55 protein-coding genes and 1 riboswitch (1 of these 56 cut by a window edge) are annotated in these 55,634 nt (G+C 72.1%); of the genes, 27 read left to right on the top strand and 28 right to left on the bottom strand.

Going from position 1 to position 55,634, the window contains the following annotated elements:
* From AB0F11_RS12785 to AB0F11_RS12775, 3 genes are all read left to right on the top strand, one after another.
* Positions 1-13: the 3' end of a DUF6104 family protein gene (locus AB0F11_RS12785; RefSeq protein WP_010061466.1), read on the top strand. 173 nt of this gene lie to the left of the window's left edge; the window shows 13 of its 186 coding nt (coding positions 174-186); the start codon falls outside the window, past its left edge; it ends in the stop codon at positions 11-13.
* Between the two features lie 260 nt (positions 14-273).
* Positions 274-1,188 (top strand): hypothetical protein, encoded by a 915-nt coding sequence (locus AB0F11_RS12780; RefSeq protein ID WP_362171517.1) that lies wholly within the window; start codon positions 274-276, stop codon positions 1,186-1,188.
* Between the two features lies 1 nt (position 1,189).
* Positions 1,190-2,110, top strand: coding sequence for a helix-turn-helix transcriptional regulator (locus tag AB0F11_RS12775; RefSeq protein ID WP_362171515.1), 921 nt, complete (start codon positions 1,190-1,192; stop codon positions 2,108-2,110).
* Between the two features lie 205 nt (positions 2,111-2,315).
* Here AB0F11_RS12775 and AB0F11_RS12770 read toward each other — a convergent pair whose 3' ends face one another.
* The 4 genes from AB0F11_RS12770 to AB0F11_RS12755 all read right to left on the bottom strand — a co-directional run bounded on the left by AB0F11_RS12770 (position 2,316) and on the right by AB0F11_RS12755 (position 5,861).
* The gene (locus tag AB0F11_RS12770; RefSeq protein WP_362171512.1) at positions 2,316-2,876 is read right to left on the bottom strand and encodes a Clp protease N-terminal domain-containing protein; all 561 of its coding nucleotides are present in this window, start codon (positions 2,874-2,876) and stop codon (positions 2,316-2,318) included.
* Entirely contained in the window at positions 2,876-3,085 is a 210-nt protein-coding gene (locus tag AB0F11_RS12765; RefSeq protein ID WP_042818984.1) for a helix-turn-helix domain-containing protein, read from the bottom strand. Before AB0F11_RS12765 ends, AB0F11_RS12770 begins: the two co-directional genes overlap by 1 nt.
* Positions 3,086-3,163: 78 nt before the next feature.
* A complete protein-coding gene (locus AB0F11_RS12760; RefSeq protein WP_362171509.1) occupies positions 3,164-4,126 on the bottom strand; it encodes a zinc-binding dehydrogenase in 963 nt (320 codons plus the stop codon).
* A gap of 532 nt (positions 4,127-4,658) precedes the next feature.
* Positions 4,659-5,861, bottom strand: a complete 1,203-nt coding sequence (locus AB0F11_RS12755; protein ID WP_362171506.1) for an NADP-dependent malic enzyme — start codon at positions 5,859-5,861, stop codon at positions 4,659-4,661.
* A gap of 527 nt (positions 5,862-6,388) precedes the next feature.
* On the opposite strand from AB0F11_RS12755, the gene AB0F11_RS12750 reads away from it, so the two are divergent.
* The 4 genes from AB0F11_RS12750 (at position 6,389) to AB0F11_RS12735 (ending at position 10,003) form a co-directional block, all read left to right on the top strand.
* Complete coding sequence (locus tag AB0F11_RS12750) at positions 6,389-7,345, top strand: ABC transporter substrate-binding protein (protein ID WP_362171503.1); 957 nt, start codon at positions 6,389-6,391, stop codon at positions 7,343-7,345.
* 48 nt (positions 7,346-7,393) lie between these two features.
* A complete protein-coding gene (locus AB0F11_RS12745; RefSeq protein ID WP_362171570.1) occupies positions 7,394-8,332 on the top strand; it encodes an amino acid ABC transporter permease in 939 nt (312 codons plus the stop codon).
* Positions 8,329-9,096: an amino acid ABC transporter ATP-binding protein gene (locus AB0F11_RS12740; protein WP_361906693.1), complete on the top strand. Its 768-nt coding sequence runs from the start codon at positions 8,329-8,331 to the stop codon at positions 9,094-9,096. The genes AB0F11_RS12745 and AB0F11_RS12740 overlap by 4 nt, the downstream gene beginning before the upstream one ends.
* 277 nt (positions 9,097-9,373) lie before the next feature.
* Positions 9,374-10,003, top strand: coding sequence for a CGNR zinc finger domain-containing protein (locus tag AB0F11_RS12735; protein WP_362171500.1), 630 nt, complete (start codon positions 9,374-9,376; stop codon positions 10,001-10,003).
* Here the strand turns inward: AB0F11_RS12735 and sodX are convergent.
* Positions 9,907-10,320, bottom strand: a complete 414-nt coding sequence (gene sodX / locus AB0F11_RS12730; protein ID WP_362171497.1) for a nickel-type superoxide dismutase maturation protease — start codon at positions 10,318-10,320, stop codon at positions 9,907-9,909. The genes AB0F11_RS12735 and sodX overlap by 97 nt on opposite strands.
* 181 nt (positions 10,321-10,501) lie before the next feature.
* Here sodX and sodN point away from each other — a divergent pair, with 181 nt between their 5' ends.
* Complete coding sequence (sodN, locus tag AB0F11_RS12725) at positions 10,502-10,897, top strand: superoxide dismutase, Ni (RefSeq protein WP_048475438.1); 396 nt, start codon at positions 10,502-10,504, stop codon at positions 10,895-10,897.
* A 186-nt stretch (positions 10,898-11,083) separates the two neighbouring features.
* Here sodN and AB0F11_RS12720 read toward each other — a convergent pair whose 3' ends face one another.
* The gene (locus tag AB0F11_RS12720) at positions 11,084-12,019 is read right to left on the bottom strand and encodes a LysR family transcriptional regulator (protein ID WP_362171494.1); all 936 of its coding nucleotides are present in this window, start codon (positions 12,017-12,019) and stop codon (positions 11,084-11,086) included.
* A 206-nt stretch (positions 12,020-12,225) separates the two neighbouring features.
* Between AB0F11_RS12720 and snpA the strand changes: the two genes are divergently transcribed.
* Positions 12,226-12,900 (top strand): snapalysin, encoded by a 675-nt coding sequence (snpA, locus tag AB0F11_RS12715; protein WP_362171491.1) that lies wholly within the window; start codon positions 12,226-12,228, stop codon positions 12,898-12,900.
* Positions 12,901-13,212: 312 nt separating this feature from the next.
* Here snpA and AB0F11_RS12710 read toward each other — a convergent pair whose 3' ends face one another.
* The 4 genes from AB0F11_RS12710 to AB0F11_RS12695 form a co-directional block, all read right to left on the bottom strand.
* Positions 13,213-13,797, bottom strand: a complete 585-nt coding sequence (locus AB0F11_RS12710; RefSeq protein ID WP_362171488.1) for a dihydrofolate reductase family protein — start codon at positions 13,795-13,797, stop codon at positions 13,213-13,215.
* Between the two features lie 69 nt (positions 13,798-13,866).
* The gene (locus AB0F11_RS12705) at positions 13,867-14,496 is read right to left on the bottom strand and encodes a GNAT family N-acetyltransferase (protein ID WP_362171485.1); all 630 of its coding nucleotides are present in this window, start codon (positions 14,494-14,496) and stop codon (positions 13,867-13,869) included.
* Between the two features lie 134 nt (positions 14,497-14,630).
* Positions 14,631-15,689 carry a family 2 encapsulin nanocompartment cargo protein polyprenyl transferase gene (locus tag AB0F11_RS12700; RefSeq protein WP_362171482.1) on the bottom strand — a complete coding sequence of 353 codons (1,059 nt, stop codon included), beginning with the start codon at positions 15,687-15,689 and terminating at the stop codon, positions 14,631-14,633.
* 38 nt (positions 15,690-15,727) lie between these two features.
* Positions 15,728-17,134: a family 2B encapsulin nanocompartment shell protein gene (locus AB0F11_RS12695; RefSeq protein WP_362171479.1), complete on the bottom strand. Its 1,407-nt coding sequence runs from the start codon at positions 17,132-17,134 to the stop codon at positions 15,728-15,730.
* 188 nt (positions 17,135-17,322) lie between these two features.
* On the opposite strand from AB0F11_RS12695, the gene AB0F11_RS12690 reads away from it, so the two are divergent.
* The 4 genes from AB0F11_RS12690 (at position 17,323) to AB0F11_RS12675 (ending at position 20,833) form a co-directional block, all read left to right on the top strand.
* Entirely contained in the window at positions 17,323-17,793 is a 471-nt protein-coding gene (locus tag AB0F11_RS12690) for an Rrf2 family transcriptional regulator (protein WP_362171477.1), read from the top strand.
* A 127-nt stretch (positions 17,794-17,920) separates the two neighbouring features.
* Positions 17,921-19,117, top strand: a complete 1,197-nt coding sequence (locus AB0F11_RS12685; RefSeq protein WP_362171475.1) for a globin domain-containing protein — start codon at positions 17,921-17,923, stop codon at positions 19,115-19,117.
* A 161-nt stretch (positions 19,118-19,278) separates the two neighbouring features.
* Positions 19,279-19,869 (top strand): N-acetylmuramoyl-L-alanine amidase, encoded by a 591-nt coding sequence (locus AB0F11_RS12680; RefSeq protein ID WP_362171472.1) that lies wholly within the window; start codon positions 19,279-19,281, stop codon positions 19,867-19,869.
* A gap of 55 nt (positions 19,870-19,924) precedes the next feature.
* Positions 19,925-20,833, top strand: a complete 909-nt coding sequence (locus tag AB0F11_RS12675) for a pyridoxal-phosphate dependent enzyme (RefSeq protein ID WP_362171469.1) — start codon at positions 19,925-19,927, stop codon at positions 20,831-20,833.
* A gap of 44 nt (positions 20,834-20,877) precedes the next feature.
* On the opposite strand, the gene AB0F11_RS12670 is transcribed toward AB0F11_RS12675, so the two are convergent.
* The gene (locus tag AB0F11_RS12670; RefSeq protein ID WP_362171466.1) at positions 20,878-22,458 is read right to left on the bottom strand and encodes a Na+/H+ antiporter; all 1,581 of its coding nucleotides are present in this window, start codon (positions 22,456-22,458) and stop codon (positions 20,878-20,880) included.
* Positions 22,459-22,533: 75 nt separating this feature from the next.
* On the opposite strand from AB0F11_RS12670, the gene AB0F11_RS12665 reads away from it, so the two are divergent.
* From AB0F11_RS12665 to AB0F11_RS12655, 3 genes are all read left to right on the top strand, one after another.
* Positions 22,534-22,794, top strand: a complete 261-nt coding sequence (locus AB0F11_RS12665; RefSeq protein WP_362171464.1) for a UBP-type zinc finger domain-containing protein — start codon at positions 22,534-22,536, stop codon at positions 22,792-22,794.
* Positions 22,795-22,998: 204 nt separating this feature from the next.
* Positions 22,999-23,412, top strand: coding sequence for an anti-sigma regulatory factor (locus tag AB0F11_RS12660; protein ID WP_361914635.1), 414 nt, complete (start codon positions 22,999-23,001; stop codon positions 23,410-23,412).
* An 11-nt stretch (positions 23,413-23,423) separates the two neighbouring features.
* Positions 23,424-24,506, top strand: a complete 1,083-nt coding sequence (locus AB0F11_RS12655; RefSeq protein WP_362171568.1) for an RNA polymerase sigma factor SigF — start codon at positions 23,424-23,426, stop codon at positions 24,504-24,506.
* 100 nt (positions 24,507-24,606) lie between these two features.
* Here AB0F11_RS12655 and AB0F11_RS12650 read toward each other — a convergent pair whose 3' ends face one another.
* Positions 24,607-25,041: a hypothetical protein gene (locus AB0F11_RS12650; RefSeq protein ID WP_361914629.1), complete on the bottom strand. Its 435-nt coding sequence runs from the start codon at positions 25,039-25,041 to the stop codon at positions 24,607-24,609.
* 84 nt (positions 25,042-25,125) lie between these two features.
* Here AB0F11_RS12650 and AB0F11_RS12645 point away from each other — a divergent pair, with 84 nt between their 5' ends.
* Positions 25,126-26,091 (top strand): diacylglycerol kinase family protein, encoded by a 966-nt coding sequence (locus AB0F11_RS12645; RefSeq protein WP_362171459.1) that lies wholly within the window; start codon positions 25,126-25,128, stop codon positions 26,089-26,091.
* A 320-nt stretch (positions 26,092-26,411) separates the two neighbouring features.
* Positions 26,412-26,669 carry a WhiB family transcriptional regulator gene (locus AB0F11_RS12640; RefSeq protein ID WP_003953983.1) on the top strand — a complete coding sequence of 86 codons (258 nt, stop codon included), beginning with the start codon at positions 26,412-26,414 and terminating at the stop codon, positions 26,667-26,669.
* A 205-nt stretch (positions 26,670-26,874) separates the two neighbouring features.
* Here AB0F11_RS12640 and AB0F11_RS12635 read toward each other — a convergent pair whose 3' ends face one another.
* A complete protein-coding gene (locus AB0F11_RS12635) occupies positions 26,875-28,344 on the bottom strand; it encodes a PAS domain-containing sensor histidine kinase (RefSeq protein ID WP_362171565.1) in 1,470 nt (489 codons plus the stop codon).
* Between the two features lie 384 nt (positions 28,345-28,728).
* Positions 28,729-29,322: a TetR/AcrR family transcriptional regulator gene (locus AB0F11_RS12630; protein ID WP_362171456.1), complete on the bottom strand. Its 594-nt coding sequence runs from the start codon at positions 29,320-29,322 to the stop codon at positions 28,729-28,731.
* Between the two features lie 93 nt (positions 29,323-29,415).
* Between AB0F11_RS12630 and AB0F11_RS12625 the strand changes: the two genes are divergently transcribed.
* On the top strand, positions 29,416-30,177 hold the full coding sequence (locus AB0F11_RS12625) for an SDR family oxidoreductase (protein ID WP_362171453.1): 762 nt from the start codon (positions 29,416-29,418) through the stop codon (positions 30,175-30,177).
* Between the two features lie 182 nt (positions 30,178-30,359).
* Positions 30,360-31,145, top strand: coding sequence for a glucosamine-6-phosphate deaminase (nagB, locus tag AB0F11_RS12620; protein WP_361914618.1), 786 nt, complete (start codon positions 30,360-30,362; stop codon positions 31,143-31,145).
* 57 nt (positions 31,146-31,202) lie between these two features.
* Here the strand turns inward: nagB and AB0F11_RS12615 are convergent, their stop codons facing one another.
* Complete coding sequence (locus AB0F11_RS12615; RefSeq protein ID WP_362171449.1) at positions 31,203-32,453, bottom strand: FHA domain-containing protein; 1,251 nt, start codon at positions 32,451-32,453, stop codon at positions 31,203-31,205.
* A gap of 79 nt (positions 32,454-32,532) precedes the next feature.
* Between AB0F11_RS12615 and AB0F11_RS12610 the strand changes: the two genes are divergently transcribed.
* Positions 32,533-34,494, top strand: a complete 1,962-nt coding sequence (locus AB0F11_RS12610) for a serine/threonine-protein kinase (RefSeq protein WP_362171447.1) — start codon at positions 32,533-32,535, stop codon at positions 34,492-34,494.
* A gap of 63 nt (positions 34,495-34,557) precedes the next feature.
* Here the strand turns inward: AB0F11_RS12610 and AB0F11_RS12605 are convergent, their stop codons facing one another.
* The 4 genes from AB0F11_RS12605 to AB0F11_RS12590 form a co-directional block, all read right to left on the bottom strand.
* The gene (locus AB0F11_RS12605; protein ID WP_362171444.1) at positions 34,558-36,048 is read right to left on the bottom strand and encodes a glycoside hydrolase family 3 protein; all 1,491 of its coding nucleotides are present in this window, start codon (positions 36,046-36,048) and stop codon (positions 34,558-34,560) included.
* A gap of 6 nt (positions 36,049-36,054) precedes the next feature.
* The gene (locus tag AB0F11_RS12600; protein ID WP_362171562.1) at positions 36,055-36,891 is read right to left on the bottom strand and encodes a carbohydrate ABC transporter permease; all 837 of its coding nucleotides are present in this window, start codon (positions 36,889-36,891) and stop codon (positions 36,055-36,057) included.
* A gap of 83 nt (positions 36,892-36,974) precedes the next feature.
* Positions 36,975-37,928 (bottom strand): sugar ABC transporter permease, encoded by a 954-nt coding sequence (locus AB0F11_RS12595; protein ID WP_362171441.1) that lies wholly within the window; start codon positions 37,926-37,928, stop codon positions 36,975-36,977.
* 158 nt (positions 37,929-38,086) lie between these two features.
* Entirely contained in the window at positions 38,087-39,370 is a 1,284-nt protein-coding gene (locus tag AB0F11_RS12590) for an extracellular solute-binding protein (RefSeq protein ID WP_362171438.1), read from the bottom strand.
* Positions 39,371-39,664: 294 nt separating this feature from the next.
* Here AB0F11_RS12590 and AB0F11_RS12585 point away from each other — a divergent pair, with 294 nt between their 5' ends.
* From AB0F11_RS12585 to AB0F11_RS12575, 3 genes are all read left to right on the top strand, one after another.
* On the top strand, positions 39,665-40,429 hold the full coding sequence (locus AB0F11_RS12585) for a GntR family transcriptional regulator (RefSeq protein ID WP_362171559.1): 765 nt from the start codon (positions 39,665-39,667) through the stop codon (positions 40,427-40,429).
* 192 nt (positions 40,430-40,621) lie between these two features.
* On the top strand, positions 40,622-42,772 hold the full coding sequence (locus AB0F11_RS12580; protein ID WP_362171435.1) for a carbon starvation CstA family protein: 2,151 nt from the start codon (positions 40,622-40,624) through the stop codon (positions 42,770-42,772).
* Positions 42,769-42,966 carry a YbdD/YjiX family protein gene (locus tag AB0F11_RS12575; protein WP_362171433.1) on the top strand — a complete coding sequence of 66 codons (198 nt, stop codon included), beginning with the start codon at positions 42,769-42,771 and terminating at the stop codon, positions 42,964-42,966. Before AB0F11_RS12580 ends, AB0F11_RS12575 begins: the two co-directional genes overlap by 4 nt.
* A 61-nt stretch (positions 42,967-43,027) precedes the next feature.
* Here AB0F11_RS12575 and AB0F11_RS12570 read toward each other — a convergent pair whose 3' ends face one another.
* On the bottom strand, positions 43,028-43,612 hold the full coding sequence (locus AB0F11_RS12570) for a Uma2 family endonuclease (RefSeq protein WP_362171430.1): 585 nt from the start codon (positions 43,610-43,612) through the stop codon (positions 43,028-43,030).
* Positions 43,613-43,690: 78 nt separating this feature from the next.
* Here AB0F11_RS12570 and AB0F11_RS12565 point away from each other — a divergent pair, with 78 nt between their 5' ends.
* From AB0F11_RS12565 to AB0F11_RS12555, 3 genes are all read left to right on the top strand, one after another.
* Positions 43,691-44,188, top strand: a complete 498-nt coding sequence (locus tag AB0F11_RS12565) for a GNAT family N-acetyltransferase (RefSeq protein ID WP_362171428.1) — start codon at positions 43,691-43,693, stop codon at positions 44,186-44,188.
* A 59-nt stretch (positions 44,189-44,247) separates the two neighbouring features.
* Positions 44,248-44,379, top strand: a riboswitch (cobalamin riboswitch).
* A gap of 146 nt (positions 44,380-44,525) precedes the next feature.
* Positions 44,526-46,943, top strand: coding sequence for a ribonucleoside-diphosphate reductase subunit alpha (locus AB0F11_RS12560; RefSeq protein ID WP_362171425.1), 2,418 nt, complete (start codon positions 44,526-44,528; stop codon positions 46,941-46,943).
* Positions 46,943-47,956 carry a ribonucleotide-diphosphate reductase subunit beta gene (locus AB0F11_RS12555; RefSeq protein WP_362171422.1) on the top strand — a complete coding sequence of 338 codons (1,014 nt, stop codon included), beginning with the start codon at positions 46,943-46,945 and terminating at the stop codon, positions 47,954-47,956. The genes AB0F11_RS12560 and AB0F11_RS12555 overlap by 1 nt, the downstream gene beginning before the upstream one ends.
* An 83-nt stretch (positions 47,957-48,039) precedes the next feature.
* On the opposite strand, the gene AB0F11_RS12550 is transcribed toward AB0F11_RS12555, so the two are convergent.
* The 8 genes from AB0F11_RS12550 to AB0F11_RS12515 all read right to left on the bottom strand — a co-directional run bounded on the left by AB0F11_RS12550 (position 48,040) and on the right by AB0F11_RS12515 (position 55,474).
* Positions 48,040-48,795 carry a hypothetical protein gene (locus AB0F11_RS12550; protein WP_362171419.1) on the bottom strand — a complete coding sequence of 252 codons (756 nt, stop codon included), beginning with the start codon at positions 48,793-48,795 and terminating at the stop codon, positions 48,040-48,042.
* 34 nt (positions 48,796-48,829) lie between these two features.
* The gene (locus AB0F11_RS12545) at positions 48,830-49,573 is read right to left on the bottom strand and encodes a hypothetical protein (RefSeq protein WP_362171416.1); all 744 of its coding nucleotides are present in this window, start codon (positions 49,571-49,573) and stop codon (positions 48,830-48,832) included.
* A 134-nt stretch (positions 49,574-49,707) separates the two neighbouring features.
* Positions 49,708-50,343: a peptide deformylase gene (gene def, locus AB0F11_RS12540; protein WP_362171413.1), complete on the bottom strand. Its 636-nt coding sequence runs from the start codon at positions 50,341-50,343 to the stop codon at positions 49,708-49,710.
* 66 nt (positions 50,344-50,409) lie between these two features.
* Positions 50,410-51,399 carry a hypothetical protein gene (locus tag AB0F11_RS12535; protein WP_362171410.1) on the bottom strand — a complete coding sequence of 330 codons (990 nt, stop codon included), beginning with the start codon at positions 51,397-51,399 and terminating at the stop codon, positions 50,410-50,412.
* Positions 51,400-51,504: 105 nt separating this feature from the next.
* Positions 51,505-52,818 (bottom strand): HD domain-containing protein, encoded by a 1,314-nt coding sequence (locus AB0F11_RS12530; protein ID WP_362171407.1) that lies wholly within the window; start codon positions 52,816-52,818, stop codon positions 51,505-51,507.
* Positions 52,815-54,344 carry an HD-GYP domain-containing protein gene (locus AB0F11_RS12525; protein ID WP_362171404.1) on the bottom strand — a complete coding sequence of 510 codons (1,530 nt, stop codon included), beginning with the start codon at positions 54,342-54,344 and terminating at the stop codon, positions 52,815-52,817. Before AB0F11_RS12525 ends, AB0F11_RS12530 begins: the two co-directional genes overlap by 4 nt.
* A gap of 186 nt (positions 54,345-54,530) precedes the next feature.
* Positions 54,531-54,833 (bottom strand): mycothiol system anti-sigma-R factor, encoded by a 303-nt coding sequence (rsrA, locus tag AB0F11_RS12520; RefSeq protein ID WP_179172862.1) that lies wholly within the window; start codon positions 54,831-54,833, stop codon positions 54,531-54,533.
* Entirely contained in the window at positions 54,830-55,474 is a 645-nt protein-coding gene (locus AB0F11_RS12515) for a sigma-70 family RNA polymerase sigma factor (protein ID WP_361914643.1), read from the bottom strand. The genes rsrA and AB0F11_RS12515 overlap by 4 nt, the downstream gene beginning before the upstream one ends.
* Positions 55,475-55,634 lie beyond the last annotated feature (160 nt).

Raw genomic sequence — 55,634 nt, 5'->3', positions numbered from 1 at the left:
CGAGGACGAGTGACCCCGCCGGGGCCTGCGGCGCACGAACGCGCCGCAGGCCCCGCAGCGACGAAGGGGCCCGCCCGTGGAGACATCCATGGGTCGGGCCCCTTCGTCGTGTGGCGGTGCCGGCCCCCGCGACGGCGCGATGGCGCGAAACGCACCGTTTGCGCGGACGGCGGGCGGACGGCGGCGGGCGGCGGACGGTCTTGACTTCCCCCGACCGCGATATATCGTGTTCTGCAGAGAACGCGATATGTTGCGTGCGCCGAGGAGGACGCCATGGCAGAGCAGAAGACGTGGTCGGTGGGGGAACCGCAGAGGCTCGGCTTCGAAGGGCCCGTGGGTGAGCTCCGGCTGCGGCTCGTCGGCGGAACCGTCAACGTCGTCGCCGACGAGGGGCCGGCCCGGCTGGAGGTCGCCGAGGTCGACGGGCCGCCGCTCCACGTCGTCCAGGAGGGCGACACCCTCACCGTCTCCTACGAGGACCTGCCCTGGAACGGCTCCCAGGGCCTGCGCAAGTGGTTCGAGTCCAAGCCGTGGAAGGCCTGGTCCGGCTCCGCGTCCGGCCGCAAGGTCTGGGAGCGCAGCGCCACCGTCACCCTCACCGTCCCGGCGTCCACCCGCGTCCAGGTGGCCGCGGTCAGCGCGGCCTGCGTGGTCTCCGGCATCTCCGGCGGCACCGACGTCAACCTCGTCTCCGGCGACGCCACCCTGGTCCGCCTCTCCGGAACGGTCGGGGCCCGCACCGTCTCCGGGGGCGTCGAGGCCCAGTCCGTCACCGGCGAGCTCGGCTTCCACTCGGTCTCCGGCGGCCTGACCGTGGTCGACGGCGCGGACCTGACCGTACGGGCCGACTCGGTCAGCGGCGACATGCTCATCGACCTCGACGCCGACCCCGAGGCCCCTCGTCCCGTCGACATCGCGCTGAACTCCGTCTCCGGCCAGGTCGCGATCCGCCTGCCGCACCCCGCCGACGCCCGCGTGGAGGCCAACACCGCCAGCGGCGGCGTCTCCAACGCCTTCGAGGACCTGCACGTCTCCGGCCAGCTGACCGCCAAGCGCATCACCGGCACCCTCGGCGCGGGCACCGGCACCCTGCGCGCCACCACCGTCTCCGGTTCCATCGCCCTGCTGCGGCGCCCGCCGGCCGACGCGCCGGCCGCTCCGCTCGCGCTCGACAAGAAGGTGCTCTGACATGCCGCCCGTCTTCGCCCACGGCCGACTCCGCCTGTACCTCCTCAAGCTCCTGGACGAGGCCCCGCGCCACGGCTACGAGGTGATCCGCCTGCTGGAGGAGCGCTTCCAGGGCCTGTACGCGCCCAGCGCCGGCACGGTGTACCCGCGGCTGGCCAAGCTGGAGGCCGAAGGCCTGGTCACGCACGCCACCGAAGGCGGGCGCAAGGTGTACTCCATCACCGACGCCGGCCGCGCCGAGCTGGCCGACCGCGGCGGTGAACTCGCCGACCTGGAGCTGGAGATCCGCGACTCGGTCTCCGAACTCGCCGCCGAGATCCGCGACGACGTACGCGGCGCGGCCGGGGCGCTGCGGCGCGAGATGCAGGCCGCGGCCTCCGCGTCGGCGACCCACGTCGAGGACGAGTCCTGGACGGCGGCGAAGGAGGAGCTGCGCCGGGCCCGGCAGGAGTGGAAGGAGCAGGCGCGGCGGGCGAAGGACGAGAGCCGCCGGGCCCGCGAGGAGGCGCAGGCGGCCCGCCGCCAGGCCAAGGAGGCGCAGGAGCGGGCCCGCGAGGAGGTCATGCGGATCGCTGCCCAACTCCAGGAGCAGTTCACGAAGTCGGGCGGCATGCTGAGCAACCTGGCGGGCAGCTGGCTGAGCGGCGGCCCCGCCGCCCCGGGCACCGAGGCCACCGGCTCGGCCCGTGCCGAAGAGGACGGCGGCTCCGGCACGCCCGCGCCCGACTCCCGCTGGGCGGAGGGCTTCGCCTCCACCGGGGACCCGGGCCGGGACCTGGACCGGCTCCTGGACCGCTTCCGGGACGACGTCCGGGACGCGGCCCGCGACCACGGCGTCACCGCGGCCCAGCTGACCGAGGCCCGCGCCCACCTGGCCACGGCCGCGAACCGCATTGCCGCGCTGCTGCGGCCGCCCCGCTAGAAGGCCGGTCAGGCCGCCGCGCGGGGACGGGGTTCGACTGTCACTGTCGCTGCGGGCGGCCGGTTCGGCTGCCTCTGCGCGGGGCCGTTTCCCCCTCGCCGCCCCTTCCCGAAACCGGGGGCTCCGTCCCGGATGGGCCGTCCGGTGCGAGACCGGCGGCAGGTCGTCAACGCCCCGAAGGGCCCGACACGTCCTGGGTGGCCGGTCAGGCCGCCAGGCCTGCCTCTGCCGCCGCGTACGTGACGCCGTGGTCCGCGAGGACCTCGGCGGCCGTGCCCGGCGCCGTGATCAGGGCGAGCAGCAGGTGCCGGGCGGTGATGCGGTTGTCGCGCCGGCCGACTGCGATGCGCAGGGACTGCTCCAGGGCCTTCTTCGCACCCTCGGCGAACGGAACATGACGCTTCACCGGCTCCGGCCGGCCCAGCGCCGAGCGCACCGAGGAGCCAAGGGTCCGCCGCCGGGGGGCCGCCGGGGCCAGCGCGCCGGCGCCGTGGGCCTCCTCGATGCGGGAGACGATCTCCCCCAGGTCGATGCCGAGGCCTGCGAGGGCCTCCTCGTCGGCCCGGGACATGCCGCCCCGGCGCCGGGCCGCCGCGAGGTCCGCGGTCACCGCGGCCCGGTCCACGCCGAGGGGGTCCAGGACGCCCTGTGCCATCAGGGCCCGCAGCAGGTGCTCCTCGGTGACCTTGGCGTCCCCGCCCTGCCGGGCCTCGGCCACGGCGCCGGTCACGGTGTCCCGGGCGTCCCGCGTGAAGCGTTCGAACATCAGAGCCTCCCGTGCTTCTTGTGGACCGCCTGCCGGCTGACACCCAGCTCGGCCGCGATCTCCTGCCAGGACCACCCCTGCGCTCGGGCGCTCCGCACCTGTACGGCTTCCAGCTGTTCCAGCAGCCGCCGGAGCGCGGCCACGGCCCGCAGGCCCACGCGCGGGTCGCGGTCGCCGGCCCGCTCGGCGAGATCGGTCGCTTCCGTCATGCATGTCAATGTAGGTTGACACCCGAAGGGTGTCAACCTACATTGACGAGAGACCCGGACGTACGCCGCGGCAGCCGCCTAGACCGTCAGGACGACCTTGCCGAAGAGGTCGCCCGACGCCAGCTTTTCGAAGCCCTCCCGGGCCCGGTCCAGCGGCAGGACCTCGTCGATCACCGGCCGCACCCCGGTCGCCGCGCAGAAGCTCAGCAGGTCCTCCAGTTCGTCCTTGGACCCCATGGTCGAGCCGACCACCTTCAGCTCCAGGAAGAAGATCCGCGTCAGCTCCGCATGCGCCGGCCGGTCCCCACTCGTGGCCCCCGAGATGACCAGCGTGCCCCCGGGCCGCAGCGACTTCACCGAGTGCGACCACGTGGCCGCCCCGACCGTCTCGATCACCGCGTCCACCCGCTGCGGCAGCCGCGCCCCCGGCTCGAAGGCCTCCACCGCACCCAGCTCCACCGCCCGCTTCCGCTTGGCCTCGTCCCGGCTGGTGGCGAAGACCCGAAGGCCGGCCGCCTTGCCCAGGACGATGGCCGCCGTCGCGACACCGCCGCCCGCGCCCTGGACCAGGACCGAGTCCCCGGGCCGCACGCCCGCGTTCGTGAACAGCATCCGATACGCCGTCAGCCACGCCGTCGGAAGGCAGGCGGCCTCCTCGAACGACAGCTCGGCGGGCTTGCGCAGCACGTTCCAGGCGGGGACGGTCACCTGCTCGGCGAAGGTGCCCTGGTAGCGCTCGGTCAGGATCGAGCGCGGCTCGTCGGGGCCGACGCCGTGGCCGCTCTGGCCGATCACGGAGTGCAGGACGACCTCGTTGCCGTCCTGGTCGATGCCGGCCGCGTCGCAGCCGAGGATCATCGGGAGCTTGTCCTCGCCGAGACCCACCCCGCGCAGCGACCAGAGGTCGTGGTGGTTGAGGGAGGCGGCCTTGACGTTCACGGTCACCCAGCCGGGGCGGGCCACGGGGGCCGGGCGCTCGCCCAGCTCAAGGCCGCTCAGCGGCTGGTCACGGTCGATTCGGGCGGCATAGGCAGCGAACATGCGGCGAACCTACCCCCCGGTAGCGTGCGGGGGCCAGAGCCGCCGCCACCTTCCGGGTGAGGCCTTCGTCGCACGGGCCGCCACCGAAACAAACCCCGTCGGCGGGAACCGGCCAGGGGTCCGGGAGCGTCCGGGATGGGCCGACAGGATCAAGAACGGAACTGTCCGTCATCCACTCAACTACGGTCCGTACGTGCAGTCTTGCGCCTCGCCGACACGGAAGCGGAACGTCAAGATCAGGCCTCGGAGGGCGGTAATATTCAGGCCGTACAGCCCAGGTTCATCATGAACCTGTCATATGGCTGCACGTCAGCGGCGCAGGTGCGCCGGCCCGCCGTCGGCGCCCCGTGCGCCGCCCGCACGGGCCCGCCCTCCCCCCACGCGCCGCTGCGGAGCGACCCCTCCCGGTTCGGGGGCGGGGAGGGTGCGCCCTGCAGAGGGGACCACAACGCGAAGGGGCCCGGCCGGAATCATCCGGCCGGGCCCCTTCGCGTACAGCAGGTACAGCCCGTACAGCAGCAGGCGGACCCGATCAGCCCAGGCGGGCCACGCCGTCGGCCTTGGCGGCGGCGGCGACCGCGGAGGCGACGGCCTCGGCGACGCGCTCGTCGAACGGCGACGGGATCACGTAGTCGGCGGCGAGCTCGTCCCCGACGACGCCGGCGATGGCGTCGGCGGCGGCGATCTTCATGCCCTCGGTGATCCGGCTGGCGCGGACCTTCAGGGCGCCCGCGAAGATGCCCGGGAAGGCCAGCACGTTGTTGATCTGGTTCGGGAAGTCCGAGCGGCCCGTGGCCACGACGGCCGCGTACTTGTGCGCGACGTCGGGGTGGACCTCGGGGTTCGGGTTGGCCATGGCGAAGACGAAGGAGTCCTTCGCCATCGAGGCCACCGCCTCCTCCGGCACCGTGCCGCCGGAGACGCCGATGAACACGTCCGCACCGGCCAGCGCCGTCTCCAGGGAGCCGGTGAGGCCGGTCTTGTTGGTCAGGCCCGCGATCTCCGCCTTGACGTCCGTCAGGTCGGAGCGGTCCGCCGAGACGACGCCCTTGCGGTCGGTGACGCACACGTCGCCGATGCCCGCGTCCACGAGGATCTTGGCGATGGCGATGCCCGCCGCGCCGGCACCCGAGATCACGGCGCGCAGGTCGCCGAGCGTGCGCCCGGTGAGCTTCGCGGCGTTGCGCAGGGCGGCCAGCGTCACGATGGCCGTGCCGTGCTGGTCGTCGTGGAAGATCGGGATGTCGAGGGCCTCCTGCAGGCGGCGCTCGATCTCGAAGCAGCGCGGCGCGGAGATGTCCTCCAGGTTCACGCCGCCGAAGGACGGGGCGAGGCGGACGACGGTCTCGACGATCTCGTCCGTGTCCTTGGTGGCGAGCGCGATCGGGACCGCGTCCACGCCGCCGAACTGCTTGAAGAGAATGGCCTTGCCCTCCATCACCGGGAGGGAGGCCTCGGGTCCGATGTCACCGAGTCCGAGCACGGCCGTGCCGTCGGTGACGACGGCGACCACGTTGGCCTTCCAGGTGTACTCGTTGACCAGCTCGGGCTGCTCCGCGATCGCGGTGCAGACCTTCGCCACGCCGGGCGTGTAGGCGAGGGACAGGTCGTCCTTGTTCTGGACCGGCACGGTGGCCTCGATGGCCATCTTGCCGCCCCGGTGCAGCGCGAACACCGCGTCCGGGTTGTTGTCCGTAACGCTGTCGCTGCGAGGATTGACGATCTCCGCTGCCACTGTTCTTGACCCCTTAAGTCTTTGAATCGTTGAGGGTGGCCACTCCTGGTTAAGGGGTGGGCGGGCACCGCGTTCGTACTCCGCATCGACGGTTGGCCCGTCTCCGCGAAGGGGAGGTTCGTACGCGCGGGGCGCGCCGCACGCGCGCCCTGAGCCCCGGATGAGGGGTGTAAGGATCCGTTGTACCCGAAGAACACTCACCCAGACGAGTCGATTCCGGCTGGACTGGAGGTCTCTTGTCCGGATTTCGGCGAAAGGTCCAAACAGCTGCGTCCGATTGATGAGACGCACCGCAAATACTCCGTCAAAAGGGCCAGGTCACAGCGCTTTCTGCGGTCCATGAGCGGTCTGTCCGCAGGGCTGTGGGGCACACCGGGACACCCGTTATCCGATTTTGACCTGACGAACTGCCTGAATGCGTCAGTCCGAATGGCAAGATGCCGTAATCACACGAGGTCGCGACACTCGAAGGTGCGTGCCCGACCCTCTCTCGCTTGTTTTTCCCAGCCAGTCGGAGGAACCTGCTCATGACCGCAAGCACCACCCGTCGTACGACCGCCGCCCGGTCCCGGATCGCCGCGGTCGGCGCGATCGCGGTCGCCGGCGCCCTGATCCTCACCGGCTGCGGTGACCAGACGGAGAAGGGCTCCGCCACCCCGTCGACGGGCGCCAAGGCCGACAGCTCGGCGCCGCTCTTCTCGGCCCTGCCGAAGAAGATCCAGGACGCCGGTGTGATCAAGGTCGGTACGGACTCCGCGTACGCCCCGATGGAGTTCGTCGAGAACGGCAAGATCGTCGGTGTCGACCCCGACATCGCCGAGGCGCTGGGCAAGCAGCTCGGTGTGAAGTTCCAGTTCACCGCCGGTACCTTCGACGGCCTGATCACCTCGATCTACACCGGCCGCGAGGACGCGATCATGTCCTCGATCACGGACAACAAGAAGCGCCAAGAGGGCCTGGACGACAAGGGCCAGAAGATCGGCAAGGGGGTCGACTTCGTCGACTACTTCTCCTCCGGTCTCTCGCTCCTCGTCAAGAAGGGCAACCCCGAGGGCATCAAGTCCATGGACGACCTCTGCGGCAAGACCGTGGCCGTCCAGCGCGGCACGATCTACGAGGACACCTTCAAGGCCCAGGCCGAGAAGTGCGGCGACAAGAAGCTCACCATCCAGGCCTTCGACACCGACGCCGAGGCGCAGACCCGCGTCAAGGCCGGCGGCGCCGTCGCCGACCTGAACGACTACCCGGTCGCCGCCTACACGGTGAAGACCTCGGGCGGCGGCAACGACTTCGAGATCGCGGGCCAGCAGAGCGACGTCGGCCTCTTCGGCATCGGCGTGAGCAAGGACAACACCCAGCTCCGCGACGCGCTGAAGCAGGCGCTGGACGCCGCGATCAAGGACGGCTCCTACGCCAAGGCCCTGGAGAAGTGGAACGTGCAGGACAGCGCCGTGAAGTCCGCCACGATCAACGCCGGCCAGTAAGACCCGCGCTCCACGCTCCACTGAAGGGCAGTCATTGTGACTGACAAGATCGACAAGGGTCCGGCCGACACCCCGCCGGCCGGACCCGGCCCCTCGGGCACCCCGTACGAGGCCATCAAGGCCATCCCGGTGCGGCACTACGGCCGCTGGGTCAGCGGCGTCGTGGTCGTCGCGCTGCTGGCCTGGCTGGTGTACGCCTTCGCCAACGGCAACATCATCTGGAAGACGGTCGGCGACAAGCTGTTCGACCCGGCGGTCCTCAGCGGCCTCGGCAACACCGTCATCATCAGCGTCTCGTCCATGGCGCTGGGCCTCGCGCTCGGCATCCTCTTCGCCGTGATGCGCCTGTCGAAGAACCCGGTGACGAACTCCGTCGCCTGGCTCTACATCTGGTTCTTCCGCGGCACCCCGGTGTACGTGCAGCTGCTGGTGTGGTTCAACCTGTCGCTGATCTTCCAGTACATCAACCTCGGTCCGATCTACAAGAACGAGACCGTCGACGTCATGACCCCGTTCATGGTGGCCCTGCTGGGCCTCGGCCTGAACGAGGGCGCCTACATGGCGGAGATCGTCCGCGCGGGCATCCAGTCCGTCGAGGAGGGCCAGACCGAGGCCTCGCACGCGCTCGGCATGACCCAGACGCAGACCATGCGCCGCGTGGTGCTGCCGCAGGCGATGCGCGTGATCATCCCGCCGACGGGCAACGAGTTCATCAACATGCTGAAGACCTCCTCCCTGGTCTCGGCGGTGCAATACACAGAACTCCTGCGGTCCACGTCGAACATCGGCAACACCGCCGGTGCCATCATGGAGATGCTGTTCGTGGCCTCCATCTGGTACCTGGCCCTGACCAGCGTGTTCAGCGTCGGCCAGTACTACCTGGAGCGCCGCTACGCCCGCGGTTCGCTGCGTAGCCTGCCGCCCACGCCGTTCCAGCGCCTCAAGGCCAACCTGAACATGTTCCGCCGTACGGAGGTCGCGCGATGACCGCCCAGCCGATGGTCAAGGCAGAAGGCGTCCACAAGTCCTACGGCGCCGCCCACATCCTCCGGGGCATCGACCTCGAGGTCGCCCCGCGCGAGGTCTTCTGCCTGGTCGGCCCGTCCGGCTCCGGCAAGTCGACGTTCCTGCGGTGCATCAACCACCTGGAGCGCATCAACGCCGGCCGCCTGTCGGTGGACGGCCACCTGGTGGGCTACCGCCAGAAGGGCGACAAGCTCTACGAGCTGAAGGACAGCGAGGTCGCGGCCCAGCGCCGGGACATCGGCATGGTCTTCCAGCGCTTCAACCTCTTCCCGCACATGACGGCCATCGAGAACGTCATGGAAGCCCCGGTGATGGTCAAGCGGGAGTCCAAGGCGGTGGCGCGCGAGCGTGCGATCAAGCTGCTCGACCGGGTCGGCCTCGGCGAGAAGGGCGGGAACTACCCCTCCCAGCTCTCCGGCGGCCAGCAGCAGCGTGTGGCGATCGCCCGCGCGCTGGCCATGGAGCCGAAGCTGATGCTCTTCGACGAGCCCACCTCGGCGCTCGACCCGGAGCTCGTCGGCGACGTCCTCGACGTCATGCGGGACCTGGCCGAGTCGGGCATGACCATGGTCGTGGTCACGCACGAGATGGGCTTCGCCCGCGAGGTCGGCGACAACCTCGTCTTCATGGACGGCGGCGTGGTGGTCGAGTCCGGCAACCCGCGCGACGTCCTGGGCAACCCGCAGCACGAGCGCACGAAGGCGTTCCTGTCCAAGGTGCTCTGAGCGCTCCCGCGCCCGTTCCTGCAGTAAGTCGTCAGGGGCGGTACGGATCCCGATCGGGTCCCGTGCCGCCCCTGACGATTTTTTTCGATTCTCGCTTTCCTACAAGAGTCCTGTTCGGGAACCGCTCGGGGGACGCGGTCCGTAATACTTCCGGTACCGCACGCGAGATCAAGCCGGTCGTCGTGATGTCCGCCCTCGCGAACCCCCCCGTACGTAATACCCTCGAAGACATATCAGCCGTTACCCAGGACCCTCATCGGCACCGTAAGGACTACAAGTGGAACTGGCCCATTACTCGGACTACGCCGTGCGCCTGGTCAACACCGAGGAGCCGGCCCGCAACCAGGACGCGCTCACCTCGGTCGAGGCCGTGCGCGCACTCTTCGGCGCCAGCACGCAGATGGCACGCCGGGTCACCGAGACCGACGTGACGCGCTTCCGCAACGTCCGCGGCCGCCTGCGCGCCGTCTTCGAGGCCGCCGACGGCGGCGACCACGTCCTCGCCGTCGACCTGCTGAACTCGCTGCTCATGGAGTTCCCCGTCAGCCCCCAGGTCTCCGGCCACGAGTACCTCGACGACGAGGGCCGCCCCGACTGGCACATCCACCTCGCCGACCACCCCTCGAACGCCTCCGCCGGGTACGCGGCCATCGCCTCCTTCGGGCTGGCGTTCCACCTCACCGAGCACGGCCCCGACCGGCTCGGCCTGTGCCAGGCGCCGCCCTGCCGCAACGCCTACCTCGACACCTCCACCAACCGCTCCCGGCGCTACTGCTCCGACCGCTGCGCCACCCGGGCGAACGTCGCCGCCTACCGCGCCCGCAAGCGGCTGGAGGCCGAGGCGTCCGCCCACAGCGGCCGCAGCGCCGACACCGCCCAGGACAGCCGCGCCCTCAGCGAGCTCTGATCCGCCCCGCGCGGCCGGAAGCGCAGCACCGCCGTCGCCAGCACCAGCTCCTCGGGCACCGTCCCGTAGTCGCTACTGTCGCCGGACTCGTTGTACGGGTTGTCCCCGAGCACCCACCACCCGCCCGGCCGCCGCTCCACCGCCCGCTTGACCACCAGCAGGTCCTGCTGGAAGGGGTGGCGCAGCACCACCACGTCACCCGGACGCACCACGGCCCCGTACCGGACCACCAGCCGGTCGCCGTGCAGCAGCGTCGGCACCATCGAGGGCCCCGCCACCTCCAGTACCTCGAACCGGGGACGCCTCTGCTCCGCCATGGCCGACCTCCTCGCGCGCTCGCACCTCACCAGGCATGCTGCCGCACACTCCCGTACGTTCGCTCACCGGTCCCCGTCCGACCCTGGACTTTTGTCCTAAGCCCATGGGGCCGCTCGCGAAATACGCCTTCCCACGGAGTAATCTCGCCCTTGAGAAGACGATCACGAGGAGGACAACTCCATGCTTTCCCGCCTCTTCGCCCCCAAGGCGAAGGTCTCCGCCCACTGCGACCTGCCGTGCGGCGTGTACGACCCTGCCCAGGCCCGCATCGAGGCCGAGTCCGTCAAGGCCGTTCAGGAGAAGTACCAGGCCAACGAGGACGCCGACTTCCGCGCCCGCGCCATCACCATCAAGGAGCAGCGCGCCGAGCTCGCCAAGCACCACGTCTCGGTGCTGTGGAGCGACTACTTCAAGCCCCCGCACTTCGAGAAGTACCCGCAGCTGCACACGCTGGTCAACGACACCCTGAAGGCCCTGTCGGCCGCCAAGGCGTCCAACGACCCGGCGACCGGCCAGAAGGCCCTCGACCTCATCGCCGAGATCGACCGCATCTTCTGGGAGACCAAGGCCGCCTGATCCAGGCAGCCCCTCGGTTCTCCTGCTCTGCCACCCGGAGCACACCGTTCAACGGCCCGGCCGCCCAACGCGGCCGGGCCGTTTGTGTTCTCCCCCCGTCCGGGACTCGGCGGCCGGCGCCGGTCCTCCTGGCCGCTCGGGCCCGGCTCGACGGCATCGCCGGGGCTCCCTGACCCCGGCCGGGGGCTACGACGCCGTCAGCAGGGGGCTTTCGTGGTGGTGGAGCCAGGCTCTGTACGGGGGTGTGCGCAGGGCCGCCTCGCGGTAGGCGGCGCGGAGGTCCTCGTAGACCTCGGGGTGTTCGCCGGGGCGGGTGGCGAGCAGCAGTCGTACGGCCAGCGGGTCGCCGGACAGGGGCCGGATGGCCATGTCGTCGCGCAGCCCGGAGGTCGGCTGGCAGGGGGCGACGGCCTCGCCGGAGACGATCAGCGAGGCGGCGGTGTGGTAGTCGGCGTGCAGGACGGGCGGGTCGACGCCGGCCACGGCGAAGACGCGCCGCAGGCCGTCCCATTCGCCGTCGACCGAGGGGTCCACGGTCCACCGGTCGGCGGCGAGGTCCTGTAACTCGACCACCGGACGCCGGGCCGCCGGGTGGTCCAGGCACATCGACACGAACTGCGGCTCCCGCTCGACCAGCACCCGTACCTCCAGCCCCTGCGGGACCCGCAGCGGGCTGCCCTCCACCTCGTGGACGAACGCCACGTCCAGCTGCTCCGAAGCCACCATCCGCAGCAGGGCGTTGGCCGAGACGTCCACCATCAGGGAGATCTCCGTATCCGGCCACCGGCGGTGCAGCCGGCGCAGCCACCCCGGCAGGGCGCGGCTGGCCGTGGAGCCGAGCCGCAGCCGCGGTCCACGGGCCATCGCCCGGGCCTCGGTGACGAGGGCGGCCATGCCGTCGAGCAGGGGACGGGCCCGGCCGAGGACGGTGCGTCCGAAGGGAGTGGGCCGGCATCCGGTGCGCTCGCGCAGGAACAGCTCGCCGTCCAGGGCGCGTTCGATGCGGCGCAGCTGCGTCGTCAGGGAGGGCTGGCTCACGCCGAGCTGCCGCGCGGCCTTGTGCAGGCTGCCGGCGTCGGCGATGGCGCACAGCGCGCGCAGGTGCCTCACCTCGAGCTCCATGTCCCGAGGGTAGGGCTGGCGCGTTCGATTTCACCAGCCACTGACACCCCGTGGATTCCCGCCATTCTCACGGACGTCGGTCTGCCAAAACCCGCCGATAGGACGGCGTTATCGGTGGCTGACATCATCCGCCGGCCCGTCGGGCTCCCGCAGACTCCGGTACCGAACCACCACCCCCCGCACCGGAGTTGAGTAGGAGCCCCCACATGCGCCTCTCCCGCCACACCTCCCGCAAGACCCTCCTGGCCGCCGCCGTGGGCCTCGGCGTGGCCACCGCCCTCGGCGCCGGCGTCCCCACCGCCGGCGCCGCGACCGCCCCGGCCGCCGGCAGCGCGCAGAGCTACGCCGCGTACGAGCGCTCGCAGGAGAACCAGGACGCCAACCGCGCCTTCTTCGAGGCCGTGCAGCGCTCGGTCGCCGAGCAGCGCGCCGCGAACCCGGGCATCCAGGTGGTGACCGTCACCTACAACACGCGCAACGCGCCGAGCTTCCGCACCCAGATCGCCAAGTCCACGCAGATATGGAACAGCTCGGTGACGAACGTGAAGCTCCAGGAGGTGTCCTCCGGCGGCAGCTTCTCCTACCGCGAGGGCAACGACTCGCGCGGCTCGTACGCGAGCACGGACGGGCACGGCCGCGGCTACATCTTCCTGGACTACCAGCAGAACCAGCAGTACAACTCCACCCGCGTGACCGCGCACGAGACCGGGCACGTGCTGGGCCTGCCCGACCACTACTCCGGCCCGTGCTCCGAGCTGATGTCGGGCGGCGGCCCCGGCACCTCCTGCACGAACGCCTACCCCAACAGCACCGAGCGCGCCCGCGTGAACCAGCTGTGGGCCAACGGGCTCGTCGCCTCGGGGCTGGACAGCAAGGGATAGGGCCGGCGAGGGACAGGGCCCGCGCAGGCCCGCCGGGCGCCGCCCGCTACGGCAGCCTGCGCATATGAGGTACGTACTCCGGGCACTCCGGGTTCCTGCAGGGACCGGGGACCCATTCCGGAACGAAGATCCCCAGCGCCTTGCGCCGCCTGACGACCGTGTCGACGGCGCGACCGCAGACCGGGCACGTGTGCTGCTCGTGCCCGGCCTGCGGGGCGACCGTCTCGTGCGCCCGCATGTGGCGCTGATCCGACTGTCCCTGTTCACCGGCCATACCTCCACGGTAGGCCGGTTCCGCGCGTTCGGCGGGTTTCAGCGCTTGACGGCGTACGAGGTGATGATCTGGCCGCCGCCCAGGGCGGTGCAGCCGGTCAGCTCCAGCCGGCGCACCCCGAAGCCGACCCGGGACATCGGCATGCCGGTCCCGGCGATGACCGGGTAGGTCTTGACGACGTACTCGTCGATCTCCTCGTGCAGCTGGGCCGCGAGGTCCGCGCCGCCGCACAGCCAGATGTCCAGGCCGTCCTGTGCCTTCAGCTCACGGACGGCGGCGGCGATGTCCCCGTCGAGCAGCTGCACCTGCGGGTCCGGCGACTCGGTGAGGGAACGCGAGACGACGTACTGCTCGCGCATGTGGCCGTAAGGGCTGGTCATGCCCACCTTGAGGCCGGGCTCGTAGGTGCGCCGCCCCATGAGCACCGTGTCGAACCGCTTCAGCGGCGCGTCCTCGATGCCGAGCTGGGTCCGGCCCAGCGCGGAGATCGTCTCCGGGTACTCGGCCACCAGGTGGGCGACGAACTCCTCGTCCACGTGGGGGTACATGAAGTCCGCTTCGCCGTCCGGGTCGCCGATGAAGCCGTCGACCGTGGTGGCGATGAAGTACGTGAGCTTGCGCAAGCGAATCTCTTCCGTCAGACAGTGCCACCGCTCCGGGGCACGCCGGTCAAAGTACTTCAGCTGTAGTGGTTACGCAAGGGGGGAGGTAGGCGCCGGCTGCGGCTTGCGCCACATCGGCCACATCAGCGGCCCCTCCGGCAGCTGCACCGCCTCCCCCGTGAACTCCCACCCGAGCCGCTCGTACAGCCGCATGCTGCGCTCGCTGCTCGCCTCCAGGTACGCCGGCACGCCGTCGCGGTCGCAGCGCTCCAGCACCGGCCGCATCAGGGCGGTGCCCAGACCCTCGCCCTGCCGGCCAGGGGCGACGGCGATCATCAGCAGGTACTCGTGCTCCTCGGCCGTCGGGTGCACCGCCCCGGTCAGCCGGCCCACCAGCTCGCACCGCTCGTTGTCCGGGTCGGCCACGGCCCGCATCCGCGCCGGTACGTCGTCCTCGCCCCCGGCGTCGTGGCCCTCCGGATCGCCCGCCGGGACCCGCAGCCACAGCGCGGCCGCCGAGCCGTCCGCCGCGTAGTCGATCCGCCCCTCGGCCAGCGCCACGTCCACGAAGACGCCGAGGAACCTGCCGTGCACCGCGGCCCGGTGCTCCGGGTCCGGGAAGACCCAGCTGCTCACAGGGTCATCGCGGAAGGCCTCGTCCAGCAGTCGCGCGACAGCGTCCCGGTCCGCCTGGCCGGCCCGGCGTATGTCCAGCACCACGTTCCACACCCTTCACTGAAGTCTCAATGGCCGTGGCAGATCCTAGAGTTGGTGCCGAAACCGGGAAAAGCCCTGTTCCGGCACCATGCGATGCCGGAACAGGGCTTGCGCACCGCCCGGGGCGCGCTACGGGCTCACCGCGTGCGCCGCGTGACGAACTCCGCCAGCGCCAGCAGCCCGCCCGCCGCGCCGAGGTCCGGCACGGCCCGGGACAGCTGCTGCACCGCCCGGCCCATCCGGTCCGCGGCATGGGCCTGCGCCCAGTCCCGTCCGCCGGCCCGGTCCACCGCGTCGGCCGCCCGCTGTACGTCGTCCCCCGCCATGGGTCCGGCGTACAGCGCGGCGAGCTCCTCGCCGGCCGCGGTGCCCGAGGTGAGCGCGGCCACGACGGGCAGGGACTTCTTGCGGGCGAGCAGATCGGCCCCGGCGGGCTTGCCGGTGTGCCCCGGGTCGCCCCAGATGCCGATCAGGTCGTCGATCAGCTGGAAGGCGAGGCCCGCCTCGCGGCCGAAGGCGTCCATGGCGTCGACCTCCTCCGGCCCGGCGCCCGCGTAGAGCGCACCGAGCGCGCAGGCGCAGCCCAGCAGGGCCCCGGTCTTGGCCGTGGCCATGACCAGGCACTCGTCGAGGGAGACGTGCCGGCGCTGTTCGAAGGCGCAGTCGGCCTGCTGCCCCGCGCACAGCTCGACCATGCAGGCCGCGAGCCGGGCGGAGGCCGCCGCCGAGGCGGGGTGCGGGTCCTGCGCGAGGAGTTTCAGGGCGAGCGCCATCACGGCGTCGCCCGTGATCACCGCGTCCGGGATCCCGAACACCGTCCAGGCCGTGGCCCGGCCGCGCCGGGTGACGTCCTTGTCGATCACGTCGTCGTGCAGCAGCGTGAAGTTGTGGGCGAGCTCCACGGCCACGGCCGCCCGCACCGCGGCGCCGCCGGCCGCGGCATCCTCTCGCCGGAGGGCCCGGGCGGCGGCCAGCACCAGGGCGGGCCGGATGGCCTTGCCCGCCGGGGCCGCGGCGGGCGTGCCGTCCGCGTGCTCCCAGCCGAAGTGGTACATCGCCACGCGCCGCATCCCGCCGGGCAGGCTCCCGACCGCGCGGCGCAGCTCCGGGTCGACCGTTTCCCTCGTCCGTTCCAGCAGGGCGGCGGCCTCGGCCTCCTGCCCCTCGCCGGTCGCGATCGCCTCAGTGGCGCCCATGGCGTGCCCCCTGTCCCCGGTGCTCCTCGGCCGGCCGGTCAGTGCCGGCGGGCGATCTCGACGTTCTCCAGGATGCCGAGCGCGTCCGGCACCAGCACCGCGGCGGAGAAGTAGGCCGTGACCAGGTAGGAGATGATCGCCTGCTCGCTGATGCCCATGAACCGCACCGACATGCTCGGCTCGATCTCGTCCGGGATGCCCGGCTGGTGCAGGCCGATCACGCCCGACTCCTCCTCACCGGTGCGCATGCAGAGGATGGACGTCGTCCGGGCCTCGCTGATCGGGATCTTGTTGCACGGGAAGATCGGCACCCCGCGCCAGGCCTGGAGCGTGCGGCCGCCGACCTCGACCGGGTCGGGGTACACCCCGCGCTTGTTGCACTCGCGGCCGAAGGCGGCGATGGCCTCGGGGTGCGCGAGGAACATCCTGGACCCGCGGCGCATGCTGAGCAGCTGGTCCATGTCGTCGGGGGTGGGACCGCCGTCGTGCGGCTGGATGCGCTGGTCGTACTCCGCGTTGTGGAGCAGGCCGAACTCGGGGTTGTTGACCATCTCGTGCTCCTGGCGCTCGCGCAGCGCCTCGACCGTGAGCCGCAGCTGCTGCTCGGTCTGGTTCATCGGATGGTTGTAGAGGTCGGCGACGCGGGTGTGCACGCGCAGGACGGTCTGGGCGATGGAGAGCTCGTACTCGCGCGGCCTGGCCTCGTAGTCGACAAAGGTGCCGGGCAGGACGGGCTCGCCCTCGTGGCCGGCGGAGAGGTCGATCGCGGCCTCGCCGTAGGCGTTGGTGTGCCGGTCGGGCTGGGAGCGTACGGACTCCACGTGCCGGCGCAGCGAGTCGGCACGGTCGGCGAGCAGCCGGAAGTCCTCGCGGGTCAGGACGAGGGCGGTGCCGGAGGTGACGGCGCGGGCGGTGTACTCCCAGATGGCGTCGTCGTCGACGAGGGAGTCCTCGCCGAAGTAGGCGCCGTCGGCGACCGTGCGCAGGACCGCGTCCTCGCCGTAGGGGCCGGGGCCGACCTGTTCGATGCGGCCGTGGGCGAGCAGGAAGACCTGGTCGGAGGCGCTGCCGAAGGAGGTCAGTTCCCGGCCGGGCTCGAAGTCGACCTGGCGGCACCGCCGGGCGAGCTCGGTGAGCACGTCGAGGTCCTCGTAGGTGCGCAGCAGCGGGAGCTCGCCGAGCTCGGCCGGGATGACCTGGACCTGGTTCCCGGTCTTGACGAACTCCACGCGTCCGTCGCCGACGGTGTAGCTGAGCCGGCGGTTGACCCGGTAGGTGCCGCCCTGGACGGACACCCACGGGAGCGTCTTCAGGAGCCACCGGTCGGAGATCTCCTGCATCTGCGGTACGGACTTGGTCGTGGTTGCCAAGTTCCGCGCAGCCGAAGTCGCAAGACTCCGCTGGGGGGTCTGGACCTCGGATTCGGAACCTGCCTGGACCGGCATGCGCTTCCCTTTCGATCACTCCGTGGATCTGCGGCAGAAGCCTTTCAGCACCGAACGTGGTGGGACCATTACACAAAAGGGTGGGACTAGTCCGCCGGAGGCTGGGCATCCTCTGGGGTTCAGCCCCCACCGTGCGGCCCTCGATCATTAATTTGCATCGCATAGTCAACTTTCATACGGTGACGGCCATGCGGCTGACCCGATTCACCGACCTGGCCCTGCGCATCCTGATGCGCCTGGCCGTGGCGGAGGAGGACCTGCCCACCACGCGCGACGTGGCGGCGACGATGGAGGTCCCGTACACCCACACGGCCAAGGTGGTGGCCCGGCTCCAGCACCTCGGCCTGGTCGAGGCGCGCCGCGGCCGCGGCGGAGGGCTCGCGCTGACCGCCGCCGGGCGGGCCGCGTCCGTGGGCGGGGTGGTCCGCGAGCTGGAGGGCGCGGGGGACGTCGTGGACTGCGAGGGCGCGACGCCCTGCCCGCTGCGCGGCGCCTGCATCCTGCGGGGTGCGCTGCGCCGGGCCCAGGAGGCCTTCTTCGCCGCGCTCGACCCGCTGAGCGTGTCCGACCTGGTCGCGACGCCCACCGGGCCGCTGCTGCTGGGCATTTCGGGCAGCGGCGCGGCCGGCCGGGCGGCCGACCGGGCCGAAAGTCCCTGACGCTCGGGCCGGTTGGCCGATTCGCGCCGCCCGCAGGGCCGCCTAGGCTGATCGCGGCCCAAAACTTGCATATCAGATACCAGAAAAACTCACACGTACTGCGCCTGTCCCACGCAAGGAGTCACCGATGCTGTCCGAGAAGTCGGCCGAGACCGTCCGCGCCACCCTGCCCGCCGTGGGCGCGGCCGTCGGCGACATCGCGGAGCTCTTCTACACGAAGCTCTTCGCGGCCCACCCGGAGCTGCTGCGCGACCTGTTCAACCGCGGCAACCAGAACGCCGGCCTGCAGAAGCAGGCCCTCGCCGGCTCCATCGCCGCGTTCGCCACCCACCTCGTCGCCCACCCGGACACCCGGCCCGACGTCATGCTGAACCGCATCGCGCACAAGCACGCCTCCCTCGGCGTCACGCGCGGACAGTACGAGGTCGTCCACCGCCACCTCTTCGCGGCGATCGCCGAGATCCTCGGCGAGGCCGTCACCCCCGACGTCGCCGCCGCCTGGGACGAGGTCTACTGGCTGATGGCCAACGCCCTCATCGCCATCGAGGAGCGCCTCTACGCCGAGCAGCAGGTACTCGCCGGCGACGTCTGGCGCCCGTGGACGGTCACCGCCCGGGTGGAGGAGACCGCGGACTGCACCACCTTCCACCTCGCCCCCGCCGACGGCTCCCCCGCGCCCGGCTTCGCCGCCGGCCAGTACGTCTCGGTCCAGGTGGGCCTGCCCGACGGCGCCCGGCAGATCCGCCAGTACAGCCTGTCCTGCGCGCCCGGCTCGCCGGTCCGCACGATCACCGTCAAGCGGATCCACGGCCCGGCCGCCGCCGGCCCCGACGGGGAGGTCTCGAACCACCTGCACGCCGCCGTCGCGGTGGGCGACACCCTGCGCGTCTCCGCCCCGTACGGCGACCTGGTCCTGCGCGGCGGCGCGGCGCCGGTCCTGCTCGCCTCGGCCGGCATCGGCTGCACCCCGATGCTGTCCATGCTGGAGCACCTCGCCGAGACCGGGCACCCGTCCCCGGTCACCGTCCTGCACGCCGACCGCTCCCCCGCCGACCACGCGCTGCGCGCCGACCACCGGGCGCTGACGTACAAGCTGGCCGACGGCACGGCCCGGTTCTGGTACGAGGCCGACGCCGAACCGGGTGACGGCGAGGGGCTGATGGACCTGGCGGACGTCGCGGTGGCCCCGGGCACCCGGGCGTACCTGTGCGGCCCGCTCCCCTTCATGCGGGCGGTACGCGCGCAGCTGCTGGCGAAGGGCGTGCCGGCCGCCGACATCCACTACGAGGTGTTCGGCCCGGACCTGTGGCTGGCCTCCGCGTAAGGGCTGCGGCCCGTGGGGCGGGCGGGCCGGCCGGGACCGCTGTCCGGATCGGCTCGCTCGCCGTACGAACGCCCTAGCCGCGGAAGGAACTCCTCCACTACACCGGAGAGCGATGAGGCGGACACGCAAGGTGACCGCCACGCATCCGGAGAGGAGGCGGCATGGCCGCTCCCATGTCCGCGGACCGGTTCCTCGGCGCCCTGCGGCGCGAGGGACTGACCGTCGTCGAGGTCGGCGCCTGGCGCACCCACAACCGCAACCACAAGGGCCCCTGGGGCCCCGTGCACGGGGTGATGATCCACCACACCGTCACCCACGGCACCTCCCGCACCGTCGAGCTCTGCCGCGACGGTGACGAGGAGCTGCCGGGCCCGCTCTGCCACGGGGTGATCACCAAGGACGGCCGGGTCCACCTGGTCGGCTACGGCCGGGCCAACCACGCCGGCGCGGGCGACTCCGACGTCCTGGCGGCGGTGATCGCGGAGAAGCGCCTCCCGCCGGACCACCGCGCGAACACCGACGGCAACCGCCACTTCTACGGCTTCGAGTGCGAGAACCTCGGCGACGGCGAGGACCCCTGGCCGGCGGCACAGCTCGACGCGATGGCCCGGGCGGCGGCCGCGGTGTGCCGCGTGCACGGCTGGACCGAGCGCTCGGTGATCGGCCACCTCGAATGGCAGCCGGGGAAGATCGACCCGGCGGGCTTCACGATGGACGCCTTCCGCGCGCGGGTCGGCGAGCGCCTGAAGTAGCGGCCCCGGCGCGGTCCGGCGCCGGCCCGTGCCGGCAGGCGCCGACAATGGACGGGTGAACCGCCCCGTGAACCCCGAGCCGCTCCTGCGCCCGCGCCCGCCCTCCCCCGTCCAGGAGGTCCGCGACGAGCGGTTCGAACGCCGGGGCGTACGGCTGCTGCTCAAGCGGGACGACCTCGTCCATCCGGAGCTGCCCGGCAACAAGTGGCGCAAGCTCGCGCCGAACCTGCGGGCCGCGGTGGCGGCCGGACACCGGGAGCTGGCCACCTTCGGCGGGGCGTACTCCAACCACCTGCGGGCCACCGCCGCCTCGGGGCGGCTGCTCGGGCTCGGCACCGTCGGCATCGTGCGCGGGCACGAGCTCGCCGGGCAGCCGCTGAACGACTCGCTCGCGCGGTGCGCCGCGGACGGGATGCGGCTGCACTTCGCGACGCGCGGCGACTACCGGCGCAAGGGTGAGCCCGAGGTGCTCGCCCGGCTGCTCGACGCGGCCGGCGCGAGCGGGGCGTACGTGGTCCCCGAGGGCGGCAGCAACCCGCTCGCCGTGCGGGGGTGCGTGGAGCTGGGGCACGAGCTGCGGGGCGGTTCGGACACGGTCGCGGTGGCCTGCGGCACCGGCGGGACCCTGGCCGGCCTGGCCGCCGGCCTCGGCCCGGGGCAGCGGGCGCTCGGGGTGCCGGTGCTGGCCGGCGGGTTCCTTGCGGCGGAGATACGTTCCCTCCAGGAGCGGGCCTTCGGGGGGCCGGCCGGGGAGTGGAGCCTGGCCGAGGGCTTCGACCACGGCGGCTACGCCCGTGTCCCGGCCGCCCTCGAATCCTTCGCCGCCGACTTCGAGGCCCGGCACGGCCTGCCGGTCGAGCGCATCTACGTGGCGAAGCTGCTGTGGGCCCTGACGGCCCTGGCCGAAGCGGGCTCCTTTGCCCGCGGCACCTCCGTCACGGCCGTAATCACCGGCCGCCCGTAACCGCTGCGCGCAGCGGCAGCCGGGGCCGGGCCGGGCCGGACGGGTCAGGGGGGGTCCTCGCGGTAGGCGGCTGCCTCCTCCAGGTCCAGGCGGCGCAGCAGGCCCCGCAGCATCTCGTCGTCGATGCGGCGACGGTCCCGCAGGGAGACGAAGACCTCGCGCTCCGCCTCGATCATCTCCCGCGCCAGCCGCCGGTAGACGTCATCGGCTGATTCCCCCGTGACCGCATTGACCTCACCCAGCCGCTCCCACACCGCGTTGCGCCGCCGCTCCAGCACCGTCCGCAACCGCTCCGCGAGCGGCGGCGCGAGCGCGTTCTCCGGGGCGGCGAGCAGCTCGGCGAGCCGCTCCTCCGCCGCCCGCGAGGCCTCGCTCTGGGCCTGGGCCTCGGCGAGCGTCTGCTCCTTGGCGTCCCGCGGCGGCAGCCGCAGCAGCCGGATCAGCGGCGGCAGCGTCAGCCCCTGCACGACCAGCGTGCCGATCACGGTGGTGAAGGTGAGGAACAGGATGAGGTTGCGGTGCGGCACGCCCATCGGCACCGAGAAGGCGATCGCCAGCGACACCACGCCCCGCATCCCCGCCCAGCCGACCACCACCGGCGCCTTCCAGGTGGTCTCCGGCTCCCGCAGCCGGATCCGCTCGGAGAACCACCGGGGGACGAAGGTCGCGGGGAAGACCCACACGAACCGGGAGACGACCACCACCGCGAAGACCGCCACCGCGTACCAGGCGGCCTGCCCGCCCTCGTACTCCCCGAGCCCCCTCAGCACGACCGGCAGCTGCAGCCCGATCAGCGCGAAGACCACCGACTCCAGGATGAAGGCGACCATCTTCCACACCGCCTCCTCCTGGAGCCGCGTCGCGAAGTCCACCTCCCAGTTGCGGTGCCCGAGGTAGAGGGCGACCACGACCACCGCGAGGACGCCCGAGGCGTGCACCCGCTCGGCCGCCGCGTACGCCACGAACGGGATCAGCAGCGACAGCGTGTTCTGCAGCAGCGGCTCCCGCAGCCGCTTGCGCAGGTGGTGGATCGGCACCATCAGCAGCAGGCCCACCCCGACGCCGCCGACCGACGCGAGCAGGAACTCGGCGATCCCGCCCGCCCAGCCGACACCGGCGCCGACCGCCGCGGCCAGCGCCACGTTGTACGCGGTGATGGCGGTGGCGTCGTTGACCAGGGACTCCCCCTGGAGGATGGTCGTGATCCGGTTCGGCAGCCCGAGCCGGCGGGCGATCGCGGTCGCTGCGACCGCGTCGGGCGGCGCGACCACCGCGCCCAGCACCAGCGCCACCGGCAGGGACAGCCCGGGCACCGCCAGGTACGCCGCGTACCCGACGGCCAGCGTCGCGAACAGCACGTACCCGACCGACAGCAGCGCGACGGGCCGGACGTTCGCCCGCAGGTCCAGGTAGGAGCTGTCCACCGCGGCCGTGTACAGCAGCGGCGGGAGCAGCAGCGGCAGCACGATGTGCGGGTCGAGCGTGTACGGGGGCACTCCGGGGACGTACGAGGCCGCGAGCCCCGCGGCGACCAGCAGCAGGGGCGCCGGCACCGGGATGCGGCGCGCGAACCCCGCGACGGCAGCGCTCACCGCCACCAGCGCCACCAGCGGCAATACCTCCATCGAAGATCCACCCTCGCTCGTCGTGACCGATCGGCCTTCGTCCTGCGGCGCCCGCACGTCAGTACGCTGGCCATCATGAGCGAGTGCACCCACGTTCCCGAACTGCCGCGCCCCGAGCCCGTCCCGAGTGCCCAGACCTGCCCCGAATGTCAGGTCCTCGGCAGTCACCCGGTGCAGCTGCGGATGTGCCTGGGATGCGGGTACGTGGCGTGCTGCGACTCCTCCCCGCACCGGCACGCCACCGCGCACTACCATGCGACGGGCCATCCGGTGATGCGCAGCTTCGAACCGGGCGAGACCTGGCGGTGGTGCTACGTGGACGGTTCGATCGTCTGAGGCGGGGTAGTTCAACCCTCCGCCGGTTCCCCTGATTTGGGCCCGCCGACCCCTAGCCACTGTGCGTGCCGATGGGCATACCATCGGTCACCGGCCGTAGGCACGGGCGTCCGGGACGGGTGTGATGAGGGGTGCCGCGACACGATCGCCCGGATCGCGGTAGCGTCACCGGCGAACAGAGCTCGTACCACCTTGGAGGTGAGGGTGTCCCAGATCGCAGGCGAGCCCGGGACTCAGGACTTCGTGGAAGTCCGGCTGCCCGCTGCGGGTGCCTACCTGTCGGTGCTGCGAACGGCCACGGCCGGCCTCGCGGCACGTTTGGACTTCACCCTCGACGAGATCGAGGACCTCCGCATCGCGGTGGACGAGGCCTGCGCGATCCTGCTCCAGCAGGCCGTGCCGGGCTCCGTCCTCAGCTGCGTGTTCCGGCTGGTCGACGACTCGCTGGAGGTGACGGTCTCGGCGCCGACCACCGACGGCCGCGCACCGGAGCGCGACACGTTCGCCTGGACCGTCCTGTCGGCGCTGGCCGGCAAGGTCGAGTCCACGGTCGGGGACGACCGTACGGTGAGCATCAGCCTCTACAAACAGCGCGGCGCGGGTCCAGGCCCGGCGTGAGCGGCGGGGAGATCCCGGTGCGGGGCGGGGATCGGCCCCGGGTACGGCACGAGGTCGACGGCGGCATCCCGGAGCAGCAGCAGGCCCGGCCGCACCCGGCTGACGCGGATGCGGACAACGGCTTTTTGGACTCGGCGGAGCGACGGGCGGGCCCCATGAGCGAGAACCAGCACGAAGAACCACAGGCGTCCCAGCCACCCGCGGCCGCCGCCACGGCGGCGGACCGGTCCGCAGACCGGGCCGGGGCCCAGGACGCGGATGCGGAGACGGCCCGGGACGCCTACGCCGCGGACGCGGACCTGGGTCCGGAGTTCCCGGTGCCCCCGCCGCTGCCCGATCCGCGCGACCGCAGCGGCGCGCGGGCGCTGTTCGTCGAGCTGCGGGCGCTGCCCGACGGCTCGCCGGAGAAGGCGGAGCTGCGCAACCGGCTCGTACGGATGCACCTGCCGCTGGTCGAGCACCTGGCACGGCGGTTCCGCAACCGCGGCGAGCCGCTCGACGACCTGACGCAGGTCGCGACGATCGGCCTGATCAAGTCGGTGGACCGGTTCGACCCGGACCGCGGGGTCGAGTTCTCGACGTACGCGACACCGACCGTGGTCGGGGAGATCAAGCGGCACTTCCGCGACAAGGGCTGGGCGGTCCGGGTCCCGCGGCGGCTGCAGGAGCTGCGGCTGTCACTGACCACGGCGACGGCCGAGCTGTCCCAGCAGCACGGCCGCTCCCCCACGGTGCACGAGCTGGCCGAGCGGCTGGGGATCTCCGAGGAGGAGGTGCTGGAGGGGCTGGAATCGGCCAATGCCTACAGCACGCTCTCGCTGGACGTCCCGGACACCGACGACGAGTCGCCGGCGGTGGCGGACACCCTGGGCGCGGAGGACGAGGCGCTGGAGGGCGTCGAGTACCGGGAGTCGCTCAAGCCGCTGCTGGAGGGGCTGCCGCCGCGGGAGAAGCGGATCCTGCTGCTGCGGTTCTTCGGCAACATGACCCAGTCGCAGATCGCGCAGGAGGTCGGCATCTCGCAGATGCACGTCTCCCGCCTGCTGGCCCGCACCCTGGCCCAGCTGCGCGAGAAGCTGCTGGTCGAGGAGTAGGCGGCGCCCGCATCAACGCCGACGGGGCGTGCACGAGTCCGACGACCCGTGCACGCCCCGTCGGCGTTGGTGCGGGAAGGCTCGGAAGCCTCAGGACACCTCAGGAAGAGGACGACGGCCCGATGCCCAGGGCCTCGGTGGCCGTCGGGTTCACCAGCAGGGCCACGACGGCGACCGCGGCCGCGGCCAGCGCCGCGGCGGCGGCGATCATCGCGCCGCCGGTGGTGTAGAGGGTCCAGGCCACGGGCAGCGCCATCAGCTGGGTGATCAGTGCGGGGCCGCGGCTCCAGCGCCGGCCGAGCCGCAGCCCGCGGGCCGCGACCAGGGGCAGCGCGGCCAGCGCGATCAGGGTGATCCCGCCGGTCTCGGCCTGCTGCGGGGAGTCGGGGTCGCCGGCCAGCCCCACGAACAGCATGTAGATGCCGAGGCCGGCGAGCGCCAGGCCTTCGAGGGCGGTGAGCGCGGCGGCTGCGGTGAGCCGGCCGGGCAGGGGGGCGGTCGGCCGGTCCGGGGCGGGGGTGGGCTTCGTACTCACCCCAGCAGGGTAGCCGCGCGGCCCCGGGGGCGGAGGGGACGGGCAGTATCGGAGCGGTACCGGCGGGTCGGTAGGCTGGCGTTCATGCGTGCACTCCTCGTGGCCAACCCAGCAGCGACGACCACCAGTGCGCGCACGCGCGACGTCCTCACCCACGCGCTGGCCAGCGAGATGAAGCTGGAGGCGGTGACCACCGAGTACCGGGGGCACGCCCGGGACCTGGGGCGCAGGGCCGCGGAGAACGGCGTCGACCTCGTCGTGGCGCTGGGCGGCGACGGCACCGTCAACGAGGTGGTCAACGGGCTGCTGCACGAGGGCCCGGATCCGGACCGGCTGCCGCGGCTCGCGGTGGTTCCCGGCGGCTCCACCAATGTGTTCGCCCGGGCGCTCGGGCTGCCCAACGATGCGGTCGAGGCGACGGGCGCGCTGCTGGACGCGCTGCGCGAGCACCGCGAGCGGACGGTCGGGCTGGGCCTGGCGGCCGGCGCCCCGGGCACGGAGGACGAGTCGGTCCCGTCCCGCTGGTTCACGTTCTGCGCGGGCTTCGGCTTCGACGCGGGTGTCGTGGGGCGGGTCGAGCAGCAGCGCGAGCGCGGCAAGCGTTCGACGCACGCTCTGTATGTACGACAGCTGATGCGCCAGTTCTGGGAGGAGCCGAACCGGCGGCACGGCACGGTGACGCTGGAGCGTCCCGGCGCGGATCCCGTGACGGACCTGGTGCTGTCGATAGTCTGCAACACCTCGCCATGGACGTACCTGGGCAATCGGCCCCTGTATGCATCCCCGGAGGCGTCGTTCGACACCGCACTTGACGTACTGGCGCTCAGCCGTTTGTCAACTCCGGCCGTCGCGCGGTACGCCGCACAGCTCCTGACCTCGACTCCTGAGCGCGGTCCGCACGGCAAGCATGCCGTGTCTCTGCACGATCTGACCGACTTCACCTTGCATTCGAAGGTTCCGCTTCCTTTCCAGATGGACGGAGACCACCTGGGTCTGCGCACCAGCGTTCGGTTCACAGGCGTTCGCCGTGCACTGCGTGTGATTGTGTGAGTAGAAGGGCCCAAAGTCCTTTCAGTCGAACGTTTACGCGCCAATCCACCCTCAAGATGTAGGGCTGTGACCTAGTAGACACCGACGAATCAAAAAAAACTTTCCGGAAGGGGTTGTATCCCCGTCCGAGGTTTGCGAATCTCTTCATGGCGATCGGGGCAGCCCGCAGAACCGGCTCCCGGACAGACCGCCAGAACCCCTCCACGAATCTCGACTGACCTTCCGCTTAGCCGGGCGGTCGCCCTTCCCTCACGGGGGGATTCGTGAAAGCGTTCACATTCACAAGCAACCTGCCCGCAATACAAGGAGATGGAGCAGCCATGGACTGGCGTCACAACGCCGTTTGCCGCGAGGAAGACCCGGAACTCTTCTTCCCCATCGGCAACACCGGTCCTGCGCTGCTGCAGATCGAGGAAGCCAAGGCCGTCTGCCGCCGCTGCCCCGTCATGGAGCAGTGCCTGCAGTGGGCGCTCGAGTCCGGCCAGGACTCCGGCGTCTGGGGCGGTCTCAGCGAGGACGAGCGCCGCGCCATGAAGCGCCGCGCCGCTCGCAACCGGGCGCGCAACGCCAGCGCCTGACATCGACTTTCGAGCCTCGAGCCGCAGCGCGTAGTAACACCTGATAGCGCTCAGCACCGTGCTCTCGAGCCCCGGATCGAACCGCCCCGGCCACCGCCGGGGGCGGTTCCGGTCCGGGGCTCAGTGCTGTACGGCGTAGCTCGGCACCGGCACCTCACCGCAGGGCCCGTCACTTTCCGTGACGGGCCTTCGTGCTGCTGCAGCGCTACTTCTGCGTGCTGACCGGTACGTCGAGGACGACCTTGGTGCCGCGCGGCTCCGCCCGGACCATGTCGAACGTGCCGCCGAGCTCGCCCTCGACCAGGGTCCGGACGATCTGGAGGCCCAGGTTCCCGGCGCGCTGCGGGTCGAAGCCCTCGGGCAGGCCGGAGCCGTCGTCGAGGATCGTGATCAGCAGCCGGCCGTCGGTGCGGCCGGTGCCGCTGCGGGCCGCGGTCACCTCGACGGTGCCGCCCTCCCCCTGGGTGAAGGCGTGTTCCAGGGCGTTCTGGAGGATCTCCGTCAGGACCATCGACAGCGGAGTGGCCACCTCCGCGTCCAGGATCCCGAACCGTCCGACCCGCCGGCAGTCCACCTTGCCCGGGGAGATCTCCGCGACCATCGCGATCACGCGGTCGGCGATCTCGTCGAACTCGACGCGCTCGTCCAGGTTCTGCGAGAGGGTCTCGTGCACGATCGCGATCGAACCGACGCGGCGCACGGCCTCGTTGAGCGCCTCACGGCCGCCCTCGGAATCCATCCGCCGGGCCTGCAACCGCAACAGTGCGGCCACGGTCTGGAGGTTGTTCTTCACCCGGTGGTGGATCTCCCGGATGGTCGCGTCCTTGGTGATCAGTTCGCGTTCGCGACGGCGCAGCTCCGTGACGTCGCGGCACAGCACGAGCGAGCCGATCCGGGTGCCCTTGGGCTTCAGCGGAATGGCGCGCAGCTGGATCACCCCGCCGTTGCCCTCGACCTCGGTCTCCCTGGGGGCCCAGCCGCTGGCGAGCTTGACGAGCGCCTCGTCGACGGGACCGCGGGAGGGGGCGAGCTCGGCGGTGGTGGTGCCCAGGTGCTGCCCGACGAGGTCGGAGGCGAGCCCGAGCCGGTGGTACGCCGACAGCGCGTTCGGGGAGGCGTACGTGACGACCCCGTCGGCGTCGAGCCGCATCAGGCCGTCCCCGACGCGCGGGGAGGCGTCCATGTCGACCTGCTGGCCGGGGAACGGGAAGGCGCCCGCCGCGATCATCTGGGCGAGGTCGGAGGCGGACTGCAGGTACGTCAGCTCCAGCCGGCTCGGTGTACGCACCGTGAGCAGGTTGGTGTTGCGTGCGATCACACCGAGGACGCGGCCCTCGCGCCGCACCGGGATGGACTCGACGCGGACGGGCACCTCCTCGCGCCACTCCGGGTCGCCCTCGCGCACGATCCGGCCCTCGTCGAGCGCGGCGTCGAGCAGGGGGCGCCGGCCGCGGGGCACCAGGTGGCCGACCATGTCGTCCTGGTAGGACGTCGGGCCGGTGTTGGGGCGCATCTGTGCGACCGAGACGTACCGCGTGCCGTCGAGGGTGGGCACCCACAGCACGAGGTCGGCGAAGGACAGGTCGGAGAGCAGCTGCCACTCCGAGACCAGCAGGTGGAGCCACTCCAGGTCGGTTTCACCGAGAGCGGTGTGCTGGCGTACGAGGTCGTTCATGGAGGGCACGGGGCGAGCGTACCTCGGGCTCGGGCCATGACTTTCCCCACGGCGACTACTGGGGAGTATCCAGGAAGGGGTGACTCCGCGTACTGTTGGAGGAAGTGACGGGTTTCGCCGGCCCGTCCTTGGATGGACAGAACTGAATGGTCTAGTCCACAATTGGCGTACGCTTCCGCCCTCCCCGCACAGGAGGACGGGATCGAGGCGGCCGCGCGCTCTGCCCTGACCGCGCAGGCAGCCTCCCAACCGGCCGCGGGAACCGCACACCCGTCGGCCGTTAGTACTCCGGGCTACGGTGCCGGGCGGGTTGAGGGTCCCGCCCCGGCACCGTGGCCCAGAGGAACTTCCGCCGCTTTCCCGCTCCCGCCGCTTTCGCCGCCGTCAGTGCGGCCAGGCGCGTATCGCCAGCTCCGCGACCGCTTCGAGCTCCTCGCGCGTCGCCCCGTCGCGCGACTGCTGGGACATCCCCTGGAGGACCGCCCCCGCATACCGGGCCAGCGCCGTCGTGTCGGTGTCCGCGGGCAGGACGCCGGCGGCCACGTCCGCCCGGATCCGGCGCTCGAACAGCTCGATGTTGGCCGCGCGCCGCTCGCGCAGGGCCTCGGCCACCTCCTGCGAGGTGGTGTTCACGGCCGCGCTGATCACCATGCAGCCCGGCGGATGGGCCGGGTCGGTGTAGACCTCGGCCGCCTCGTGCAGGATGCGCTCCAGGGCGGCGCGGGCCGTGGGCTCCTCGGCGAGGGCGACGGAGGCGAAGTCCCCGTACCGGCCGCCGTAGACCGCCACGACCTCGCCGAAGAGCTTGCGCTTGTCACCGAAGGCCGCGTACAGGCTGGGGGCGCTGATGCCCAGCGCGCCGGTCAGGTCGGAGATCGACGTCGCCTCGTAGCCGTTCTCCCAGAAGGCGAACATCGCCTTGTCCAGGGCGGCGTCACGGTCGAAGGAGCGGGGCCTGCCGCGCTGTCCGGTCACCATGCAAAGATTCTATAGCGCCCGCTACGAAATCTGGTACGGTCCCGTCCTGTAGTTCTGTAGCGACCACTAGAGAAATGCGAAGGGGGGCGCGTCATGGGCGTGCTCGACGGCAGGACGGCACTGGTCACGGGCGGCAGCCGGGGGATCGGACGGGCGGTGGCCCAGCGGCTCGCACGCGACGGGGCGCTCGTCGCCGTGCACTACGGCAGCAACGAGCAGGCGGCGAAGGAGACGGTGGCCTCGATCGAGGCGGCCGGCGGCCGGGCCTTCGCGATCGGGGCGCGCCTCGGCGTCCCGGGCGACGCCCAGGCGCTGTGGGCGGCGTACGAGGCCCACCCGCTCCACACCGAGCAGGTCGACGTCCTGGTGAACAACGCGGGCGCGGCGGCCTTCGCCGGCATCGCGGACACGGACGAGGAGACCTACGACCGGGTGCACGCGCTCAACGCGAAGGCACCCTTCTTCATCATCCGGCACGGGCTCCCGCGGATGCCGGACGGCGGCCGGATCGTGAACGTGACCGGCACCCCCGAGATCGCGCTGCCCGCGATCCTGGCCACCATCACGGCGAAGGGCGCGACGAACACCCTGACCCGCTCGCTGGCGGCCGCGCTGGCCCCGCGCGGGATCACCGTGAACTCGGTGGGCCCCGGCGTCATCGAGACCGATCTGAACGCGGGCTGGCTGGCGGATCCCGCGGCGCGGGCCCACGTCTCCGCGCGCTCGGTCTTCGGCCGGGTGGGCACGGCCGAGGAGGTCGCGGACGTGGTGGCCTTCCTGGCCTCGCCGGACTCCCGCTGGGTGACGGGCCAGCACCTGGACGCGACCGGGGGGCTGCAGCTCGCCCTGATGTGACGGGCGGTCGCGGGGCGGGACGCGAGGGGTGGAGCCCGTGCGTCCCGCCCGACGGGAGGCCGGGGGCGGGGATCGGGACGACGATGGAACGGGGCCGAATTTTCCGGGCCGCAGGCGTCCCGGCTCTGCTAGATTGGTCTATACCACACCAGCACCCACCCCTCCAGATCGGCAGGCCCCGCGTGGAAGTTGTCATCGTCCCGGACGCCAAGGCAGGCGGCGAGCTCATCGCGGAGGCCATGGCCGCCCTGGTCCGCCGCACGCCCGACGCCCTGCTCGGTGTGGCGACCGGCTCCACCCCGCTGCCCGTCTACGAGGCCCTGGCCGCCAAGGTGCGGGCCGGCGAGGTCGACGTCTCCCGGGCCCGCGTCTGCCAGCTCGACGAGTACGTGGGCCTGCCTGCCGGGCACCCCGAGTCCTACCGCGCCGTGGTACTCCGCGAGGTGGTCGAGCCCCTCGGCCTGTCCGAGGCCTCCTTCATGGGCCCCGACGGCACCGCCGAGGACCTCCCGGCCGCCTGCGCCGCGTACGACCGCGCCCTCGCCGAGGCCGGCGGCGTCGACCTGCAGCTGCTGGGCATCGGCACCGACGGGCACATCGGCTTCAACGAGCCGTGCTCCTCGCTCGCCTCCCGAACCCGGATCAAGACGCTGACGGAGCAGACCCGCGTCGACAACGCGCGCTTCTTCGACGACGACCTGGAGCAGGTGCCGCACCACGTCATCACCCAGGGCATCGGCACCATCCTCGACGCCCGCCACCTGGTGCTGCTCGCCACCGGCGAGGGCAAGGCCGAGGCCGTCGCACAGACCGTCGAGGGCCCGCTGTCCGCGCTGGTCCCGGCCTCCGCGCTGCAGCTGCACCCGCACGCGACCGTCGTCGTGGACGAGGCCGCCGCCTCCAAACTGAAACTGGCGGACTACTTCCGCCACACCTACGCCAACAAGCCCGCCTGGCAGGGGCTGTAAGCCCGTAGGCCCGAAAGACCTGGCGGCTCCGGGCGCCGCAGGGCCGGGCCGGCGCCGTCAGCGCGTCGGGCCCGGCCCTTCCGCGTCCTTGTCCTCCTCTGCGGCTGCATCTGCGTCCGCATCTGCGTCCGCGTCCGCGTCCGCCGGCGGGCGCAGGGGGAGGTCGGCCTGCCAGGTCGTGGCGCTCGCCCTGGTCGGTACGGGGCCCCGCGCGGCCTCCGCGCGCCAGGCGTCCGCGAGCTCCGCGGGGAAGCGCCGCCCGCTGCGCGTCAGGACGACCCCGGGCGCGAGTTCCACCTCGTCGCCCGGGCGGAACGGGCGGTCCGCGCCCGGCGGCAGCTGCGCCCAGGGCCCGGGCCCGCCGCGCTTCCCGGCGGTGCGCATCCGCGTCCCGTACCGGCTGACGTCGCGGACCAGCACCGCGCCGCCCTGCGCGGAGACCGTCACGTGGGTGCGGCTGACCTGGGCCGCCACCTCGGGCGACAACAGGCTGTGCAGGGCGATGCCCTCCGGCCCGGGGAAGCGCCCCACCTGCGCCCGCGCCCCCTCGTCCAGCGTGTACCGGGCGACGCAGGACCCGTCCACCACCGCCTTCAGCTGGGTCGTGCCGCGGCGCGGGCCGTCGTCCGCGAGCGGGGCGCCGTGCAGCTCGCAGGTCGGTGCGCCCCCGCGCATGCGGGGCAGCAGGACCCGGTCGCCCGTGCGGCTGTCGTACAGGGAGCAACGGGGCTCGGGGCAGCGCCAGTTCCGCGTGAGCACCTGGGTCAGGGGCGTGCGGGCCGGGCCGAGCAGTCCCTGCTTCTTCAGCGCGGCGAACTCCATGTGGCGGGAGATGTCCGCCGCCGAGCGGACCCCCATGTCCATCGCGACGAGGGCGACCGATCCGTCGGGGCGGGGCTCGGGGCGCAGGAACTGCCAGGTGTTGCCCTGGATCCAGGCGTGTTCGGCGCGGTGGTCGACGAAGTGGTCGCCGGTCACCACGCGCAGGCCCGTCATCCGGGCGAGCTCCAGGATCCGCTCGTCGGCGTCGCCGACCTCCTCCACCAGCTCCTCGGCCACCCAGCGGCGCAGCCGGCGGACGTCCTCCGGATCGGTGAACTCCGCGTGCCCGCCCAGCAGGCTCGCGTCGGCGACCGCGTACGCCGAGACGTCCGGGTCCCCGGTGGCCTCCATCAGGGCGCGCACGACGAGCCCGAGCCGCAGCAGGGACCGCGGTCCCCGGGGCCCGATGTCCGTGCGGCGCACGATGTTGGAGAGGTCGATGAGGTAGTCGGCCGTCTCGGCCGAGGCGGCCAGGTGGCGTTCCACAGGTGTGCCTCCGTCAGCGCTGCCGCGGATTCCGCGGTTTCCCGTCGGCGTCGTCGTGGCCAGATATAGCATCACCGGCGTGACGACGGAGGGTGATCGCATCAACACCACAGGTCGAGGACGCCCGTTGGCGGGGCTCGGCCCCGAGGACCCCCGGGAGGTGGCCGGTTACCGGCTCCTGGCACGGATCGGCGAGGGCGGGATGGGTTCGGTGTACCTGTCCCGGACCCGCGGCAACCAGCCCGTGGCCCTGAAGGTGATCCGCCGGGAGTACGCGGAGGATCCGGGGTTCCGGCGCCGCTTCGAACAGGAGGCCCTGGCGGCCCGGCAGGTGCACGGCTACCACATCGTCCCGGTCGTCGACCACGACACGGGCGGGCCCCGGCCGTGGCTGGCCACCGCGTACGTGCCCGGGCTGCCGCTGGACGAAGTGCTGGACCTGCACGGGCCGCTGCCGATGACCACGGTGCTCCAGCTCGTCGGGTGCGCGGCCGAGGCGCTCCAGGCGGTGCACAAGGCCGGGGTGATCCACCGCGACCTGAAACCCGGCAACGTGCTCATCGGCTCGGACGGGCCGTGGGTCATCGACTTCGGGATCGCGCGCGCCGCCGACGCCGCCCGGCTCACCCGCAGCGGGGGCTTCATCGGCACGCCGCAGTTCATGTCGCCGGAGCATGCGGGCGGGCTGCCGCTGACGCCCGCGACGGACGTCTTCTCGCTCGGCCTGATCGCCGCGGTGTGCGCGACCGGCCGCCATCCGTACGGCGAGGCCGGGGCCATCACCGTGGCCACGCAGATCGCCAACACCGCGACCCGGCCGCCCGATCTGAGCGGGTACCCGGAGCCGCTGCGCGGCATCCTGCGGGACTGCCTGGCCGCCGATCCCGCCGCCCGGCCCACGCCGTCGGCACTGGCCGGGCTGTGCCAGGACCTGAGCGGGCGGCCGCTGCGCGACTTCGCCGGCTGGCTGCCCGGGCCGGTGGCGCAGGACATCGCCCGGCGGGAGCGCGAGTCGCAGGCGCGGGCGCAGGCGGAGACGGCGGCGCCACAGGCTCCGGCCGGGTACGGCGGCGGGACCACGCAGCCGCCGTACGCGCCGGGCCCGGCCACCGGTTCGGCCCCGTACGGCGCGGCGGGCACCGAGGCGGGCGCCGCCGGTACGGGGGCCGCCGGTACGGGGGCTGCGGGGCCTTCGACCGCCGGCCCGGCGGCCGGGGGTACCGCCGGCGGGCGGCCGCTGCCGCCGCAGGCCGCCCCGTACGCACCCGGCCCGGGCGGGGGCGCCGGAACCGGGGGCTGGGGTCCGCCGCCCGGAACCGGCACCGGCACCGGCGCGGGCGCCGCACCGCAGGCAGGACCACCGGCCCCGCCCGCCCCGCCGGCGCACCGCGGCGCGCGGCCGCTGACCCTGGGCGTCACCGCGCTGGCCCTGCTCGCCCTGACGGCCGGCGGGTACGTGTACCTGCGCGACGAGACCCCGGACAAGGGCGCGGACCGGGGCGCCGCCGGGCAGCCGGCCGCCCCGGGCACGGGCGCGCAGTCCCCCGCCGCGAGCCCGTCCGCCTCCGGAAGCGCCTCCCCGAGCCCGGCGGCCGCCACGGCGTCCGCCGCCGCCCCCAAGGGCAAGACGTACAAGGTGGTCTTCGAGAACCAGGCCTTCGCCCTGCGCTGGCCGTCCACCGGCTACACGCAGTTCGACCTTGACACGCCCAGCGCCTTCCCGTCGGGCGCGCAGAACAGCCGGATCGAGCTGACGTACGCCACGGTCGGCGGGCCGCCCAACAACCACGAGATCGTCTTCGCCACCCCCACCGGCCTGAGCGACTCCCCCGCCCCCGACGCCTGCCGCACGGCGGTGGGCGCCAATGCGCTCTCCGGCCGGCTGGACGCCGCGACCATCGAGAAGGAGCTCACCGCGGGCCGGATGCTGTGCACCATCACCCTCGAAGGCAAGCTCGCGATGATGCAGATCGACCGGGTCGAGCCGAACGACGGCAAGCCCGAGTTCTTCACCCGGCTGACCGTGTGGAGCATGTCCTGACCCTCCCGCAACACCCGTGCCCCCGAAAGGTGTCCGGGGGCACGGGTGCGGACCGGGGGCTGGTCAGACCCCCGCGATGACCTCGGCCGCCGCCCGGCCGCAGACCCGCGCCGCGCCGTGCGTCGCGATGTACAACGCGCCGCGCGGCTCGGCCCGCGGCAGGCCCATCTCGACGACGACGGTGTCCGGGCGGGCCGCGACCAGCGCGTCGACGGCCTCGGCCATCCACGGGTGCCGGTGTGCGTCGCGGACCACCGCGACGACCGTGCGCCCGCCCGCCGCGGCCAGGACCTCCCCCGCCGCAGAGCCCTCGCCGTACACGCCCGACGCGGTCCCCGGCAGCAGCGCGGCCAGCTCGGCGGCCACGCCCCACGGGGTCTCGTCGCCCACCGCGATGTTCGGGGCGGGCGCGAGCGTGGCGACGTACGGCTCGGTGACCGGCGCGGCCGTGCCGTGGACGGCCAGCGCGCGGCGGGCGGCCTCCAGGCCGATGCCGGGCGCGCTCCCCTCCGGCGCGCCCGGCGCGGCGTGGGCGGCCCGTGCCGTACGGGTCCACTCGGCGAGCGCGCGGACCCGGGCGGCGGCGTCGGCGAGCCGCTCCTCGGGCAGCGTGCCCTCCCGTACGGCCGCGACCAGGGCGTCGCGCAGCCGCAGGACGGTGGCCTCGTCGGCGAGCCCGCCGCCGACGCAGATCGCGTCGGCGCCGGCGGCGATGGCCAGGACCGATCCGCGCTCGATGCCGTAGGTCCCGGCGATGGCGTTCATCTCCATGCCGTCGGTGACGATCAGGCCTTCGTAGCCGAGTTCCTTGCGCAGCAGTCCGGTCAGGATCTGCGGGCTGAGGGTGGCCGGACGGGTGGGGTCGAGGGCGGGCACCAGGATGTGCGCGCTCATCACGGCCTTGGAGCCGGCCTCGATGGCGGCCTTGAACGGGACCAGCTCGCGGGCCGCGAGGGTCGCCAGGTCGGCGTCGATGCGCGGCAGGGCGTGGTGGGAGTCGACGTTGGTGTCGCCGTGGCCGGGGAAGTGCTTGGTGCAGGCGGCAACGCCGGCGGCCTGCAGGCCCTCGACGTACGCGGCGGTGTGCCGGGCGGCGAGGCGGGTGTCGGCGCCGAAGGAGCGGACGCCGATGACGGGGTTGTCCGGGTTGGAGTTGACGTCGGCGGACGGGGCCCAGTTGAGGTCGACCCCGCACTCGGCGAGGCGGCGGCCGAGCTCGCGGGCGACGGCGCGGGTCAGGGCGGTGTCGTCGACGGTGCCGAGGGCCAGGTTGCCGGGGAAGGAGGAGCCGCCGCGGACCTCCAGGCGGGTGACGTCGCCGCCCTCCTCGTCGATGGCCACCAGGAGGTCCTCGCGCTCGGCGCGCAGCTGCGCGGTGAGCGCGGCGAGCTGGCCGGGGCCTTCGATGTTGCGGCCGAAGAGGCCGACGGCGGTGAGCCCTTCGGAGACCCGGCGCAGCAGCCAGGTCGGGGCGGTGGTGCCCTCGAAGCCGGGCTGGAGGACGGCGAGCGCGTCCCGGGTGAGGGTGTCGGTGGGCTGCGCAAGGACGGTCATGTGGCGTTATCCCTTCACCGCGCCGGCGGTCATGCCGCCGACGGCCTTGCGCTGGAGGAAGACGAAGATGACGAGGACGGGCACCGCGAAGAGCGAGGAGGCGGCCATCGTGGCGCCCCAGTCGTTGCCGAAGGCGGTCTGGAACTGGGTCAGCCACAGGGGCAGGGTCTGTGCGGACTTGTCCTTGTTGAGGATCAGGACCATCGCGAACTCGTTCCAGGCGGTGATGAAGCCGAAGAGCGAGGTGGACATCAGGCCGGGGGCGAGCAGGGGGAAGATCACCTTGCGGAAGGCCTGGCCGCGGGTGCAGCCGTCGATCTGGGCGGCCTCCTCCAGGGTCACCGGGACGGCGGCGATGAAGCCGCGCAGGGTCCAGATGGTGAAGGGCAGGACCATCACGAAGTAGATCGCGGTCAGCAGGGCGAGGCTGTTCAGCATCTCCGCATCCCGGGCGATCATGTACATGGCGATGACCATGACCTCCCAGGGGGCCATCTGCGCCATCATCACGCCGAGGACGAGGCCCTTGCGGCCCTTGAACTTCATCCGCGCGATCGCGAAGCTCGCGGCGAGGGCCACGAGCAGGGCCAGCACGACGGCCCCGACGGTGATGACCAGGCTGTTCTGCACGTACGTCCAGAACATCTCGACGCCGGTGGCCTTGGTGAAGTTGTCGAGCGTCGGGGTGAAGACGAAGACCGGGTCCTTGGCGAGGATCTGGCCGGACGGCTTGAAGGCCGAGGAGAACATCCAGTAGACGGGGAAGACGAAGACCAGGGCCACGGCCAGCGCGCCGAGGTTCTTCGCGACGGCTCCCGGGCGGACGGGCCGGCGGGTGCGCAGCTTCTGCGTCCCCGCCTTCGGCTTCTGCACCGGCTCGGCGCAGGACGAGGCGGCGGGGGTGGTCTTCGGCGCGGTGGTGGTGCTCACTGCTCCTCCTCCTGCTTCAGGATCAGGCGGAAGTAGAAGGACATGACGACCACGAGCATCACGATCGTCAGGACGGAGATCGCTGCCGCGAGGGCGTAGTGGCCCTGGCTCTGGCCCTCGACGAAGGCGAAGACGGGCAGGGTCTCGGAGGCGCGGTCGGGGCCGCCGCGGTTCATCGCGTACACCTGGGTGAAGGCCTTGAAGACCCAGATCACCTCAAGGAAGGTGGTGACGAGGAAGAACGGCTTGAGGTTCGGGAAGACCACCTGCCAGAAGGTCTGCCAGCCGTTCGCGCCGTCCATCCGCGCCGCCTCGTACAGCTCCGCGCCGACGGTGGTCAGGCCCGCGTACATGTTGAGGGCGACGAAGGGGACGGAGCCCCAGACCACCAGGACGGTGACGATCACCAGGGTGGACCAGCCGGTCTCGAACCAGTTGTGCTGCTCGTAGCCGGAGAAGCCGAGCGTGCGCATGACCCAGTTCATGACGCCGAACTGCTCGTCGAACAGCCACTGGAAGACGGTGACGGACGCGACGATCGGCATCGCCCAGGCCATCACCAGGGCCATGGACAGCACCAGGCGCATCCACGTGCCGAGGCGGTTCAGCAGGAGGCCGAGCAGGCTGCCGATCACCATGATCAGCGCCACGTTGGCCGCCGTGAAGGCGAAGGTGCGGACGACGACGGTCCAGAAGTGGGAGTCGCCCAGCAGCTGGGTGTAGTTCTCCACCCCGTTGAAGGGCGCCTTGCGCTGGATGAACTCGATCTTGTCGACCTTCTGGAACGACAGGATCACGTTCTTGGCCAGCGGGTACAGCAGCAGTGCGGCCATGCTCAGCACGGCCGGGGCGACCAGCACGTACGGCAGCCAGCCCGAGGGGAGCGACTTTCCGGCCTGGTGCGGTGCGTCCTGTGGAGCGGTCGCCGCCCCCTGGGAGTGCACGGTCATGTCTTGGTTTCCTCGCGGTTGACTGTGGCTCCGTGCGCGACCGGGGCGCGGCGGACGCCGAGGGCGCCTGCCGCACCCACCGGTGCGTTCACTGCCGGTACTGCGGGTGGTGCTGCGGGTGGTGCTTGCGGCGGTGCTTGCGGCGGTGCTGCGGGGCCTTACTTGTTGATGCGGCTCGCGATTTCCTTGTCCGCGTCCGCGCCCGCCTTGGCGGCGTCCTCGCCCTTCAGGACCTTCGTCATGAATTCCTTGATCGGGTTGGGCTCGGTCTCGACGTTCGCCCAGCCCGGGGTCACCGGGGTGATCCGGCCGTTGACGCCGGCCTTGCCCATCGCCTCGGCGAAGGAGCCGGCAGCCGGGGTGAAGTTCGCGGCGGCCTGGTTGGGCAGCGAGGCGCCCTTGCCCTCGGCGGCGTACTTCGTCATCTGGTCCTTGCCGGCGGCCAGGGCCAGCCACTCCTTGGCGAGCTCCTTGTTCTTGGAGCGCTCGGCGACGGCGAGGTTGGAGCCGCCGAGGAAGACGGTGCCGGGCTTGTCGGCGGTCTTGCCCGGGATCGGGAAGTAGCCGAAGTCGGCCTCCTTGCCCGCCTCCTTCAGGGCCTTCTCCGCGCCGCCGGCCTCCCAGCCCAGGCCGATCCAGGACGCAACGCCGCCCTTGGGGACCACGTCGGTGGACTGCTGCGGGGTGGCCTCGTCCTTGTCCTTCGGGGCGGTGGAGTAGGACTGCAGCTTCTTGTAGAAGTCCATGGCGGAGGCCGCCTGCGGGGTGCCGAGCTGGCCCTTCCACTTGCCGCCGTCCTTGACGGCGAGCTCGCCGCCCTCGTCCCAGATCAGGCCGGCGAGGACGTACCAGCTCTGGCCGGGGAGGTAGAGGGGCTGCGTGGACGGGTCGGAGGCCTTCAGCTTGTCCAGGCCGGCGAGCCACTCGTCGCGGGTCTTCGGCGGGGTGACGCCGGCCTTCTCGAAGGCCTTCTTGTCGTAGATGACGACGCGGTTGGCGGCGTACCAGGGGGCGGAGTAGAGCTTGCCCTCGTACTCGGCCGACTCCAGCATGCTCTTCTGCCAGGCGTCGGCGCCGAGCTTGCCCTTGTCCTTGGTCAGGTCGGCCAGGCCGCCGGTGACCGCGTAGCCGGCGGTCTGGGTGTTGCCGAGCTCCAGGACGTCCGGCGGGGTGTTCTCGGAGAGGGCGGTGGTGACCTTCTCCTGGATGCCCTTCCAGGCCTGGACCTCGACCTTGACCGTCACACCGGGGTGCTTGGCCGAGAACTCCTTGTTGACCTCGTCGATCCAGGTCTTGGGCGCGGAACCGTCCATCACCCAGACGGTGATCTCCTTGGCGCCGCCCGCGTCGGTCTTGCCCTTGTCGTCGCCCCCGTTGTCACACGCTGCGACACCGGCCATGATGCCCGCGACACTGACCGCCGCGATGAGCTTGCGCTTCACGCCACCCTCCTCAGGGATGCTGCCTGCAACTTCCCTCGCCCGCCGCGGTGACACCTGTACGAAGTACTGCCCGTGGGGCCGGGATCTGATCCATATTGGTTTAGACCAGTAACCGGGAGCTTGGCCTAGACCTTTAGGGGTGTCAAGGGTCTAATGATCGGGTGCCGGGTCCGTTATCGGACCGACACCTGGGGGAGGGCGGAGGCCCGCCCTCCCACCCGTGTCACCATGTGACCGCACATATCGGAGGAGCCGGTGACGGCAGCGAAACTGGAGTCGGGAAGGCGGGCGGCGATGGCCACCGAAGGGGCGACCACCGAGCCGGAGAGCGGGGCGGCCACTCGCACGGCGCGCGTACCCAAGTACTACCGACTCAAGCGGCACTTGCTCGACATGACGGAAACGCTGCCCCCCGGCACGCCCGTACCGCCCGAGCGCACCCTCGCCGCCGAGTTCGACACCTCCCGCACCACCGTGCGCCAGGCCCTCCAGGAGCTCGTCGTCGAGGGCCGGCTGGAGCGCATCCAGGGCAAGGGCACCTTCGTGGCCAAGCCGAAGGTCTCCCAGCCGCTGCAACTGTCCTCCTACACCGAGGACATGCGGGCCCAGGGCCTGGAGCCCACCTCCCAGCTCCTCGACATCGGCTACGTGACGGCCGACGACACCCTGGCCGGGCTGCTCAAGATCGCCACTGGCGGGCGGGTGCTGCGCATCGAGCGGCTGCGCCTGGCCAGCGGCGAGCCGATGGCCATCGAGACCACCCACCTGTCCGCCAAGCGCTTCCCCGCGCTGCGCCGGTCGCTGGCCAAGTACACGTCCCTCTACACCGCCCTGGCCGAGGTGTACGGGGTCCGCCTCGCCGAGGCCGAGGAGACCATCGAGACCTCCCTGGCCACCCCGCGCGAGGCCGGCCTGCTCGGCACGGACGTCGGCCTGCCGATGCTGATGCTCTCCCGCCACTCCCTGGACGCCGACGGCGAGCCGGTGGAATGGGTCCGCTCGGTGTACCGCGGCGATCGATACAAATTCGTAGCCCGTCTCCAGCGCCCCGCCGTCTGATCCGTAGTTGACTCTCGTTCCGCTATACGGACGGGGGCTTACGTTCACCGGGCGCGCCCCCGTAGATTCCCTGCACTTTCGCAGATGATCAACGAGGGGACGAGGATCATGCCGGAACCGGAAGCAACAGGTACGGAACGGAACGCGGCGAGTTCGGGCACGGACCCGGACTCGCTTTCCGCATCGGGCCGCATGACGCCGAAGTCGGTGGCCGTCTGGGTGCTCGTCGCCCTCGTCGGGGCCATCGGCTGGGGCATGCTGGCGCTCTCGCGCGGCGAGGAGATCTCCGCCGCCTGGCTGCTCGCCGCGGCGCTGGGCTCGTACGCCATCGGCTACCGCTTCTACGCGCGCTTCATCGCCCACCGGGTCCTGAAGGTGGACAAGACGCGGGCCACCCCCGCCGAACGCCTTGACAACGGTGTCGACTTCCACCCCACCGACCGGCGCGTGCTCTTCGGCCACCACTTCGCCGCGGTCGCCGGCGCGGGCCCGCTCGTCGGTCCCGTCCTCGCCGCGCAGATGGGCTATCTGCCGGGCACCATCTGGATCGTCGCGGGCGTGATCTTCGCCGGTGCCGTCCAGGACATGGTGACCCTGTTCTTCTCCACCCGGCGCGACGGGCGCTCGCTCGGCCAGATGGCCCGGGACGAGATCGGCCCCGTGGGCGGAGCCGCCGCCCTGGTCGCCGTGTTCGCCATCATGATCATCCTGCTGGCGGTGCTCGCCCTGGTCATCGTCAACGCGCTGGCGCACTCGCCGTGGGGTGTCTTCTCCATCGGCATGACCATCCCGATCGCCCTGTTCATGGGCTTCTACCTGCGCGTGCTGCGGCCGGGCCGGGTCACCGAGGTCTCGGTCATCGGCGTCGCCCTGCTGCTGCTCGCCATCGTCGCCGGCGGCTGGGTGGCGGAGTCCTCCTTCGCGTCCACCTTCACCCTGGAGAAGGAGACGCTGATCATCTGGATGGTCGCCTACGGCTTCGTCGCCTCGGTGCTGCCGGTGTGGATGCTGCTCGCGCCGCGCGACTACCTCTCCACCTTCATGAAGATCGGCACCATCGCCCTGCTCGCCCTCGGCGTGGTCATCGCCATGCCGACCCTGAAGATGCCCTCGATCACCGACTTCGCCGCCCGCGGCGACGGCCCGGTCTTCGCCGGGTCGATGTTCCCCTTCGTCTTCATCACCATCGCCTGCGGCGCGCTCTCGGGCTTCCACTCCCTGGTCTCCTCGGGCACCACCCCGAAGATGATCCAGAAGGAGACCCAGGTCCGGGTCATCGGCTACGGGGCCATGCTGACGGAGTCCTTCGTCGCCGTCATGGCGATGATCGCGGCCACGATCATCGAGCCCGGGCTGTTCTTCGCGGTGAACTCCCCCGCCGGCGTCGTCGGTGCGACCGTCCAGACCGCCTCGCAGGCGGTCGGCAACTTCGGCTTCGCCATCTCGCCGGAATTCCTCGCGCAGGCCGCGAAGGACGTGGAGGAGGCCACCCTGCTCTCGCGCACGGGCGGGGCGCCGACGTTCGCACTCGGGATGTCGGAGATCTTCTCCTCCGTGCTCGGCGGCTCCGGCATGAAGGCGTTCTGGTACCACTTCGCCATCATGTTCGAGGCCCTGTTCATCCTCACCACGCTCGACGCGGGCACCCGCGTGGGCCGGTTCATGCTCCAGGACACCCTCGGCAACGTGCACAAGTCCTTCAAGGACGTCAGCTGGAAGCCGGGCGTGTGGGTGACGAGCGCGCTCGTCGTCGGCGCCTGGGGCTACTTCCTGTGGGTGGGCGTCAAGGACCCGCTGGGCGGCATCAACCAGCTCTTCCCGCTGTTCGGCATCGCGAACCAGCTGCTCGCGGCCGTGGCCCTGGCCGTCTGCACGACCCTGCTGGTGAAGTCCGGGCGGCTGAAGTGGGCCTGGGTGACCGGGGTCCCGCTCGCGTGGGACGTGGCCGTCACCCTCACCGCGAGCTACCAGAAGATCTTCTCGGACGACGTGAAGGTCGGGTTCTTCGCCCAGCGCGACAAGTACCAGGCCGGCATCGACGCCGGGCAGGTGCTCAAGCCCGCGAAGAACATGGACGAGATGCACACCGTCGTCACCAACGCCACGGTCGACGGGGTGCTGTCGGCGCTGTTCGCGGCGCTGATCATCATCGTGCTCCTGGACGCGGCCCGGACCTGCCTGAAGGCCGTCCGCAACCCGGAGGCGGTCAGCCTGTCGGAGGTCCCGTGGACCGAGTCGAAGATCATCGCCCCGGCCGGGCTCGTCGCGACGCCCGAGGAGCGGGCCGAACTCGCCGCCGGACTGGACTCGGGCGGCGGCCGCGCCAAGGAGCCGGTGGCGTGAGCGGGGTCCGCGGGGCGCTGGCGAAGGCCCGGCACTACGTACGGGAGTTCTCGGGCGAGGCGGCGTACGACCGGTACGTCGCGCACGCCCGCTCCCACGACCCGGCCGCCGAGGTCATGACCCGCCGCGCCTTCGAACGCGCCCGCACGGACGCCCGCGAGGCGGACCCCCGCAAGGGCTTCCGCTGCTGCTGACCCGTCCCGCGTACGAGGAAGGGCCCCGCCGGATGCGGCGGGGCCCTTCTCGCGCACCGGCTCAGCGCACCCAGTCCTTGAGGGGCTCGGTCTGGAGGGTGATGCCGACGGGGTCGGGAAGGGCGATGTCTGTGCCGTAGGGCACGATGTGCACGCTCTCGTAGCGTCGGCCGTTGGGCTGGCTGTAGACGGACACTTCGCACTTGGCCCGGTCGACGAGCAGGTAGACGGGGATGCCCGTCCCGGCGTAGGCGCGGGGCTTCTCGACATGGTCCCGACGCTGCGTGTCCGAGTCCCATGAGGTCACCTCGACAGCCATGAGGATCGGGGCGGGGTCGGCCCAGTCACCCTGACCGACGAAAGCATCCGGGTGCGCCAGTACCGCGTCGGGGAACGCCCGCCCATCCCGGTACTCCTGCGCCTTGATCCCCTGGGCAGGGTGCAGGAACAGATCGGGCCGTGACTGCATGCAGACCTTGAGCAGCCACTGGATGATGCGGCCGTGGTCGCCGTCCGGCATCGCTTTGCTCCTGATGACCCCGTCGATGAACTCCAGCCGTGTCCCCTCCCTCTCGCGAGCGGCTATGCGTGCCACGGCTTCGAAATCCTCGGTCAGCATGTGGGGCCGGTCGGTCATGACGCTCATGCCTCGCTCGCCTTCCTCGACGGTGCTGCTTGCGACGATAGCGCCGGGCGCCGACACGCGTCCGGCAGACTCGGTGGCATGGACATCGACATTCGGGGCGCCCTGCCCGCGGAGTACGGGCGGTTGGGCGAGATCACCGGGCAGGCCTACACGGGGGACGGGCTGCTCGACCAGAACGAGGACGACACCTACCTGAACGTGCTGCGCGACGTCGCGGGCCGGGCCGGCGTCGGGGAGGTGCTGGTCGCCGTCCAGGACGGGCAGGTGCTCGGCGGGGTGACCTTCGCCGCGCCGGGCAGCCCGCTCGCCGACGTCGCCGGGCCGCACGAGGCGGAGTTCCGGATGCTCGCCGTAGCCCCGGAGGCCCGCGGGAAGGGCGTCGGGGAGGCCCTCGTCCGGGCGTGCATCGAGCGGGCGCGGGCCCTCGAAGGGGTCACCGCGCTCGTGCTGTCGACCCAGCCGGCGATGCTCGGCGCCCAGCGGATCTACGCCCGCCTGGGCTTCGTCCGCACCCCGGAACTGGACTGGTCGCCGATCCCCGCACTCACGCTGCTCACCTACCGGCTGGAGCTGTAACACCACGCTCAGCAAGGGCCCGACACAACATCTAGGGGGTCGCGCAGACAGGCCCCCCCACATGTATGCTCATCCTCGCTGTCGACGCAGGGGAATCCGGTGCGAATCCGGAACTGTCCCGCAACGGTATGAAGTACACCCCCATCGGTGTCACCGAAGTCCGAGGACCTGCCGACGGTGCACCCGGATCGACCGACCCGGGTGCCGACCACGTCCGGGCCCCGCGGTTGGGCCGGTGGACGCCGCGCGGTGCTGCCCTGGCGGGCCCCTGCCCGCGTGCGCCCGCTCGCTCCCCCGCCGCCGGTGTCCCGGAGCCGAGCGAGGGAGAGCTCCCCCCGTGACCATCGCGCCTTCCGCACCGCGCGCCGAGTCCGACCCGTCCGACAACGGAACCGAGGGCGGGGGCCCCGGGGCCGCGCTTCTGCGTACCCTCACCGAGCTGACCGCCGACCTCCCCGACACCGACCCCGGCCGGGTCGCCGCCGCCGCACTGCGCGGCCGCAGCGCCGACGCCGATGAGGCGGAGCTGCGCGGGCTGGCCACGGAGGCGGCCGCAGGCCTGATCTCCGAAGACCCGGCGTACTCCCGCCTGGCCGCCCGGCTGCTGACGCTCGCCGTCGCCGAGGAGGCCGCGGGCCAGGGGGCCACCTCCTTCTCCGCCTCCGTCGAGGTCGGCCACCGCGAGGGCCTGATCGCCGACCGCACCGCCGAGTTCGTCCGCCTGCACGCGGCCCGCCTCGACGCGCTGGTCGAGCACACCCTCGCCGAGGGCGCCGACGACCGCTTCGGCTTCTTCGGCCTGCGCACCCTGCACAGCCGCTACCTGCTGCGCCACCCGATCACCCGCCAGGTCATCGAGACCCCGCAGCACTTCATGCTGCGCGTGGCCTGCGGCCTCGCCGAGAACGACAGCATCGAGGCGGTCGAGGAAGTCGCCTCGCTGTACCGGCTGATGAGCCGCCTGGACTACCTGCCGTCCTCCCCCACGCTGTTCAACTCCGGCACCCGCCACCCGCAGATGTCGTCCTGCTACCTGCTGGACTCCCCGCTGGACGAGCTCGACTCGATCTACGACCGCTACCACCAGGTCGCGCGCCTGTCGAAGCACGCCGGCGGCATCGGCCTGTCGTACTCGCGCATCCGTGCCCGCGGCTCGCTGATCCGCGGCACCAACGGCCACTCCAACGGCATCGTCCCGTTCCTGAAGACCCTCGACGCCTCGGTCGCCGCCGTGAACCAGGGCGGCCGCCGCAAGGGCGCCGCCGCCGTGTACCTGGAGACCTGGCACGCGGACATCGAGGAGTTCCTGGAGCTGCGCGACAACACCGGTGAGGACGCCCGGCGTACGCACAACCTGAACCTGGCGCACTGGATCCCGGACGAGTTCATGCGCCGCGTGAACGCCGACGGCGAGTGGTCGCTGTTCTCCCCGGCCGATGTGCCCGAGCTGGTCGACCTGTACGGCGAGGAGTTCGACGCCGCGTACCTCAAGGCCGAGGCGGCGGGCCTGGCGAAGAAGACCATGCCGGCCCGCGACCTGTACGGCCGCATGATGCGCACCCTGGCGCAGACCGGCCAGGGCTGGATGACGTTCAAGGACGCCTCCAACCGGACCGCGAACCAGACCGCGCTGCCCGGCACGGTCGTCCACTCCTCGAACCTGTGCACCGAGATCATCGAGGTCACCAACGACGGCGAAACGGCCGTCTGCAACCTCGGCTCGGTCAACCTCGGCGCCTTCGTGCTCGCCGAGAGGGGTGAGATGGACTGGGAGCGCCTCGACGAGACGGTCCGCACCGCCGTGACCTTCCTCGACCGGGTCGTGGACATCAACTTCTACCCGACCGAGCAGGCCGGCCGCTCCAACGCCAAGTGGCGTCCGGTGGGCCTGGGCGCGATGGGTCTGCAGGACGTCTTCTTCAAGCTGCGCCTGCCCTTCGACTCCGCCGAGGCCAAGGCCCTGTCCACGCGGATCGCCGAGCGGATCATGCTGGCGGCCTACGAGGCCTCCGCCGACCTCGCCGAGAAGCACGGCACCCTCCCGGCCTGGGAGCAGACCCGTACCGCCCAGGGCGTGCTGCACCCCGACCACTACGACGTCGAGCTCGCCTGGCCGGAGCGCTGGGACGCGCTGCGCGCCCGGATCGCGGCCACCGGCATGCGCAACTCGCTGCTGCTGGCCATCGCGCCGACCGCGACGATCGCCTCGATCGCCGGCGTGTACGAGTGCATCGAGCCGCAGGTGTCCAACCTGTTCAAGCGCGAGACGCTGTCGGGCGAGTTCCTCCAGGTCAACGGCTACCTGGTGGAGGACCTGAAGAAGCTCGGCGTGTGGGACGCGCAGACCCGCGAGGCGCTGCGCGACTCCTCCGGCTCGGTCCAGGGCTTCGGCTGGATCCCGGCCGAGATCCGCGAGCTGTACCGCACGGCGTGGGAGATCCCGCAGCGCGGTCTGATCGACATGGCCGCGGCGCGCACCCCGTACCTGGACCAGTCCCAGTCGCTGAACCTGTTCATGGAGACGCCGACCATCGGCAAGCTGTCGTCGATGTACGCGTACGCCTGGAAGCAGGGGCTGAAGACCACGTACTACCTGCGTTCGCGCCCGGCGACGAAGATCGCCCGTGCCGCGTCCGGCGGGGCCGCCGTCCCGGCTGCCGTCCCGGCCACCGCCACCCCCCTCCCGCAGGCCCTCGACGCCGAGGCGCTGGCCTGCTCCCTTGAGAACCCCGAGTCCTGCGAGGCCTGCCAGTAATGTCCACCGCCGAGAAGAACCTGCTCGACCCGGGCTTCGAGCTGACGCTGCGCCCGATGCGCTACCCGGACTTCTACGAGCGCTACCGGGACGCGATCAAGAACACGTGGACGGTGGAGGAGGTCGACCTCCACTCGGACGTGGCCGACCTGGCGAAGCTGACGCCGGCCGAGCAGCACATGATCGGCCGCCTGGTGGCGTTCTTCGCGACCGGTGACTCGATCGTCGCGAACAACCTGGTCCTGACGCTGTACAAGCACATCAACTCCCCGGAGGCGCGCCTGTACCTGTCGCGCCAGCTGTTCGAGGAGGCCGTGCACGTCCAGTTCTACCTGACGCTGCTGGACACCTACCTGCCCGACCCGGACGACCGCGCCGCCGCGTTCGCCGCGGTGGAGAACATCCCGTCCATCCGGGAGAAGGCCCAGTTCTGCTTCAAGTGGATGGACTCGGTAGAGAAGATCGAGCGGCTGGAGACGAAGGCCGACCGCCGCCGCTTCCTGCTGAACCTGATCTGCTTCGCCGCGTGCATCGAGGGCCTGTTCTTCTACGGCGCCTTCGCCTACGTGTACTGGTTCCGGTCGCGCGGTCTGCTGCACGGCCTGGCGACGGGCACCAACTGGGTGTTCCGCGACGAGACCATGCACATGAACTTCGCGTTCGAGGTCGTGGACACGGTCCGCAAGGAGGAGCCGGAGCTCTTCGACGGCGAGCTCCAGCAGCAGGTCACCGACATGCTGAAGGAGGCCGTGGAGGCGGAGCTGCAGTTCGGCCGCGACCTGTGCGGTGACGGCCTGCCGGGCATGAACACCGAGTCGATGCGCGAGTACCTGGAGTGCGTCGCCGACCAGCGCCTGGTCCGCCTCGGCTTCGCGCCGGTGTACGGCTCGCAGAACCCGTTCTCCTTCATGGAGCTGCAGGGTGTCCAGGAGCTGACGAACTTCTTCGAGCGCCGGCCGTCGGCGTACCAGGTCGCCGTCGAGGGCACGGTCGACCTGGACGAGGACTTCTAAGACCGGGCGGTCCGTCGGGCGGACCCTCGGCACCACCGGACCGGCCGGGAACCACACGGGCTCCCGGCCGGTCTGCTGTGCTGTTACTTCTTGCAGGTCAGTACGGATACGACGTCGCCGCGCTTGCCCTTGGAGGGGCCGCTGTCGATCACGACGACCCCGGAGGCCCGGCGGGTGTCCGGCGAGGGGATGGTCGCCGTGTGCAGGGGCAGCTCCTTGGACTGCAGGACGTCGGTGAACTCGACCGTGAGGGGGCCCGACTTCGTCGTCCCCTCCCAGTGGTACTTCACCGTGCCGCGGTCGGACCCCACGAGCGTGGCCTTGAACCCCACGCCGTCGGAGCAGTCCGTCTCCTGGAAGGGGTCGAAGTCGGTGTCCACCCGGATGCCCAGGACGCGGACGTTGCGCGAGGTTCCCTTCTTCAGGTCTTCCTCGCCTTCCTTCTTCCCCTGCTTCGCGCCCTTCTTCTTGCCTTCCGCGAAGCCGGTGTCGTACGCCTTCGTGTAGCCGTCCGTGTAGCTCTTGAGGGCCGACTCGGGGCACACCGTCGGGTTGGCGCCCTGCTTGGTGGCGAAGACGTCGTCGTAACTCTGCTTGTACGCGTCGGCGTAGCCGTCCGCCCGCCCGTCGGCCAACCCCTCGGTATGCCCCTGCCGGTAGGCGTCGGCCGCCGTGGTGGTCTCGTCACACGCGGGAGCGCGGTCCCGCAGGGGCGCCGCGGCCCCGGTCCCGGGTGCGTACGCAAGGGCCAGGCCCGCCGCCAGGGGCAAGGCGGCCGCCGCCCGCGCGATACGGGCTCTGCGCTTCCTGCCGTGCGCTTTCCGGGCGGAGATCGTCATGACCGCTCCTTCCGCGTGCCCCCCGGGGTGGGTTCTACTTCGGGCAGCCGGCGGTGATCGTCCACTCGGCCGACTTGCCCTTCGAGGGCCCGCTGTCGATCACGACCTTCTCCGTGATGGCGGCGACGGCACCTCCCGGGGGGAAGTGCACCGCGATGCTGTCCGACTGCACCTGCGGTCCGGGTCCGGTGAATTCCAGGCTCCGTTGGGGATAGACCTGCGTGCCCCCCGCCCAGTGGTAGTGCAGGGTGCCCTTGCCGGTTGCCGTGAACGTGGCCCGGAATTGGATGAGGTCCGTCTCGCAGCTGGCCTCCACGGCGGCGACGGTGAGCTCGTCGACCGTCACGTTCCGCGCGGAGTCGCCCTTCCGCTTGCCCTTCTTCGCGGTCTCCTTGAAGCCGGCCTCGTACCCGGACTTGTAGCCCTTCTTGTAGGCCTTGGCCTGGAGCACCCCGCACTCCTCGCTCAGGCCCGGCTTCGGCTCGAAGGAGTCGTCGTAGCTCTTCCTGTACGTGTCCGCGGTGCCGTCGGCACGGCCGTCCGCGAGCCCTTCGGTACGCCCTTGCCGGTAGCCCTCGTTCTCGAGGGCCTTCTTGTCGCACGCGGGGCGTAGCGCGGTGGCGGCCGCCTGCCCGACCGGCGGGGCCGAGGCGTACGCGTCGGCCGCCGCACCCGGCGCGTACGCGAGGACCAGCCCCGCGGCCAACGGCAGTGCTGCTGCCCGCAGGGCGCGCACCGCGCGGCGGGGGCCGCGGGGCGCGCCGGCGGAGTCGCTCATGACCGCTCCTTCCGCGTGCCCCCTCGGGTGGGTTGCGGCGTGCGTCACGTCACTTCCATGCTGTCCCCGCCGGGGGGCGGTGTCGACCCGGGCCCGGGGGCCCGCCGGCCGGCGCCGCTGCGGTCGTAGCGCGCCTACTCGTTCGGGACGGTCTCGTAGCGCGGGGTGCCCTCGGCCATCTGGCGCAGGGCGTCCTTGCGGTCCCGCTTGGAGAGCCGGTCGATGTACAGGTAGCCGTACAGGTGGTCGGTCTCGTGCTGGAGGCAGCGCGCGAAGTAGCCGGTGCCGCGGACCTTGATGGGGTTGCCCTGCGCGTCCTGGCCGGTCACCTCGGCGTAGTCCGGGCGGGCCAGGGAGGCGTACGCGGTCGGGACCGACAGGCAGCCCTCGTTGGAGTCGTCGAGCACGCGGGAGCCGGCGGGCAGCTCCACGAGCTTCGGGTTGACCACGACACCGGTGTGGCGCACGCCGTCGTCGTCGGGGCAGTCGTAGACGAAGACCTTGGCGTCCACGCCGATCTGGTTCGCGGCCAGGCCCACGCCCTCGGCGGCCTTCTGGCTGGCGAACATGTCGTCGATCAGCTGGGCCAGTTCGTCGCCGAACTCGGTGACGTCCTTGCACTCGCGGTGCAGCACCGGGTTGCCGACCACCGTGATCGGGCGGGCGGTGCCGCGCTCGCGGTGGGCGAGCTCGCGCTCCGCACAGTTCTCGGTGTCCACGACGTACCCGTCGTTCACGACCTCGACGACCTCGTTCTCCTGCTGCGCCATGTCCGACGTACGCCTTCCGTAAATCCACCCGTTCACCAATGTGCCGGTACAGCCTACGGTGCCGCTTCAGCAGACTTCTTCGAGATCCCGCCACTCCCGGGTGTCCGGGCTGTCGGCGACCCAGCCGTCGAGCAGGCCGCGCACCAGCCCGGCGGGTGCGGCGATGCCGCATTCGCGCTCCGGGACCCACAGCGAGCCGGAGCCGGCCGTACGGTGCCCCAGCGGGCCGGGGTGGCCCGGTTCGCTGTGGTCGTGCGGGTCCAGGTGCTCGCCGTCGCCCTCGCCGCTCGGCATGACGCTCTCCGAGCAGGTCCGGCACAGCAGCCGCACCGAGGACGACCAGTCCTCGGCGGCGAAGCCCGCGTCGGAGGCCAGCTGCTCCAGGGCGTCGCGGTCCGCCTCGGAGGCCGCTTCGAGCAGCACCACCCAGGTCGGTACCGGGGACGGCGCCCACAGCTCGATCTCGTCGAAGACCGGGTACGAGGGGCCGGCCGCGGTGACGCGCTCGCCGTGGGGGACCCCGTCGTGCAGGACGACCTCGCCCCAGCGCCGCCCGGAGGACGGCAGCGGGATCGACAGCACCTCGATGCGGGCCGGGTCCAGCCGGCGGCCCCACACCACCTCGGCCTCGCCCTCGGGCGAGAGCCGGACGGCGGCGCTGCCGAGCTCCATGCCGACCGGTTCGCCGCCCTTGCCGTGCGGGTCCCCGGGCACCTTCAGCCCGTACGCCTGCCAGGCACGCCGGGCCAGCGGCCAGTCCTGCAGCGCAGTGGCGGCGATGCCGACGTTCCACCAGTCGGGGGCGCCGGCCTCGCGGTCGAGCAGGGCCACGGCGCGCAGTCCGGCGGCCCGCGCCTGTTCCCAGTCGTGGCGGAACTTGTGCAGCAGCGCCAGGTTGAACCAGGACTCCGACAGCCAGGGCTCCAGGTCGGCGGCTCTGGTCAGCAGGGCGCCCGCGTCCTCGTACCGACCGTCGCCGATCAGCGTGAACGCGCGGTCGGTGGCCTGCCGCCACGAGGCGGAGGGCCGATGCCGTACCTTCCCGAAGATCCTCACGATTCCCGCCTGCTTGGGGACAACGGTGCAGCCTTGCGGACACCCACGGACGCTCCTACTGGCATCCAACCATGCCCACTCGGACGGCCGCTCATTACCCATGGGTTACCCAGGTGGAACGGGAACAACTCTGTCACGTCCACCCCTGGCCAGAACCCTTGCGAGGCATTCGACGACCTCCGGTTGGTAGTCGCGCCCGGTGCCCAGCCGGAGCTGTTCCAGTGCGGCCAGTGAGCCGCCCGGGTGACGGGCCCCGCCGGCCAGGTCGTCGTACGCGTTGACCGCGCGCACGATGCGTGCGGCGACGGGCTGCTCCCGGTACGGGTCCGCCTGCCGCTCCACCACGACGGCGACCTCGGCGGGCACCCCGCTCTGCCGGACCACCTCCCCGCCGAGCCCGGCGATCCGGCGGGCCTCGGCCGCGGGCAGGTGGGCGGTGGCGCCGCCCGGGACCGGGTCGAGGAGGGACAGCTGGCCGATGTCGTGCATCAGCGCGGCGTACTCCAGCACCCTGAGCTCCCGCTGCGACAGCCCCAGCTCCCGGCCGACGGCGCAGCTCAGCGCGGCGACCCGGCGGGCGTGGCCGGGTCGGGTGCAGCCGGCGATCTCGGTGGCGCGGGCCAGGGAGGTGATGGTCTGGCGGTAGGCGGTGCGGACCTCGGCGATCCGGTGGAAGGACAGCTGGGTCAGCAGCAGCGGCACGCAGAAGACGGGCAGCGCCCACAGCCCCGCGGCGGCCGTGCCGAGGGCCGTCACGGCTGCGGTGGCGCCGATCGCCGAGCCGATGCCCGGCCGGGCGTACAGCTCGTCGCGCAGCAGCGGCCCGTACGGCCGGCCCGTGCGGGCCCGGGCCGTGGCGGCGGCGAGCACGGCGTCGCACAGGGCGGTCAGGAGCAGCACGGGGACGAGGTGGAGGACCACCCCCGGGCCCTGGCCGAGCCACTGCTCCAGGCGTCCGGCGTCGTGCAGCGGCCGGCAGCAGGCGGCGGCGAAGGCGACGGTGAGGACGTGGCGGGCCAGGTGGTCGGCGGCGGGCCCGCGGCCCCGGGCGATGTGCGGGACGATCCCGACCAGAGTGGCGGCCACCACGACGGCGACGGTCTGGAGCACCCCGTGGTGGGCGGGCTGCGCCGCGTCCCGGCCGAGCAGGGCGTACGCGAGGGACGCGGCGGCGCCGAGCGGCGCGGGCCGGCGGTCCTCGGCGGGCGGCGGCCCGGTTCCGGGGCCGGGAGCGGCCGGGGTGTCGCGGCGGGCGAGCTCGCCGAGGGCGATCAGGGCGCCGAAGGCCACCGCGGTGCCCGGCTCGGCCAGGCCGTTCCACAGGGTGTGCCCGAGCGCCGCCGCGGCCAGCACCGCGGCGGCCGTGCGCAGGGCCCAGGGGGCGGCGCCCGTGGCGCCCGCGGCGCCCGCGCCCCTCACGGGCCGTCCCCGCCCTCGGCCGCGGCGGCCGGGGCGGCTTCCCGGCCCTGCGCGGCATCCCGGCCCCGGTCGGCATCCCGGCCCTGCGCGGCCTCCCGGCCCTGGTCGGGCTCCCGGCCCTGCGCGGGCATGCCGGGCAGCGCGGACGTGCCGGTCGCGGCCGGCGGGAGGTCGGCGTCGGCGGTGACCACCGGATGCCAGCCGTACCGGCCGACGGCGTCGACCAGCGCCCGCACCACGGCCGGGTCGAACTGGGCCCCCGCGCACCGCTCCAGCTCGGCCAGCGCGGCCGGCACCGGCCGGGCCCGGCTGTAGCAGCGGGTCGAGGTCATCGCGTCGAAGGCGTCGGCGACCGCCACCACCCGGGCCGCCACCGGGATCTGCTCGCCGGTCAGCCCGTAGGGGTAGCCGGATCCGTCGACCCGCTCGTGGTGGTGCAGGATCGCCGAGCGGGCCTCGCCGAGGAAGGCGATGCCGCGGACCATCTCGTGCCCGTACTCGGGGTGCAGTTCGATGACGCGGCGCTCCTGCGGCGTCAGCGGCCCGGCCTTGCGCAGCAGCCGGGTCGGGACGCCGAGTTTGCCGATGTCGTGCAGGATCCCGGCGATGCGGACGGTCTCCAGCCGGTCCCCGGTCATGCCCAGCTCGCGGGCGATCATCGCGGAGGCCTGGCCGACGCGCTCGCCGTGGCCGCGCGTGTAGCGGTCCTTGATGTCGACGGCCTGGACCAGCGCCCGGATCGTGGCCTGGTGGGCGGCCCGCTCGCGGTGGTACCGGCCGAGGACCCGGGCGGAGACGTACAGGGGCAGCAGGACGAGCAGGGCGGCGGGGAGCCCGTAGGGGCTGCGCCACAGGACGGCCATCATCAGCCCGGCGAGGCCCTGCACGCAGTACGGGGCCAGGGACCGGGAGAGCAGGCCGCGCCACGCGGTCCGCGCGGGCCGGCGCTCCGCGGCGGCGAGGACGGCCCCGTCGAGGGCGGTCAGGACGAGGCAGAAGGCGGCGGCCGCGGCCGCCGCGGGGAGCAGGGCGTACGGGAAGTCGGCGACGCCCGGGGCGGCCGGATCCGGGCCGCCGGGCAGCGCGGCCGGCCCGCCGAGCAGCGTGAACGCCCACCCCGCCGCCCAGGCGGCCACGGCCTGCTGCGCGGCGTGCCAGACCCGGCGTACCGCGGCGCGGGGCCGGCCCGCCGGCCCGGCGAGCCCGCCGGGCAGGGCGACGAGCGCGGCGGCGGCCGGGGGCAGCAGGAAGGCGGCGGCGAGCAGCACGGGGAAGAAGGGGACGGTGGCCTCGGCGGCACCCCCGGCGCGGCGGCCCGGCAAGGGCCGGGCCCGGGCGAGCTCGCAGCCGAGGCAGAGCAGCCCGAGCACCGCGGCGGACGGCCGGGCGGCGGCGGTGGTGGCTACGGAGGCGGCGGCCGTGGCGGGGTCGTGGAGGACGTCGAGGAGAACCGGGGCGGCGCAGGCAAGGGCCGCGAGGACGGTGCACAGCACGAGGCCGCGCGCTGCCGGGGGCAGTTCCCGCATGGCGCTCTCCTCCCCTGGGCGGTGGAAGCCGCTACCGGAATCGCACCGGTACCGAAGGGGGAGAATAGGTCGGCCCCTCCCGCGAAGTGGGGCACATTTTCGTACGGGGCCATACGGGCACCCCCGGATTAGCACCTTCGGGTGAACGGAGGGCCCTTCCGGGGGCGGTTGTTCGAGCGGCCGGGATCAGCCCGCTGCGGGGTCCGCGGTGACGTCGTGGTCGGGCACGGCCTGCCCGGAGCGGATCAGCTCGATCCGCCCCATCACCTTGGAGCGGAGATCGCTCGGCACGTCGTCCGAGCCGCAGCAACGCTTCACCAGCTTCTTCACGGCCTGCTCCAGGCCGTACTTCTCCAGACAGGGGTTGCACTCGCCGAAGTGCGTCTCGAACTTCGTGCAGTCGCTGTCCGGCATCTCGTGGTCCAGGAACTCGTAGAGGTGGTCAAGTACCTCCGAGCACTCCGTCTCGTGCGGCTCTCCGCAGCTCATGAGCCCGAGCCTTTCAGGTCGTTCGACTCTCCCGCGCCGGCGGGGACCAGCCCGCGCTCACGGGCATAGTCCTCCAGCATTCCGCGGAGTTGACGGCGGCCACGGTGCAGTCGCGACATGACCGTACCGATGGGTGTACCCATGATGTCCGCGATCTCCTTGTACGCAAACCCTTCTACGTCGGCAAGATAGACCGCGATGCGGAACTCCTCCGGAATGGCCTGGAGCGCTTCCTTCACGTCCGAATCGGGCAGGTGGTCGAGCGCCTGCGACTCGGCGGAGCGCAGCCCCGTCGACATGTGGGATTCGGCGCGCGCCAGCTGCCAGTCCTCGATCTCCTCCGCGGCGCTGCGCTGCGGCTCGCGCTGCTTCTTGCGGTAGGAGTTGATGAACGTGTTGGTCAGAATGCGGTACAGCCACGCCTTGAGGTTGGTGCCCTCGCGGAACTGGTGGAAGGACGCGTACGCCTTGGCATACGTCTCCTGGACCAGGTCCTCGGCGTCGGCCGGATTGCGCGTCATGCGCAGCGCGGCCGAGTACATCTGGTCGAGGTAGCCGAGGGCGTCCCGCTCGAAGCGCGCGTTGCGCTCCGCGGACGTCTCCTCCGCGTGGCCTTCGTCGGTCCCAGCGACAGGACCCACCTCCTCCGACTGCGTGACGGCTCCGAAAGCGGACCCGCTCGAATCGGAGAATAGTCGACCATCCCGGCCCTCCGCCGCCCGGAGCGTGCTGCGCCGCGGCCCGGGCAGGACCGTCCACTCCAGCCCCTCGGCCTGCGGACGGTTCTGGCTGATGACCTGG

This window comes from Streptomyces sp. NPDC032472, assembly GCF_040636955.1.
GTDB lineage: Bacteria > Actinomycetota > Actinomycetes > Streptomycetales > Streptomycetaceae > Streptomyces.
Note: the sequence above shows the minus strand (reverse complement) of the source record. Positions and strands in the feature narration are given on the sequence as shown.

Coding starts and splice junctions, on each gene's coding strand:
- AB0F11_RS12780 (WP_362171517.1), top strand. CDS start 274: ATGGCAGAGCAGAAGACGTGGTCGGTGGGGGAACCGCAGAGGCTCGGC.
- AB0F11_RS12775 (WP_362171515.1), top strand. CDS start 1,190: ATGCCGCCCGTCTTCGCCCACGGCCGACTCCGCCTGTACCTCCTCAAG.
- AB0F11_RS12770 (WP_362171512.1), bottom strand. CDS start 2,876: ATGTTCGAACGCTTCACGCGGGACGCCCGGGACACCGTGACCGGCGCC.
- AB0F11_RS12765 (WP_042818984.1), bottom strand. CDS start 3,085: ATGACGGAAGCGACCGATCTCGCCGAGCGGGCCGGCGACCGCGACCCG.
- AB0F11_RS12760 (WP_362171509.1), bottom strand. CDS start 4,126: ATGTTCGCTGCCTATGCCGCCCGAATCGACCGTGACCAGCCGCTGAGC.
- AB0F11_RS12750 (WP_362171503.1), top strand. CDS start 6,389: ATGACCGCAAGCACCACCCGTCGTACGACCGCCGCCCGGTCCCGGATC.
- AB0F11_RS12740 (WP_361906693.1), top strand. CDS start 8,329: ATGACCGCCCAGCCGATGGTCAAGGCAGAAGGCGTCCACAAGTCCTAC.
- sodX (WP_362171497.1), bottom strand. CDS start 10,320: ATGGCGGAGCAGAGGCGTCCCCGGTTCGAGGTACTGGAGGTGGCGGGG.
- sodN (WP_048475438.1), top strand. CDS start 10,502: ATGCTTTCCCGCCTCTTCGCCCCCAAGGCGAAGGTCTCCGCCCACTGC.
- AB0F11_RS12720 (WP_362171494.1), bottom strand. CDS start 12,019: ATGGAGCTCGAGGTGAGGCACCTGCGCGCGCTGTGCGCCATCGCCGAC.
- snpA (WP_362171491.1), top strand. CDS start 12,226: ATGCGCCTCTCCCGCCACACCTCCCGCAAGACCCTCCTGGCCGCCGCC.
- AB0F11_RS12700 (WP_362171482.1), bottom strand. CDS start 15,689: ATGGGCGCCACTGAGGCGATCGCGACCGGCGAGGGGCAGGAGGCCGAG.
- AB0F11_RS12695 (WP_362171479.1), bottom strand. CDS start 17,134: ATGCCGGTCCAGGCAGGTTCCGAATCCGAGGTCCAGACCCCCCAGCGG.
- AB0F11_RS12690 (WP_362171477.1), top strand. CDS start 17,323: ATGCGGCTGACCCGATTCACCGACCTGGCCCTGCGCATCCTGATGCGC.
- AB0F11_RS12685 (WP_362171475.1), top strand. CDS start 17,921: ATGCTGTCCGAGAAGTCGGCCGAGACCGTCCGCGCCACCCTGCCCGCC.
- AB0F11_RS12680 (WP_362171472.1), top strand. CDS start 19,279: ATGGCCGCTCCCATGTCCGCGGACCGGTTCCTCGGCGCCCTGCGGCGC.
- AB0F11_RS12670 (WP_362171466.1), bottom strand. CDS start 22,458: ATGGAGGTATTGCCGCTGGTGGCGCTGGTGGCGGTGAGCGCTGCCGTC.
- AB0F11_RS12665 (WP_362171464.1), top strand. CDS start 22,534: ATGAGCGAGTGCACCCACGTTCCCGAACTGCCGCGCCCCGAGCCCGTC.
- AB0F11_RS12645 (WP_362171459.1), top strand. CDS start 25,126: ATGCGTGCACTCCTCGTGGCCAACCCAGCAGCGACGACCACCAGTGCG.
- AB0F11_RS12640 (WP_003953983.1), top strand. CDS start 26,412: ATGGACTGGCGTCACAACGCCGTTTGCCGCGAGGAAGACCCGGAACTC.
- AB0F11_RS12635 (WP_362171565.1), bottom strand. CDS start 28,344: ATGAACGACCTCGTACGCCAGCACACCGCTCTCGGTGAAACCGACCTG.
- AB0F11_RS12630 (WP_362171456.1), bottom strand. CDS start 29,322: ATGGTGACCGGACAGCGCGGCAGGCCCCGCTCCTTCGACCGTGACGCC.
- AB0F11_RS12625 (WP_362171453.1), top strand. CDS start 29,416: ATGGGCGTGCTCGACGGCAGGACGGCACTGGTCACGGGCGGCAGCCGG.
- AB0F11_RS12605 (WP_362171444.1), bottom strand. CDS start 36,048: ATGACCGTCCTTGCGCAGCCCACCGACACCCTCACCCGGGACGCGCTC.
- AB0F11_RS12595 (WP_362171441.1), bottom strand. CDS start 37,928: ATGACCGTGCACTCCCAGGGGGCGGCGACCGCTCCACAGGACGCACCG.
- AB0F11_RS12585 (WP_362171559.1), top strand. CDS start 39,665: ATGGCCACCGAAGGGGCGACCACCGAGCCGGAGAGCGGGGCGGCCACT.
- AB0F11_RS12580 (WP_362171435.1), top strand. CDS start 40,622: ATGACGCCGAAGTCGGTGGCCGTCTGGGTGCTCGTCGCCCTCGTCGGG.
- AB0F11_RS12570 (WP_362171430.1), bottom strand. CDS start 43,612: ATGAGCGTCATGACCGACCGGCCCCACATGCTGACCGAGGATTTCGAA.
- AB0F11_RS12565 (WP_362171428.1), top strand. CDS start 43,691: ATGGACATCGACATTCGGGGCGCCCTGCCCGCGGAGTACGGGCGGTTG.
- AB0F11_RS12555 (WP_362171422.1), top strand. CDS start 46,943: ATGTCCACCGCCGAGAAGAACCTGCTCGACCCGGGCTTCGAGCTGACG.
- AB0F11_RS12550 (WP_362171419.1), bottom strand. CDS start 48,795: ATGACGATCTCCGCCCGGAAAGCGCACGGCAGGAAGCGCAGAGCCCGT.
- AB0F11_RS12545 (WP_362171416.1), bottom strand. CDS start 49,573: ATGAGCGACTCCGCCGGCGCGCCCCGCGGCCCCCGCCGCGCGGTGCGC.
- def (WP_362171413.1), bottom strand. CDS start 50,343: ATGGCGCAGCAGGAGAACGAGGTCGTCGAGGTCGTGAACGACGGGTAC.
- AB0F11_RS12525 (WP_362171404.1), bottom strand. CDS start 54,344: ATGCGGGAACTGCCCCCGGCAGCGCGCGGCCTCGTGCTGTGCACCGTC.
- rsrA (WP_179172862.1), bottom strand. CDS start 54,833: ATGAGCTGCGGAGAGCCGCACGAGACGGAGTGCTCGGAGGTACTTGAC.